Genomic DNA, 46,789 nt, shown 5'->3' on the forward strand with positions numbered 1-46,789 from the left:
AAATCGGGGTGGAGCTTTACTCCGTGAAGCCCGAATCTTTTTATCTGCTCAATGTCGGCTTCAATATTTTCAGAATCCGCATGAGTGGTGCCGAAGCCGTAAAAGCATTCGTGCTGGTCGCATTTTTTTGCGATAAATGTATTTATAGCATCTGTCTGACGCGGAGTAGTAGCAGTAGAGCAAACAAGGTATTTTGATACTCCGATCTTGCTTCCTGCCTCAATGAGCTTGTCTGTCAGACCACAGTTGTTCATCGGTATATCATAGAAATGACCGATACTTTCAGTAGCCGTTTCGGCTATCTTATGAGGAAATATATGGGCATGAGCATCAATGATCTCATATTTTCCATAAGCCTCGGGGTTCATAGATCCATCTCCTAAAAACAAATTCAATGAATATTATAACCTATCTGCCGTTAAAAGTCAAGAAAAACGCCTATACAAATAAACAATAGGCTGTTATTATTTTTCCTCAAGACGTCCCTTTGCGGCGCTGTCCTTCTTGATGTCGATACGTTCAAGGACTATCTCGCGTCCTGCGATACGGAAGCCTATCTCCTCATAGAAGCTTACACGGACGTCAAGAGCAAGGAGGTACGCACGTTTTCCGAGCCCGTTGAAGAATTTGGCGAGCCATTTGAGAAACTCCCTTGCGTAGCCTCTGCCTCTTGCAGCCTTATTTGTAGCCACCTGTCCGATGAGGACTGTGCTGCCTATGTCGAAAACTGCCGAAGCCGTAGTCGATTCGCGGTAGGTGAAAACTCTGCTTATGCCGTGGCGGCAGCGGTGTGAGGTATCGGTGTACCACAGTGAGAAATCCGCGATATTCGGGAATCCCTCGCTTAGTATCTTGTATACGTCAGGAAGATTCGGGTTGAACTCAACGTGCTCCTCGATAGCCTCAAGCGGCGTATCATCGGGGATAAGCTCGAATATTGTGCGGTTGAGGACCTGATAGCGGTCGGGGATCTTTATGCCCTCAAGTATCTTCTGGTCACCCTCGATACGGAAGGGAACGTTCATGCTTACAAAGAGGTCTATCTCCTCATTTGGCTCTAAATCGCCGTCACCGCAGATGATAAGGGTGGAGTTTATGATAAACATGAAGCCCACGCCTGTTTCATCGGTTATCTTGTAGAAGCGGCAGAATTCATAATTCGGACCGTAGGCTCGCATATACGCCAGCATTTTCTTGCCCGACAGAGTCTTATTGAGCAGTGTACGGTCCAGCTCGTGCTCGTGTTCGATGAGTGTTATCATATCTCATGTATCCTTCCGATGAGTGATCTTACCAGTTTGTATGAGTTCTCCATGTCGGCGTATTCGATGACCGACGAAGGGGAGTGGAGGTATCTGCAAGGCAGGGAAACGGCTATGGTGCGGACTCCCTTGCCGCTGATATGGATAGCTCCTGCGTCGTTGCCGCCTGCTATCATGGTCTTGGTCTGACATGGGAAGCCCTGCTCCTTTGCAATATCAAAGGCGAGGCTGTAGAGCTCCTTGTCGTATATCGTATGTCTGTCCATGAATGAAACTACAGGACCGCCGCCCAGCCCGCAGACGCGCTTAGCGCCCGATGCTCCGTCAATATCGGCGGCTGTGGTGGATTCAAGGACTATGGCATAGTCGGGAGCAACTGCGAATGCAGACGCAGTTGAGCCGCGGAGTCCTATTTCCTCCTGTACGTTGAAAACAAAGTATGTGTCGTATTCCAGCTCCTCATGGAGAAGTTCTATCATCATGGCGCAGCCTGCGCGGTCGTCGATAGCCTTTGCCTTAATGCGGCGGCTGCCAAGCTCGGTAAACTCTGAATCAAAGTATGCGCAGTCACCGAGAGATACGTATTTTTCGGTTTCTGCCTTGTCGACGGCGCCGATATCTATGTAGAGATTTTCGGTTTTGGGAGCCTTTTCGCGCTGCTCCTTTGTGAGATTATGGACGGCTGTAGAGCCTACAACGCCGCTGATACGGTTCTTGCCTATGCGAAGCTGTCTGCCGATGACGACAGAGGGATCGATGCCGCCTACATTGCCGAAGCTGAGAGTGCCGTCGGGGCGGATATACGTTATCATGAAGCCTACCTCGTCCATGTGGGCGCATATCATAAGCTTTTTCTCTGGAGCCTTTCTGCCTTTTTTGAAGCAGATGAGACTTCCCAGATTGTCCACCCTGTATTCGCAGACGTCCTTTATTTTGCTGATTATTAGCTCACGGACTGCGTTTTCGTCTCCTGAAACTCCGTTGGTGAGACACAGCTCTTTAAGAAGCTCTTTCATTGCTTATCCTCCCTTATGTATGCAGCTAAAAGCTTAGCAGTCTGCTCAACATCTGTAAGGTCTATGACCTCAACAGGGGTGTGCATATTGCGCAGCGGTATTGAAACTGTGCAGGCTTTGGCACCACAGCGGTTCACGGAGAATCTGTCCGCATTCGTGCCTGTGAGTCCGCTCATTATTTCTCTCTGAAATGGAATATCGGCAGCTATAGCTGAATTTATAAGTCCGTCGCTTATTTCCCGTGAAAGAGAGGGGGATATACCTATCATAGGGCCTTTCCCCAGATAGCCGCACTTGCTCTCTTCTTCGCCGACAGCGTAAGCAAAGCTTACATCAACAGCGATCGCGATGTCGGGATCGATCTCAAAGGCTCCTGTTTTGGCTCCGCGCTCGCCTACCTCCTCCTGAGTTGAGAATAATACAGTGACATTATAGGCAAGAGGAGCGTCCTTCAGAAGCTCAAGCGTATAGAGTACAGAAGCAGCTCCGCAGCGATCATCGAGAGCACCTCCTGTTATACGGCTGCTGATGAGGTCTCGGCAGGTCACATCGAAGGTAACTGAGTCGCCGAGGGATACGGCTGACATCAGTTCTTCCTTTGTAAGCCCTGTATCAATAGCTGCGTCGCTCATTTCGAGGACTTCGCTTCCACCGTTGGTGAGGTGGGGCGGAATCGAACAAATAACGCCTTTTATATCACGACAGCCGTGAATCACCACAGGCTGAGCAGGCAGAAGTCTGCGGTCAATGCCGCCGATATTACCGATCTTGATGAAGCCGTCATCGGTGATATACGTGACAGCAAATCCGATCTGGTCTATATGAGCGTCGAGCAGAAGTGAGGGGAGCCCCTCCTTGTGAGTGCCGAATTTACCTATAACATTGCCGTTTATTATCTCAGCGTCGGGGCAGTATTCGCGGAGCATTGACAGTGCAAGCTCTGCGGCAGGGCTTTCGCTGCCCGAAGTGCCTGCGGCTTCCGAGAGAGAAACGACAGTCGATCTGATATCCATGTGGATTTTCCTTTCATAAAACGTCAGTATATATTAATAGCTGTTTTGTACTTTGGGGCAAAACACATCTACATTACATTATAACAGAGTCTGGGAGTTTTTTCAATGCAAACACGTTGAATTTCAGAGAAATATTTTCAGAGATGCCCATATTAAAAAAGAGCAGCCGCTGCAAGGCTGCTCTTTTGTGCTTTCTGACGATGAGTTTAATTCTGTTCCTTTATCCTCATGGCTCTCATTGCGTTGAGAATAGCGATTACCGATACTCCCACATCTGCAAAGACAGCCAGCCACATATTTGCTATGCCGAGAGCCCCCAGCAGAAGGACGATAAACTTTACTCCGAGAGCAAATATGATATTCTGATATACTATTTTTAATGTACGCTTTGAGATATCCATAGCAAGGGATATTTTTTCGGGATCGTCGTCCATGAGGACTATATCTGCGGCTTCTATGGCTGCGTCAGAGCCAAGAGAGCCCATTGCTATGCCCACATCAGCCCGTGAGAGCACTGGGGCGTCATTTATGCCGTCACCTACGAATACAAGGCTTCCCTTCGGAGACTTTTCTTCAAGGAGCTGCTCCACCTTTTCTACCTTATCCGCAGGAAGAAGCTCGCTGTAAGCCTTATCGAGCCCCAGCTCCTTCATGGCAGCCTCTGCTGCCGAGGAGGAATCTCCCGTAAGCATTACGGTCTGCTTTACGCCTCGTTCTTTCAGGCGCTTGATAGCATTTTTTGAAGAATCCTTTACCTTGTCGGCTATGACGATGTGGCCTGAGTACTGACCGTTGTCGGATATGTGTACCATAGTACCTGCCTTATCACAGGGGATTACCTCTACGCCCATTTTGTCCATGAGCTTGGAATTTCCTGCGCATATCTCATGCTGGTCGATAACTGCTTTTATGCCGTGACCTGAAATTTCTTCATTTGAGCTGATCCTGCTTCTGTCAGTCTCTCTGCCGTATTTCGAGGATATAGAGTGAGCGATTGGGTGGTCTGAGTAGCTTTCCGCATATGCTGCAAGCTCAAGGAGCTTATCCTCGTCTATACCGTGCGGATGTATCTCGTCGACCTCAAATACACCCTTTGTAAGGGTGCCTGTCTTGTCAAAGACTACTATCTCAGCATTTGCGAGGACTTCAAGGAAGTTTCCGCCCTTTATGAGTATTCCCTTTTTGCTTGCGCCGCCTATGCCGCCGAAGAAGCTGAGGGGGACTGATATGACCAGTGCGCATGGGCAGGAGATGACAAGGAAAATAAGCGCTCTGTGTATCCACATTGCCCAGCTTCCGCCTGTGATAAGAGGTGGAAGAACTGCCAGCAGCAGAGCTGATATTACTACAGCAGGGGTATAATATTTTGCAAATTTTGTGATGAAATTCTCTGCTTTTGCTTTTTTAGAGGCTGAATTCTCGACGAGGTCAAGTATCTTTGATACTGTAGAGTCCTCGTATTCCTTGGTGACTTCGACTTTAAGCACACCGCTTTGATTTATGCAGCCGCTTATCACGCTGTCACCTGCTCTGACAGTGCGCGGAACGCTTTCACCTGTAAGAGCAGAGGTGTCTACAGAGGAAGTACCGTCAACGACTATGCCGTCAAGAGGTATTCTTTCGCCGGGTTTTATGACAATGAGCTGTCCCTGCTCTACCTCCTCGGGATCAGCCTCTGTCAGCTTGCCGTCGATCTCGATATTTGCATGATCGGGGCGTATATCCATGAGAGAAGCAATGTTTTTTCTTGATTTGCCCACGGCGATGCTCTGGAAAAGCTCGCCTGTCTGATAGAAAAGCATTACCGCAGCTGCCTCGGGGTATTCCCTTACGGCGAGAGCTCCGATAGTAGCGACAGCCATAAGGAAATTCTCGTCAAATACCTGTCCGTTTCTGATATTGCGTATTGCTTTCCACAGAACGTCCCAGCCTATGATACCATAGGGAACAAGAAATGCCGCCAGCCTTAAAAGGCTTTTTTCTTCAAGTGGCAGCAATGCGGCGGCTATCAGAAGAACGGCTGCTGCGATTATCCTTATAAGAATATTTTTCTGCTTTTTGCTCATAGCTTTATTTCAGGACTATCTCGCAGTCAGGCTCTACCTTTTTACACAGCTTGACTACTTTTTTCATCAGCTCGTCAAAGTCGGTGCCGTCAGCAGCCTTGATAGTCATTTTCTGCGTCATGAAGCTGACAACTGCGTCCTCTACCTCGGGAAGCTCCTTTATTCCGTTTTCCATTTTTGCTGCACAGTTAGCACAGTCAAGATCAATAAGCTTAAATACTTTTTTCATAATAATTATCCTTTCTTTTAAGAGGTCTATTCCATTATATGCTCCATACCCATGCCGATTATATGCCTTACGTGTTCATCGGCGAGGGAATAGAATATTGTTTTGCCGTCACGGCGGGCTCTGACCAGCTTGTTGTTTTTCAGGACTCTCAGCTGATGCGAACAGGCTGTAGGGGTGAGACTCAGAAACTGCGCAAGATCGCTTACGCACAGCTCATCGGATTCCAGCAGGGTATACAGTATGCGTATCCTTGTACTGTCGCCGAATACCTTGAACAGCTCTGCAAGATCGTAAAGCCTTTCGTCGGCAGGCATTTCAGCGCTTAGCTTCATGGCTTTTTCAGCTGTTATAGCATAATAGCTCGTATCCTGTTTTTCTGCCATATCTGCACTTCCTTTCCGGATAGCATGATCTCAAACGATTGAACATTTGAATATCTATTCATATATTAGCATATATTTTTCTGTTTGTCAAGGGGCATTTTATTTTTTTATGATATATTTGAAATCCAGAACTAAGAGTTAAGAATGTAGAGGCTGGTCCTCGACAGCCCTTTAGGAGACGCCCTCTCTTGCAGGGCGTCTCCTCTAAAAAAACAGTCCACTGGACTGTTTTTTTATTCACCTCTTGCGGAGCGCCTTCGATTCTTGGGCGCTGCCCAAACCTGCCAGAGGCTCTGCCTCTGGACACCGCCTAAGGAACACGTCCCTTAGGAATCCCGTTCAGGTTGTCATGAAGTAGTTTGGGTACCGATTTTTCTACTCACTACTCGCTACTCACTAATCACTAATAACTAAGCACTGACCACTAAGCACTAAAAACTCCGCAGCGCATATAATATAATGTACCGCAATATTGCTGGCTGCGCAGTCTGAGCAGTCAGGGGTGATACTTTTGACGAAATGTATACTGGATATGCCGTCCTACACATACGCTGTCAAGGGACAGCGCCTGCTGAGACAGCGCGGTTATCCCTCTGCTGTAAAGCGGCGGAGCAAGGAAAGCAAAAACGGCTGCGGCTACTCGCTGTACGTCAGTGACCGCTGCGGCAGGGCAGCTGAGATACTTGACAGCTATTCCGTACCCTATACTATAAGGAGGGACGGTTCTGATGATGATAAACTTTGACAACGCTGCGACGACCTATCCCAAGCCGCTGAGTGTGAGAAGGGCGGCTGCCGACGCCATAATGAACTTCGGCGGAAATGCAGGCAGAGGCGGACATCAGCTCGCTATGCGCACCTCTGAGGCGTATTACAACGCCCGTGAAGCAGCGGCGGACTTCTTTGGTGCAGAGCCTGAGAACACGATTTTTACCTTAAACTGTACCTATGCGCTGAATATGGCTGTACAGGGGGTTATGGCACAGGGCGGGCATATGATAATCAGCAGTCTGGAGCATAATTCCGCTGCTCGTCCTGCTGCGGCTCTTGCTATGAAAAAGCAGATAACTCTGTCTGTAGCTGAGGTATATCCCGACAGTGAGCGAACTATCGAAAGCTTCCGCAGGCTTATGCGAAGCGATACAAGGGTTGTGGTCTGCACTCTTGCAAGCAATGTTACGGGACAGCTTCTGCCTTACCGCGAGATAGGTGAGCTGTGCCGTCAGCGCGGAGTCTGCTTTATCGCGGACGGTGCGCAGGCTTGCGGCATTTACGATATTAAGCTGTCTGACGGCATAAATATACTCTGTACCCCGGGGCACAAGGGGCTCTACGGCATAACGGGCACGGGACTTCTCATTACCGACGGGAAGTACCCCATAGCTCCAATAATACAGGGCGGTACAGGCAGCGAATCTCTCAGCCTTTTTCAGCCTGCTGTCCTTCCCGACAGCCTTGAAAGCGGAACTCCAAACATCATAGGTGCAGTTACCGTAGGCGAGGGGATACGCTTTATAAAAGGACGCGGCATGGACAGTATCCGAACCCATGAGGAGCGGCTCTGCCGCAGGTTTATCTCAGAGCTCAGCCGAACAGAGGGCATCACGATTTACCGTGATGAGGGAGCAGAGTATGCTCCCATAGTGTCCTTCAATGCCTATGGTATCAGCTCTGAGGACGCAGCGGCTAAACTCAGCGAAAAGGGCTTTTGCCTGCGCGCAGGCTATCACTGTGCGGCTCTTGCTCACGCCTCGCTGGGCACAAAGGGCGGAACTGTCCGCTTTGCTCCCTCTGTATTCAATACGGAAGCAGAGGTGCTGAAACTTGTATATTATGTTAAGACATTGAAAAATTTACAAAATTCTTAAAAAACTATTGAAATTATCTGAATTTGTGGTACAATAATATTATGCAGTATTGTGCAGTCAGCTATGAGGACGCAAGTCCTCATACTTACATAGATAAACTTATAATAAATATGTGTAATTCCCCAGGGGGGTGTATAGATGTTCATTTCTCAGCATAAGTTCTTTAACTCCTCTCCGCAGGAGATACTGGACGCTTTTATAAGCGTTATCAGTACATTCAAATTCAACGACGTTATCGACGTTGTTATCCTTACATATGTAATATATCTGCTGCTGAAGCTTATACGTGAGACTCGCGCAGGACAGCTCGTAAAGGGTATCATACTTCTTGTTGCAGGCTATTTCATAAGCATAGCCCTTGAGCTCCATGTAGTCAGCTATCTGCTGGAAAAGACTCTCAGCATGGGTGTTCTCGCAATGATAGTACTCTTCCAGCCTGAGCTGAGAAGAGCCCTTGAAAAGGCAGGACGAACCAAGTTCGGCATACGCTTTTTCGGCCTCGGACAGGATAACGACGAGATGAAGCAGCGCTGGAATCCTGCTATCGAAGCTATATGTGATTCCTGTGTGGAACTTTCGGCTTCCTGTACAGGTGCTCTCATAGTTGTAGAGCGTCAGGTAAGACTTGGCGAACAGATAGAAACAGGTACTATACTTAATGCCACACCCAGCAAAGAGGTGTTCGGCAATATATTCTATCCCAAAACGCCTCTCCATGACGGAGCTGTTATTATGCGCGACGGTATTATCCTTGCGGCAGCCTGCTTCCTCCCGAAGCCTGCCAAAGACGCCCTCATCAATAAGAAGCTGGGCTCACGCCACAGAGCAGCTATCGGCATGAGCGAGAATTCTGACGCTATAGTTATCGTTGTTTCAGAGGAAACAGGCCAGATTTCCGTTGCTCTCAACGGTGATCTTACCAGAGATTATACCCGTGATAAGCTGAAGGCTCTCCTTGAGGAGCAGCTTTTCAAGGATAAAACAGAAATTTCCATCGGCAAAAAGAAGATTTTTTCTTCACGCTCCGAAAGGAGGAAGAAAAAATGAATGAAAACAAAAAACGCGGCATTACCGAGACCACAAATAACGCCACATTGCTGCTTATCGCTATAATATGCGCTGTTGCAGCGTGGTTCATCGTGGCTATGACCATATATCCTTCGGAATCCAAAACGGTTACCGATGTTCCGCTGGTCATTGATATAGCAGGTTCATCTGCCGCAGAAAACGGGCTCTCTGTTACCAACAAGAGCGTTGAGAAGGTGACCGTCAGCTTCGATTGCAGCCGTACCGACTACAACCGCTTAAACGCCGACGATCTCAGAGCCTATGTGGATTTCAGCAATATCACCACCGAGGGCAAAAAGACTCTTACTATACAGGCGGAATCCGTCAACGGTGCAGAGCTCTCAAATCTTCAGATATATCCTGATACCGTTGATGTTGAGCTGTATAAATTCGAGATGAAGACCATAAATGTCAAGCCAAAGCTGCTTAACATTTCCCTTGCTGAGGGTAAGGTCTTTGGTGATATAAAGTGTCAGCCGGAGGAGATAACCCTTACAGGTCCTTCCTCTCAGCTTGCTCAGATAACCGAGTGCTATGCAGTGTCAGAGAAGGCTCTTTCAGACCTTGACACCAGCTACAGCGGTCTTAACAGCGACAGGCTGGAATTCCTTGACGCTGAGGGCAATCCGATCATTGATACCAGATTTATTTCATCTGATCCTGCTACTGTAAACATAAGTATGCAGGTGCTGACTCAGAAGACATTGCCGTTCAAGGTAAATCTCAAGCTGCCCTCTAATTCAGACTTTGATAAGGACAGTATCAAGTTCAATATAACTCCTGCTGAGCTTACGATTGCTTCCGGCTCGTCAGATGTTACTCTCACCGATGATCCTCTGGAGATACCGATCTCGCTGAGCACAGTTGATATAGGCTACTCAAAGGACTTCAGCGTTGAGAATATGCTGTCCGGCAAGAATGTTATCAACGTTTCGGGCGTAGAGAACGTAAAGGTCACCCTTGATGATGAGGGACTTGCTTCTAAGGAGATATCTCTGGCAGGTGAAAAGGTCGGTCTGCTGCACGTTCCAAGCGACGGGTATAACTATTCTATCGAAAGCGCAAAGCTCAAGGTAAAGCTCATCGGTCCTGCTGACGTGATAAATGACATCACTGCGGCTGATCTGGACGCTACCGTGAACTTCCTGGGTGAGGATACCTCAAAGAATCCTGACCTGTTTGCATATGACGTTCAGGTATCATGCAGTACACATAATAATGTATGGTGCTTCAACGCTCCGCAGGTAAATATCAGGAAAACTCCTAAAGAGGGTGCTGCAAGGCAGTCAGCTCCGACAGGCTCCTCAAACAGGACAAATCAGTAATATAAGCGAAACGGTCATAAAGGAATACCCTTTATGACCGTTTTTTATAAGAGCAGGCGATATTTGTTAGCCTTAGCTGTCAACTAGAACAACGTATATATGGCAAAAGCTTGCACAATTCCCAAGAGGCTGCCATTAGCTGACGGGATAATTTTATATAAAACTACAAAAAAACTACAAAATCCGCTGTTTTTGTTCTTAACATCTTCCAATTTTATACAACATATGATATAATTATATCTATGATTTTATGGCTGTATTGTTAATAAATTACGCAAAAATACATATACGCGGATATACAGCCGATTATGCTTTCCAAAACCGACAAAAAAGAGGAATGTGGGGTGCGGAAGGCAAATATTGAAGGAGAAAAAAATGAGAGCAAATAGAATTATTGCGTCTGTGCTGTCAGCTGCCATGTGCGTCGGTGCGCTCACCTCGGTCAGTGCCAATGCAGAGGGCGATTTGTCAGCAGGCGGCGCTGCTGTCGGCATCGAGGCAGCAGTCAAAGCCGATGAAAAAGGCGGGGCGGCTACTTCATCAAGCAACAACAATACTGCAACAACTCCTGCTGAAACTTCGTCTGCATCTGTTATAACCATAAAGCTGGGAGATGTGAACAACGACGGAAGTATCGACGCCGCAGATGCGTCAACTGTACTTTCTGCCTATGCCAATACATCATCAGGCAGAGCTATCGGACTTACGGCAGCTCAGATCGTGGCGGCTGATGTGGATAACAACGGAAGTGTCAATGCTGTTGATGCTTCAAATATCCTGTCCTATTATGCCTACCGCGCAGTAAAGGGTAAGCGTTCGCTGGAGGAATACCTCAGTGATCCTGAAAAGGCTATGAACGAGCTCAGGACACAGATAGCAGGCACAACGACTACAGCTGCGGTTTCTGTTACAACAACATCAACAGTGACAACAGCTGTTACCACAACAAAGCCCATCCCACTCACAAATCCCTCAACTTCATCTACAACCACAGCGGTAACTTCCACAAAGCCTATACCCATTACTAATCCGCTGACAACTACAACGACTACAACGGCAGTTCCCGCAACGACTACGACGGCGGCTCCTACAACGACTACGACGGCAGCTCCTACAACGACTACGACGGCAGCTCCTACAACAACTACAACGGCTGCTCCTGCCACATCAACAACAACTACTAAGGCTCCAGATCCGAATAAGGTCTCGGAGATAAAACTGAGCAAGACAGAGATAAATCTAAGCGTAGGCAGTATAGGTGATATTTCAATGGTAACTATGCTGCCGAGTACAGCTCCCAACAAAAATGAGATATGGAAAAGCGACGATGAGTATGTGGCTATCGTAAACCATGAGGGCTGGATAACTCCCGTAGGCGAGGGACACTGTACAGTCACAGTACAGAGTGCGGATAATCCTCTTGTTTTTAAAGAGATAAAGGTAAATGTGAGCGATCCCAACAAAGTCAGGGAGATAAAGCTCAGCAAGAACGAAATATCTATTCCTGTGGGCGGCAAGGACATCTCAATGGTAACTATGCTCCCTGTCAGTGCACAGAATAAGGATGAGATATGGGTAAGCACTGATGAGAAGATAGCTGCTGTTGACGATGAGGGATTGATAAGCGGTAATGCTGTCGGACACTGTGTGGTAACAGTATACAGCAAATCAAATCCGGATGTTCATGCCTCAATAAAAGTAACTGTTACCGATCCTAATCAGGTTTCCGAGATAAAGCTGAGCAAGTACGAAATGGATATTCTTGTGGGAACCCTTGATATATCCTATGTAACTATGCTGCCAAAGACAGCTCCTGATAAGTCAGAGCTGTGGATAAGCTCTGACAACACCATTGCTAAGGTAGACAAGTGGGGAAATGTTTACGGTGTATCCGCAGGTGTATGCACCATAACGGTCTACAGTCAGTCCAATACCAATGTAAAGGCTGATATTAAGGTAACTGTTCACAACAAGCCTGTTGTTATGCTGACGTCGACCACAACAACAACTTCAACAAGCACAACAACTACAACGACTTCCACCACAAATACGACAACAACAACTACTACAACCTCGGCTGCAACCTCAACAACTATTGCCACAACTACAAAAACGCCGCCTGCTGCAAGCTCAACCACTTCGGCGCCTCAGCACCTTATGATAACACGAAACGGTGCTACATATGTAGACGGAATCCTTATCGTAAACAAGTCCTACAGCGTTTCTAAGGACTTCAATGCAGGGGGCGGACTCAACGAGAATGCTCTTGCCATGTTCAATAAGCTCTCAGGCGAAGCGGCGCTCCACGGACTGAAGATAACCTGTTCATCGGGCTATCGCTCATACGAAAATCAGGAGAAGATATACAATAACTATGTTGCTGCAGACGGTATCCTGAAGGCTGATACCTATTCCGCGAGACCAGGACATTCTGAGCACCAGACAGGGCTTGCTATCGACGTAAACTCCATTAGCGCCGAGTTTGCAGATACTCCCGAGTGCAGATGGCTCGAAAAGAATGCTCACAAGTACGGCTTCATAATCCGCTACCCAAAGGGCAAGGAGGCTTTAACGGGCTTCCAGTACGAGCCGTGGCATATCAGATACTTAGGCGTAGATACTGCCACAGCTGTTTACAACAGCGGTCTCTGTCTTGAAGAATATCTTGGCGTAACATCATCATACAATTAACATTTAAGCTGCCGATGAGATAAAGCTCTCAACGGCAGCTTTTTTATATAAAAGCAGCCGTCAGCAGCTCCGTCATATGTCCGGAAGCTGCTCACGGGAAAAACTCCACCTCCTGACGACGCAGTGCATAGTGCCGCTTACAATATATTATGCAGAAAAGCAAAAAAGGTACAAAGAAAAATATTACAGTAATTATTGTCAGAATTGTGTAACCGCTCTGACACAGTCAGTAATACTTTCATATCCAAACTGTATACAAACCGAAATCGCTCTGTTATTGAAAATCGTGCCACAATGAAGTATAATATAGACAAGGAAAAGGTAATAAACAAGAAAAGACCTTCATTGTTTCTCATTTATGCGTCGAACGATACCTCCCGACGCGAGATAAGAGCGGTGTCCGCACACCACTGCTCCATGAACACACCTTTCGGAAAGAAAGACCGCCGGCGCAATAGTGTCGGCGGTCCTCTTCTTTTTATGACGCAAAAAAATCGGCACGGTAAATCCGTGCCGATTTTTTTTATTTGGATATTGCTGTAGGTGGAGTGAGGCTGGTACGCTTTCCGAGGAGGAAAAGCTGTATCTGCAAAGCGTCATCAGTTGTTACGCTCTTGTTTCCTGTTGTTACAGCACCTTTTTCCAGTCCCTTTTCTGTGATGTGGTTCTTATCAGTACCATTGAGACCGTACTTATTCGGGTTAGCAAGGCTCTGCATTATGAGAACAACGTCTGACATATCAACGCTGCCGTCGTTATTTGCGTCGCCCCATACCAGAGCGTCAGTTTTTTCAGCGTTTGGAGGTGTTGTTGTGCCGTTGTCCTTGATAGTTACCTTGTAGGAGATATCTACGTCGTAGCAGTATGTATATCTGTAATAATCGCCTGCGCCGCCTGTTATATTCACAGTGTATTCACCTGCGGGGAGTGTATTGAACTTATCAAAAGCAACTTTCTTTCCTGAACCGTCAGAAATAGTTACATTAGAGGTATGGATATCAGCGTCAGTATATCTTCCACCGCCTGTGCCAGCTCCTTGCATGGGGGTTCCGCTGAACTGAAGACCGCTGAGGTCGAGTTCCTCGCCGACATTATAAACTGTCTTTGTAGGATATGACTCAACGCTCTTGAATTTATATCCCGGGTGAGTTGAAGGTATAGGTTCTGTTGTAGTTACAGTGGTAGTTGTCGCTGTAACCTTGGGTGAAGTTGTAGTAGAAGTAGAAGTAGTAGTAGGTGGATTTGTTCTTGAAGTTGATGAAGTAGTTGTGGGCTTTGCTGTTGTGGTAGTCGTTGAAGGCTTTGTTGTGTTTGTGACAGGTGCTGTAGTTGTGGTAGTAGTCTTAGGATCAACTATAACAGGCTGTCCGCCGCCTGCCTTGCCGCCGTCGAGGTTGCTCTTTGCACCTGATGAATAGAAGCCGTTTAGTGAGAGACCATTTGCGCCGAGGGCTGTCTGGTGGTCAAGACCGATGTACTTTCCTGCGTCTGTCTGCCAGAGTGACTCCTCAAAGAGATTATACTTGTTCTTGTCCCAGTTCATGAATGTTGGGTCAAGAAGTCCGCCTGTATCACCTGAGTTAGGATTGATGCACCAGAAGGTGTGGTTGATATGATTATCTATCATATAATCGCGGAGAAGCTCCATCCATTTCTGGTTAGCGCCCTTATCCATGTGTCCGCCCCACTCGCCGATAAGCAGGGGAGCGATGTTTTCCTTGTTGATGTAAGCCCATGTATCGTACCAGTAGTCATCAAGGAGAGTCTGAGTAGTGAAGTCCTTGTCGAACCATGACTGTGCATAAACTGACGGGCCGTAATCGTGAGGAGAGTAAACTATCTGACCTGAATCGGGGAGTACAGGAAGGTCCTTGACTCCTCTGAGGTTTCCGCCCCACCATGCGCCGTACCATTTCTCTTCGCCGGGCTGTGGCTGGAACTTGTCAGCGTCGCCCCATTTTACGCCCTTGTCAAGCATAGGTGACTGCTCAATGCCCTCAATGAGGATAAGAGCGTGAGGATTTACTGCAAGGACAGACTTTGCACACTCCTCTGCGGAGTACTTCCAGTTGTTCTTGTCTGTTGAATCGTCCCACTTAGCCATATTTGCAGGGCATTCTGTACCGTTGTAGCCGCGCTTGCCGTGAGGCTCATTCTTGAGGTCGTAAGCAAGGATAGTATCGTCGTTGGCGTACTTCTTAGCCAGCCATGTGATAGAGTCCTTCCAGTCGTCCCATGTTATTTCCTTCTTTGAGAAATGACCTGTAGCCATACCGTCGCAGTCTTCGGCAGTGGGTTCATAGTACCAGAGGTTGTAGTTATGTCCCGAGTTGTGGGAAGCAGGGCTGTGGACGTCGATAAGCGCCTTGATGCCGTACTTCTTGCACTTCTGCATGATGATGTCGAATATAGCCATTGAGTCCTTTAAGGTCTTGCCGTCTGACTCAACGAACTCTCTGTTGATATTGCCGTACTTTCCTGCGGGGGTAACAGTACCGTCCTCTCCCACCTCGTCCTGGGGAGGATTGTAGCTTGCCTGCACAGAGCTTACGGGAAGCGGTGCTCCGTCCATCCATGAGAGCAGAAGCTCTGTAGAGATAGGGAAGCGGATAATGTTTATACCGTGGTCTGCAACGCTCTGGAGAAGGTCATCAACGTCTCTTGCGTAGAGACCGTGGGGGACGTTCTCGGTACAGTTCAGACCGAACCAGTTTGCACCTGTGAGCCATACCTCATTGCCATTCATGTCGTAGAGGCGGCTTCCCTTTGCGTGGAGCCAGTCGTCATTTGTATCGTCTGCTGCCAGTGCCTTTCCCAGTGTATCGGGGGAGGTCGCTGACGGATCGAAAGCAGCGCCTGAAACGGTCAGTGCTGCGGCGGCAGCAACTGCTGCCACTGAACGAAATATCTTGTTCATTTTATTTCCCTCTCATAAATATATTTTTGCTGCGCAGCACCCTGAAGCTGCGCAGTCAAATACTTTGTTCAGCCCTCAACGGGGAGCTTTGTATATTTTCCAAGCAGATAGAGCTGGATAGCAAGAGCGTCATCTGTAGTTACGCCATTGTTTCCGACAACATCTGCATTCTTCTGTCCGTTCTCGGTGAGATGATTCTTGTCGCTGCCGCTTATGCCGTATTTGTTCGGATTAGCCAGAGACTGCATTATGAGAACAACGTCTGACATATCAACTGTACCGTCGCAGTTAGCATCTCCGAAAGAGCGATTACTGACTTCGGGAGTTGTTGTTACGGTAGTAGTTGTGCTTGAAGTCGATGTTGTTGAGCCCGAAGAAGTAGTTGTTGTGACAACAGGCTTTGTAGTAGTTGTTGTCTTTGCAGGATCGGCGTTTATTGTCTTGCCGCTTGATGTCTTTCCGCCGTCAAGGTTGCTTCCCTCAGAAGCTGCATAGTTAGCATAGAAGTCATTCAGTGAGATACCGTTCTTGCCGAGGGCTACCTGATGGTCAAGACCGATGTATTTACCGCTCTTGGTCTGCCAGAGAGCTTCCTCAAAGAGCTTGTACTTAGGCTCGTTCCACTTGATGGTAGTGCCTTTTCCTGCCTGGAATCCGAGATCGTCCCAGAGTCCGCCTGTATCGCCTGAGTTAGTGTTGAGACACCAGAAGGTGTGGTTGATATGGTGCTTTATCATATAGTCGCGGAGGAGAGTCATCCATTTCTGATTCTCAGCGCCGTCCATATGACCGCCCCACTCGCCGATGAGCTCAGGGCCGATGTCCTCAGCATTTATGTATGCCCATGTTTCGTACCAGTAGTCCTTAAGAAGAGTTTCCTCAGTGAAGTTCTTGTCGAACCATGTCTGAGCGTAAACCGACGGACCGTAGTCGTGAGGTGAATAAACTATCTGTGAAGTACCCTGCTTAGGCTTGATGGGGTAATCTCTTGCGCCGCGGAAGTTACCGCCCCACCATGCACCGATGTAAGGCGAGTTGTCACGTCTGTCGGGCATACCCCAGTAGTCGCCCTCCATAGCTCCGCTCATTGACTGCTCAACGCCTTCAACGAGGATAAGAGCGTGTGGGTTTACGTCAAGGATAGCTTCTGCACAGCGTGTAGCGGCATAAGCCCAGTTGTTCTCGTCCTTTGAACCGTCCCATTTAGCAGCTGCTTCACCTTCCTGTCCCTTGCCGTGAGGCTCGTTCTTGAGGTCGTAGCCGATAAGTGTATCGTCGTCCTTGTACTTGTCAGCAAGCCATACAAGTGAGTCTATCCACACATCTGTGGTAACTCCTGCCTTGCCGTACCAGAGGTTATAGTTATGTCCCGAGTTGTCTGTGTGCGGGCTGTGGATATCGATGAATGCTTTGATACCGTGCTCCTTGCACTTTTTCATCATGATGTCGAATACCTGCATACTGTCAACAGGTGTCTTGCCGTCTTCAGCACAGAAATCAGCGTTGATCGTAAATGCAGGGTCTGTGTTGCATGAGAAGCTGTTTACCGGATTGGGCTTGCCCTTCATCCATGAGACGATGAGCTCTGTGGAGATAGGGAAGCGGATAATGTTGATACCGCGGTCAGCTATCTCGGTGAGACAGTCGTCAGCGTCAGCGCTCCAGAGGTAGTGAGGGCAGGCTTCGTTGCAGTTGAAGCCGAACCAGTTTGCACCTGTGAGCCATACCTCGTTGCCGTTCATGTCGTAGAGACGGCTTCCTTCAGCGTGGAGCCAGTCGTCGTTGTTTGTGTCAACAGCCTGTGCTGTCAGGTTTTGTGTCTGACCAAAGGAAGGTGCTGCTCCCGTAATGGTCAGTGCAGCAGCGCATATCAGCGCTGAAGCAGTGCGTGTAAGCTTTTTCATGTTATATTACCCCTCTCGATTTTTTCTCCGCTGAGCTTTTGATATGTATTTTTCAGCGAAGCATAGTATACAATTATCCAGTATACTATAATCATATTCATTGTAGCATTTCCGCCTAAAAAAGTCAATAGGAAATGCGCATTTTACAGCTGTTTATGCATAAAATGAAATATATTGTTCGCTAAAGTTAAAATTAAAAAATATTGATGACCTACTTGACAAGTCGATATTGAGATGCTATAATGAGAAAAACTAAACCGATGACGCGGAGATAAAGCTGGTTATGCTTGTACAGAGAGCCTCTGGTGCTGAGAATGGGGCGAAAAACAGGTCAGCAAATGGACCGCCGAGGGTGCAGTCAAATGATCGCGGAGATGACGTTATATTGGCGGCGGTCAGAGTATTCTGCAACGTTAGGATGTGCGTTAAGCATCAGGGATATGATAGTATCCTGTTAAGCGCACGGCAATGCCGTGAATCAAGGTGGTACCGCGGATATAAGTATATTCGTCCTTGACAGACTAATATGGTCTGTCAAGGACTTTTTTGTTGCCTGACAGACCGACGGAGGTGCTTTTTATGAATTTTATGCCTGATCTCGAAACGATCAGCAGGATAGCTGAGAGCGGAAAATACGACATCGTTCCCGTAAGCTGTGAGATACTGTCGGATATATGCACTCCTATCGAGGCTATTATGAAGCTTAAAAATGTTTCCACTCACTGCTATATGCTTGAGTCGGTGGCAGACAAGGAAAAGTGGGGAAGATATACATTCCTCGGCTATGCTCCCAAGATGCAGATAACCGCTTCGGGAAACGAAATGACTATAGGTGACGTAAGGCTCACAACTGATGATCCCTCAGTACAGATAAGACAGATACTTTCAAAATACAGAAGTCCTAAGTTTGACTATCTCCCGACATTTACAGGCGGTCTCGCAGGCTATTTTTCCTATGATTTTCTCGCTTATACCGAGAAAACCCTGCGTATCGGAGTAAATGACACCGAGAGCTTCAAGGACGTTGACCTGATGCTCTTTGACAAGGTCATCGCCTTTGATAACTTCCGCCAGAAGCTCATACTCATTGCGAATATGAGACTTGAAGAAGGTGAAGTCGGCTATAATAAGGCAAAGAGGGAGCTTATGCATATGGCTGAGCTTCTCAGGAACGGCGAACCCATAAAGGAGCAGGCAGGTAAGCTCACAACTGATGTCACAGCCCTTTTCAGCAAGGAGGAGTACTGCGGCATGGTGGAAAAAGCCAAAAAGCATATCCACGAGGGCGATATATTCCAGATCGTCCTCTCAAACCGCCTCAGCGCGGGCTTTGAGGGAAGTCTTCTCAATACCTACCGTGTTCTCAGAACTATCAATCCGTCGCCCTATATGTTCTATTTCTCGGGTACAGACGTTGAGATAGCAGGCGCTTCTCCCGAAACTCTCGTCAAGCTTGAGGACGGAGTGCTCCACACATTCCCTCTTGCAGGAACTCGTCCAAGAGGAAAGACGGAGCAGGAGGATAAGGAGCTTGAAGAAGGGCTTCTTCGTGATGAAAAAGAGCTTGCCGAGCACAATATGCTGGTAGACCTGGGACGAAATGATTTAGGCAAGATAAGCAGATTCGGCACTGTAGAGGTGGAAAAGCTCCACAGTATCGAGCGCTACTCACACGTAATGCACATCGGCTCTACTGTCCGCGGCGAGATAAGAGAAGAATTTGACGGACTTGACGCGGTCAGCGCTGTTCTCCCGGCAGGTACTCTTTCGGGAGCTCCAAAGATTCGCGCCTGCCAGCTCATTGCAGAGCTTGAAAACAACAAGCGCGGAATCTACGGCGGCGCTATCGGATATATCGACTTTACGGGCAACCTCGATACCTGTATCGCTATACGTATCGCCTACAAGAAAAACGGCAAGGTCTTCGTAAGAAGCGGAGCAGGCATAGTTGCAGACTCTGTTCCCGAAAAGGAGTATCAGGAGTGCATAAACAAGGCGGCGGCTGTGGTCAACGCTCTTAAAATGGCAGAGGAGGCGGATTTATGATTCTTCTCATAGATAATTACGACAGCTTTTCGTACAATCTTTATCAGATGATAGGCGCTATTGAGCCTGATATCAAGGTCATACGAAATGACGAGATGACAGTTTCCGAGATAGCGAAGCTTGCTCCCGACAGGATAATCCTTTCCCCGGGTCCCGGACGTCCCGAGGACGCAGGAATAATAATCGAAGCCGCAAGGACGGTCTGCAAAAAAATACCTACTCTTGGCGTTTGTCTCGGGCATCAGGCTATATGCGCCGCTTACGGTGCAACAGTTACCTACGCAAAGGAGCTCATGCACGGTAAGCAGTCCGTTATCAGCTTCATGAACGACTGCCCTCTGTTCAGGGGAATAGACGAGGGTGCTCCCGTGGCGAGATACCACTCCCTTGCGGCAGACGCGGCTACACTGCCCGATTGTCTCGAAGTTACTGCACTTGCCGATGACGGCGAGGTCATGGCGGTCCAGCACAGGGAATACCCCATATACGGCGTTCAGTTCCACCCCGAGTCGATCATGACTCCCGACGGAAGGATAATGCTGAAAAACTTTATTGAGCTTTGAATTATTCATTGCCGCAATAAAAAACGAGGTGACAGCTATGGACTATCTTGATGAATTCTACAGAAATTACGACGAGGAGGGCAGGCTCCTCTCACAGTCGGGTCAGGTTGAGTACCTGACCACCATGAAGTATATCCGCGACTGTATCGGTGACCGCAGGGACGCAAGGCTCCTTGAAGTGGGCGCAGGCACGGGACGTTACAGCGTAACCCTTGCAAAAGAGGGCTTTGATGTAACGGCGGTGGAGTTGGTGGAGCATAATCTGGAAAAGCTCCGCGCAAAGCTGGACGGTACAGAGCCTATAAGGACTTTGCAGGGAAACGCCCTTGACCTTTCGGAACTTTCGGATAACAGCTTCGATGTCACTCTGCTGCTGGGACCTATGTACCACCTGTTCACCCGTGAGGATATGCTCAGGGCGCTCTCAGAGGCGGTAAGGGTCACCCGAAAGGGCGGATACATACTGGCGGCATACTGCATGAACGAAGCGGCTGTGCTCCAGCACGCCTTTCTTCACGGGAACCTGAGAAGGGTACTGGAAAATGATATGCTGGCAGAGGAGTGGCACTGCAAGAGCGAACCAAAGGAGCTCTTCTCACTGGTGAGGACGGAGGAGATAGCGGCGCTGAATGCGGAACTCCCCGTTGAGAGAATAAAGCTCATAGCAACGGACGGAGCGGCTAACTACATGAGCGAATGTATCGATAGCATGGACAGCTTCACCTTTGACAAGTTCATGGAATACCACTTCGCAACTTGCGAAAGAGCCGACCTTATGGGCGCTTCAAACCATACACTTGATATACTGAGAAAAATATAAATGATAGAAAGGAAAGATATTATGTCACAGTCAAAAGGACGATTCGGCGTTCACGGCGGTCAGTACATACCCGAAACGCTGATGAATGCGGTCATAGAGCTTGAACAGGCTTACGACCACTATAAGAATGACCCGGATTTCAACCGCGAGCTCACTGAGCTCCTCAACAACTACGCAGGCAGACCTTCTCTGCTGTACCGCGCAGATAAGCTCACAAGGGAGCTTGGAGGCGCTAAGATATACCTCAAGCGCGAGGACCTGAATCACACGGGCTCACACAAGATAAACAACGTTCTCGGTCAGGCTCTCCTTGCAAAGAAAATGGGCAAGACCAGACTTATCGCTGAGACAGGTGCAGGTCAGCACGGCGTTGCAACTGCTACCGCCGCCGCTCTCCTTGATATGGAGTGCGTGGTGTTCATGGGCGAGGAGGACACAAAGCGTCAGGCTCTCAACGTTTACCGCATGAAGCTTCTCGGCGCTGACGTTATCCCCGTAAAGAGCGGTACTGCTACCCTAAAGGACGCTGTTTCCGAGGCGATGCGCGAGTGGACATCTCGTATCTCTGATACGCATTACTGTCTCGGCTCGGTTATGGGACCACACCCATTCCCCACAATAGTCCGCGATTTTCAGGCTGTTATCTCCCGTGAGGCAAGAGCACAGATACTGGAGGCTGAGGGCAGACTTCCCGACGCAGTTATCGCCTGTGTTGGCGGCGGCTCCAACGCTATCGGCAGCTTCTACCACTTTATCCCAGATGAAGGAGTCCGTCTTATCGGCTGTGAAGCCGCAGGCAGAGGTATCGACACATTCGAGACCGCCGCAACTGTAAATACAGGAAGAATAGGTATTTTCCACGGTATGAAGTCCTACTTCTGTCAGGACGAGTACGGTCAGATAGCTCCTGTTTACTCTATCTCAGCAGGTCTTGACTACCCCGGCGTAGGTCCCGAACACGCAAATCTCCACGATATGGGCAGGGCTGAGTACGTTCCCGTTACCGATGACGAGGCTGTAAACGCCTTTGAGTATCTCTCACGCACCGAGGGAATTATCCCTGCTATCGAGTCGGCTCATGCGGTAGCTTACGCTATGAAGCTTGCTCCCACTATGGACAAGGACAAGATTATCATCGTAACAGTTTCGGGACGCGGCGACAAGGACTGCGCTGCCATCGCAAGATACAGAGGGGAGGATATCTATGAGTAATATCAAGTCAGCCTTTGCAAACGGCAAGGCATTCATACCATTTATAACCTGCGGTGATCCTGACCTTGAAACTACCGCAAAGGTAGTTCGCGCGGCTGCCGAAAACGGCGCTGACCTTATAGAGCTGGGTATACCGTTTTCCGATCCCACTGCGGAGGGACCTGTTATACAGGGGGCAAATATCCGCGCCCTTGCAGGGGGAGTTACCACAGACAAGGTTTTTGAGCTTGTAAAGGAGCTCCGCAGAGATGTTAAGATACCATTTGTATTTATGACCTATGCAAATGTTGTGTATTCCTATGACGCAGAGCGTTTTATGGCTCGCTGCTGTGAGACAGGAGTTGATGGTATCATACTTCCAGATCTTCCCTTTGAGGAAAAAGAGGAGTTCTCCGCTGTGGCAAAGCAGTACGGAGTTGATCTCATATCACTTATAGCTCCCACATCTGAGAATCGTATTGCCATGATAGCAAGGGAGGCTGAGGGCTTTATCTACATCGTTTCAAGTCTCGGAGTTACAGGCGTGAGAAGTGAGATAAACACTAATATCGGTGATATAGTAAAGGTCATACGTGAGAACACACAGGTGCCCTGCGCTGTGGGATTTGGTATATCAAAGCCTGAGCAGGCAAAGACAATGGCAGGTCTTTCTGACGGAGCTATCGTCGGCTCGGCTATAATCAAGATACTTGAAAAATACGGCAGGGACGCTGCACCATATGTAGGTAAATACGTTAAGGAAATGAAGGAAGCCGTTTCTAAAGCATAATGTTTGTAGGGGACTCTGAGGGCAGTGTTCCGCTGTAGGGGCGGATATTATCCGCCCGATAAGGGGACGCCCTCACTTGCAGGGCGTCCCCTCTCGAAAAACAATTCACTGGATTGTTTTTCGATTCACCCCTTGCGGAGCGCCTTCGTAACTGTGGGGCTTTGCCCCACACCCCACCAGAGGCGCTGCCTCTGGACTCCGCCAAAGGAACATAGTCCCTTTGGAATCCCATTCATGGGTTCATCAAGTTATTTGGTAGATTTAAAAATAAAAATGGAGGAACTTAAAATGATAAAAGAAGCAATCGCTAAGATCGTTGACAAGCAGGATCTTACATATGATGAGGCATACAAGGTAATTTCAGAGATCATGGCAGGAGAGACTACTCCTACTCAGAACGCGGCTTTTCTTTCCGCACTTTCCACTAAGAGCACAAAGGCTGAGACTATCGACGAGATAACAGGCTGCGCTGCTGCTATGCGTGACGCGGCTATCAAGTTCGAGAACGATATGGACTTGCTGGAGATCGTAGGTACAGGCGGAGATAACGCCCATAGCTTCAATATCTCAACTACCTCCGCTTTCGTTATCGCGGCTTCGGGCATCAAGGTCTCAAAGCACGGCAACCGCGCAGCTTCTTCGCTTTCGGGAACTGCCGACTGTCTTGAGGCTCTGGGCGCAAATATCGATCTTGATCCCGACAAGTGCAGACAGCTTCTTGAAAGCACAGGATTCTGCTTCTTCTTTGCACAGAAGTATCATACATCAATGAAGTATGTAGGTCCTATCCGCAAGGAGCTGGGTTTCCGCACAGTATTCAATATCCTCGGACCGCTTACCAATCCTGCCTGCCCCAAGCATCATCTGCTCGGCGTTTATGACAGTGTTCTTCTTGAGCCTGTTGCTGAGGTACTTATGAAGCTGGGTTCAAATAACGGCATGGTAGTTTTCGGCAAGGATAAGCTGGACGAAATATCTCTCAGCGCTCCTACTGCTGTATGCGAGTATAAGGACGGCTGGATGAAGAATTATGAGATAACTCCCGAGCAGTTTGGCTTCGAGCGCTGCACAAAGGAGGACCTGAAGGGCGGTACTCCCGAGGAGAATGCGGCTATCACACGCGGTATCCTCGACGGCAGCATTCAGGGACACAAGCGCAATGCTGTTCTGCTTAATGCAGGTGCGGCTATATATATCGGCGGCAAGGCAGAGACTATGGCTGAGGGTATTAAGAAGGCTGCTGAGCTTATTGACAGCGGCGCTGCTCTGGCTGCTATGGATAAATTTATTGCTGAGTCACAGAACTGAGGTGGAGCATGACTATTCTTGATAAGCTTGCAGACCACGCCCGTGAGAGGGTAGCTGAGGCTAAGAAAAAGCTCTCTCTCGACGAGGTGAAGCGTCTTGCGCTGGCCCTCCCAAAGGGCGGCTTTGAGTTTGAGAGGGCTCTGAAAAAGGACGACATAGCCTTTATCTGTGAGTGCAAAAAGGCTTCGCCATCAAAGGGCATAATTGCCGAGAAATTCCCATATTTACAGATAGCTAAGGATTACGAGGCAGCAGGTGCGGACTGCATTTCTGTCCTTACCGAGCCGAAATGGTTCCTCGGAAGTGACGAGTATCTCCGTGAAATAGCATCAACTGTAAGTATTCCCTGTATACGCAAGGATTTTACCGTTGACGAGTATATGATATACGAAGCAAAGCTGCTGGGTGCAAAGGCTGTACTGCTTATATGCTCTATACTCTCTCAGAAGCAGATCGAAGAATATATCGGCATATGTGACGAACTGGGGCTGTCTGCTCTGGTAGAAGCTCACGACGAAGCGGAGCTTCGGACGGCTGTTGCCGCAGGGGCTCGCATAATAGGCGTGAACAACCGTAATCTGAAGGATTTTTCAGTAGATACAGGCAACAGCCGCAGGCTTCGGGAGCTTGCTCCCGAAGCAGTGAGCTTCGTATCCGAAAGCGGCGTTCAGTCCGCAGAGGATATAAGGCTTCTGCGCGAGGCTGGTGTGAACGCTGTGCTCATCGGCGAGACTCTCATGCGCGCGGCTGACAAAAAGGCAAAGCTCAATGAGCTGAAAGGATAATATGACTAAGATAAAAATGTGCGGACTGCGCCGTGAAGAAGATATTGAGTATGCGAATATACTTCTGCCCGAGTATATAGGCTACGTTTTCGCAAAAAAAAGCAGGCGCTGTGTGGCGCCTGAAATAGCTGAGAGGCTTACTAAGGTCCTCAGTACTGAGATAACTCCTGTGGGAGTATTTGTTGACGAACCTATTGAAAATGTCATCGCTCTGACAGAGAGCGGTGCTATTAAAATGGCGCAGCTCCACGGAAACGAGTCCGAGGACTATGCAGCGGAGCTCAGGAGGCACGGAATACCTGTGATACGTGCTTTTAAGGTCAGCTCAGAGGCAGACATAGAGGCGGCAAAGCGCTCCTACGCAGACTATATCCTTCTTGATTCGGGCAGCGGCTCTGGGGAGACCTTTGACTGGTCGCTTATTCAGAATGTGGGAAGGGATTTCTTCCTTGCAGGCGGACTTACTGCCGAAAATGTGGGCGAGGCTGTGAAAAAGCTGCGCCCCTTTGCGGTGGACGCAAGCTCCTGCCTTGAGACCGACGGCTTCAAGGACTTTGATAAAATGAAAGCCTTTGCGGAGGCTGTCCGCTGAATCAGTATACGCTCTCTATCTTTATACGGAGCTTTTTTATAATTTTCTTTTCAAGACGCGAAATGTAGGACTGCGATATGCCAATGCTGTCGGCTACCTCTTTTTGCGTCTTTTCTTTTCCGTCGATGAGACCAAAGCGCATTTCCATTATCTCACGCTCGCGGTCACAGAGCTCCGACACAGCATTGCGGAGTATCTCACGCTCTGCCTCAGTCTCTATACCCTTGTTGACGATGTCGTCGTCAGTTCCGAGAATGTCTGACAGGAGCAGCTCGTTGCCGTCGTAGTCGATATTCAGCGGCTCGTCTATGGAAAGATCGTTGCGGTACTGTGAGGACTTACGCAGGAACATGAGTATCTCGTTCTCAATACAACGCGAGGCATATGTGGCGAGCTTGATATTCTTTGTGGGACAGAATGTGTTTACAGCCTTGATAAGCCCGATAGTTCCGATAGATACAAGGTCCTCTATGCCGATGCCCGTGGACTCGAACTTTTTCGCTATGTAGACCACAAGGCGCAGATTATGCTCTATTAGGATATTACGTGCCTCGGGATCGCGTTCTGTGAGCCGCGCGAATACTTCTTCTTCCTCTGCCCGTGTCAGTGGCGGCGGCAGGGTGTCAGAGCCGTTCACGTAGAATACTTCTCCTGTGAAATGCTTTTTTAGGAATGCTTTTACTCTTTCGATGATGTTCATTGTTTTTCTCCTTCTTTCTATTGGTATTCGCTATATTTTCAGCAGCTTCGGGTTGAATACTGCCTTTCCGCCGCATTCTCCGAAGCCTATAAGTGCGTCCACTGCCTTGCGTTCACCACTGTCATCGCTGTATATCAGTACCTCATCAGGACGAAATACAGGGATAAGTCCGCTGCCTGATACTGCCGTGCAGGGCAGCAGACGGAATCCTTTCGGCAGCAGTGATATGTCCAGCTCTTTTCCTGTAAGCTCTGAAAATGTCTCATCTGAGCAGATTATCACGGGAGAGCCTGTGAAATAGTCCACAAGTACATTCCCTGTGTCTGCAAGTCCGCTGAGGTTCAGAATTTTTTTGCCTGAGCGGACGAGGACATGATAGCTGCCCACAGGAGCTTTGTCTGTTATTATCCGTATGAGCCGAAGTGCAAAATACAGAGCGGCTGTGGTCACTATAAGGATAAGCAGCGAGAAATCTATGTAGAAGCTGCCGTTGCGGTAGTGCATGGAGCGCGGCTTCAGCAGGGAATAAGCTCCGTAAACTGTGCCTGCAAGGACAAAATTTGCGGCAAAAAAGGCAAGAGTGTTGATAAACAGCCGTTTTTTTCCTCTTATGCCGAATGAGATCATGACTACGCTCACTGCCGCCATAAGTTTTATCAGCAGCGGAATGACCGTTCCAAGCTCGGGCAGTAGTATGGTCAGTGAAAAGAGACTTCCCCAGACAGCTCCGGATACGCAGCGCCATGTCCGCAGAGGGGAGTGGGTGAGACCTGCCGTTATGCGCAGCAGAAAGTAATTCACATAGATATTCAGCACTATAAGTACGTCAATGTATATCGTTTCCAAGCCGCACCTCCCTCATATTAGTATTATAATGCAGACAGGCTGAGAAATATGTCAAGGCGTGTCAGCCGCAGAAAAAACAAAAAGGCAGAAGCTTCATTGAAGCTTCTGCACATATTGTTTGCATATCTTATTTTTATTGGACGAAGGTGGGCGCAGCGGCGCCACGCCTCACGCCCTTATATTATCCTTTAGCTGATCATCTAAGGAAGGGAAGTGCTGCTGCGCCAAGTATCATGATACCAGCCATAACAAGTATCAGTATCCTCATTGCCGTGGATTTCTGCGGTTTGCTGCTTTTGCTCATTTATATCACCTCTCAGTGTCTTTTCTTCATGCGCTTTTTGCGGTTCGGTATGTAGTCGGAGTATATCTCCGATTTTTTCTTATTGCCGTATGCGGACTTCTTGCAGTCGAATCGTGGTTTGTCGTCGGGACGACGGTTTCTGCGGGCACCTGAATCTCCGCCCTTGTAGAGCTTTACCTCCACCTTGCTGCCGTTTATCTTCATAGAGTCTGTGCTGTCGATGATGTATTCATATTCAGCTTCCGGGACTTCTACGGTGGTGTGCTCGTCAAAGATGTCTATCTTGCCGAAGTCTCTGCCTGTCATTCCCGTTGCGTCAACGAGAGCTCCAAGAATAAAATTCGGAGCAATACGGCGGTTCCTGCCGATATTAATTACTATCTTGACGGTCTTTGCACCGCTGTTTCTGCCCTTTTTAAGCGGCTTTGTGTTTTCAAAGTCGGGGAGTGTCTCAGTTTCTGCACGAAGCTGCTTTTCGAGTACCCTTGCGGCTGCCTCGCGGTAGTCTATGCCCTGAGAAGCCAGTCTGTCAAGTATATCATATGCGTTGTGACCTGCCTGAGCCTCGGCTATCTCCTTTATCATGGATTCCTTTTTCATTGCTATGATGTCGGATTTTTCGGGGAGTGGCATCTCACGTATCTCGGCATGAGTATATTTCTCGATAGCGCGCAGGTCGAAAAGCTGACGTCTGCCGCTTATAAGGGTATAGGCTGTACCTGTTCTGCCTGCTCTGCCTGTTCTGCCGATACGGTGAATGTAGTACTCGTTGTCCTGGGGCAGGTCATAGTTGAACACAGCGTCAACTCCGCTGACGTCGATGCCGCGGGCAGCTACGTCTGTAGCAACAAGTATCTCGGCAGCCCTGTTCTTGAAGCTGTTCATCACCTGTGTACGCTGTATCTGCTTCATATCGCCGTGAAGTCCTGCTGCGCGGAAACCGCTCTTTACAAGCTCCTCGGTCAGCTGGTCTACCATTACCTTTGTGTTGCAGAAAACCATTGCGGAGGTCGGCTTGTAAGCCGCAAGGAGGAGCTTCAAAGCGTCGGTCTTGCGTCCCATAGCCACCTCAAAGTAGAATTGCTCGATGAGCTCTACTGTTTTCTGAGCTGACTTAATCTTGATATGTACAGGATCGTTCTGGTATTTCTCGGTGAGCGCCATTATCTCCTTTGGCATTGTGGCTGAAAAGAGTACTGTCTGTCTATCCTCGGGAACATCTGCGAGTATTGACTCAATGTCCTCGCGGAAGCCCATATTCAGCATTTCGTCGGCTTCGTCAAGTATTACTGTGCGGATATTTTCAAGTTTCAGTGTCCTCCTGCGGATATGGTCCATGACACGTCCGGGAGTTCCGATGATTATATTTGCGCCGCGTTTCAGCTCGCGTATCTGTTTTTCCATGCTTGCGCCGCCGTAAACCGCTGAGGTCTTTACGCCCTCTTTGAATTTGGCAAATTTGCGGAGCTCCTCGGCTGCCTGCATTGCAAGCTCACGGGTGGGGCAGAGGATAAGCACGACTGCGGACTTGCGGTCGGCTTCGGTTATGCTCTCTACGGCAGGGATACCGAAAGCGGCTGTCTTTCCAGTGCCTGTGTTGGAGCGTCCCACAACATCGCGTCCTTCAAGGAGCAGGGGGATACTCTGCTGCTGTATCTCCGTCATCTCCGTATATCCCAGCTCGTCAACAGCACGGAGAAGCTCCTGCGATAAATTCAGTTCATTAAAATGCATTTCGTTACCTTTCTTCCTTCATGATTACAATTACAATACTCTTTATAATAGCACAAAAACGAAAAAAGGTCAAGTAAAAAATGACGACCTTTGGTCGCCATTTTTAGTTGAGAGTTGAGAGCTGAGAGTTGAAAGTTATGTTGTCGCCTGCGGCGACAAAATTTAAATAACGTGAGCGAAGCGAACTCATTAACTCTCAATTCTACACTCTAAACTCTCAACTAATCATAATTTAGCAAAGCTGAATTATGATTTGCAGCGCCAATCGTGGGCTTTTTTCAGTATTTCAGCTATGAGTCCGCTTTTCAGCTCAGTATACCTGTTTCTGTCGTCGGGATACAGCCTTGCAAGCTTCTCCTTTAGCTGTGAATACGCCTGTGCTTCTGCTTTGTGGCAGTTCAGATAATCGCGCAGGTTTATGTAGTTGTTCCACGGCTCTGAGCCGTAGATAACTGTGTGGATATGATGAGTTCTGGAATCCTCATCTCCGCAGACATAGAGATACTGTTGTGGGACGTCCTGTCCGCGGAAGATGAAGCCGTTTTTTTCAAGTATTTCATTTTTCTCAAAAATATCACTGAAATAGCGAACTCCCACAGCTATGTCGATTATTGGCTTTGCACAGATATTTCTGACAGATGTGCTGCCGATATGCTGTATATCCACAGCGGTGTTCCCGAGTATCTCACGAAGCTTTGATATTGTCTGCTGTGCAGCCACTTCCCATTGCCGGTCATGGGGCTCAACTGCTACTGTGCCGCGGCGAAGTCCGAGTTTCATGTTTTTATCTCCTTACGCATTTTGTCTGATGTGGGACAATTTGTCTATAAATTGCTCAATATCCTCTGCAAAGATATTCTTCTGATACTAAAATGTGTCGGTAGATACCGACACATTCAGAATGGCAATAGTTCTATTTATTAAGGGACGCCTTCACTTGCAAGGCGTCCCTCTTTCAAAAACAGTCCACTGGACTGTTTTTGAAATTCACCCTTGCGAAGCGCTTTTGTAACTGCGGGGCTTTGCCCCACACCCCACCAGAGGCGCCGCCTCTGACCTAACAGGTACGTCCCCTCTGTCGCTTCGCGACATCTCCCCATTTTATGGGGAGTCACTCCGCCAAAGGAACACAGTCCCTTTGGAATCCCTTTCATGGGTAGAATGACTTTAATTATGAATTAGCTGCAAGCCAGTCTGTGCCAAAGCGCTGCGAAAGCTGGTCGCAGAGCACGAGCGCGGTTATGCTGTCGGCTACTACTCTTGCGCGGTGAACGATAGCAGGATCGTGACGTCCCTTTATCTGCAATGTGGTGTTGTCCATAGTGCGCATATCTATGGTCTGCTGCTCCTTGTAAATGGAGGGGGTAGGCTTGATAGCAGTTCTGAAAAGTATTGGCATACCTGTAGTTATACCGCCGAGGATTCCGCCGTTATTGTTGGTAGCAGCGGTGAGTGTGCCGTTTTCTGTGCGGAAGTTGTCGTTGCACTGACTTCCGCGCATATCAGCAGCTGCAAAGCCTGCGCCGAATTCGACTCCCTTGACCGCAGGGATACCGAAAAGTGCATGGGCGAGAACGCTTTCGACAGTGTCGAACCACGGCTCGCCAACGCCTGCGGGAACTCCTGTGATGATAGTCTCAAGACGGCCTCCTACGCTGTCGCCGTCCTCCTTTGCGGCTGTTATTGCAGCCTGCATCGCCTGTGCCTTTTCGTCGTCGAGAACTGCAAATTCCATAGTGTTGAGCCTGTTGATGTCTGCCTGAATATCGTCAAATGTACGGTCGAAAACTCCGCCGCATGAGAGGATATGAGTTGCAATATTTATGCCTTTTTTCCTGAGAGCGCTTATTGCTACAGCACCTGCGGCTACGACGCCTGCGGTTATCCTGCCCGAGAAGTGTCCGCCGCCGCGGAAGTCTTGGAAGCCGTGATACTTCATCTGTGCAGAGTAGTCGGCGTGTCCGGGACGAGCCTTGTATGCAAGCTCGCCGTAATCCTTGCTGCGTGTGTCCTCATTCTCTATGATAAAGGTTATGGGCGTACCGGTAGTTCTGCCGTTAAATACTCCGCTGACTATCCTTACCTTGTCGCCCTCGCGGCGCGGTGTGGAAAGAGCTCCCACTGACTGGCGGAGCTTCATCTGAGCGGCGATGAACTCCTCGTTCACCTCTATTCCGGAAGCCAAGCCGTCAAGGACAGCTCCGATGGCAGTGCCGTGGCTCTCGCCGAAAACTGTTATGGAAACGCTTGAACCGAATGTATTCTTCATGCTTTTATCTCCCTTGAAAGGTTTATATCCCTTGATATTTCAACATATAAATTATACCATCTGACTTTAAAAGTGTCAACACGGCATTTCAACGATTTGCAGATGAAAAGTGCTAAAGTAAATGGTTATTTTGTATAGGTCCGGCACAGCCTCTTTGGTCAATTCTACATCATTGACTTTGCCTGTATATCGTGATATAATCAACAAAAAGGGATATATGACTTTTGGAGTTGATAGTATGGACATAAGAAATTTTTATGAGGGTAATGAGTTTGAAGCCTATGAGTATCTCGGCGCCCATTTAAGCGGTGAGGGGACGGTGTTCCGCACATATGCGCCCAATGCGTCAAAGGTCTCGGTTATCGGCGATTTCAGCGATTGGGAGCCTGTTCCCATGAAGCCCGTTGAGGACGGGCGGTTCTTTGAGCTTTCTCTTGATGAGGCTAAGGAGGAAATGCGCTATAAATACCGTATCTACGACAAAAATGGCGATTTTATAGATCACTGCGATCCATATGGCTTCGGTATGGAGCTTCGTCCCGGGACCTGCTCTGTTATCCGCAGTATTACAGACTATGAGTTCGGTGATGAGAAATGGTTGGGGGAGCGCTCGGTCTGCCTTGACAGAGCACTGAATATCTATGAAATTCATCTGGGTTCATGGAAAAGGCGCTCAGATGAGGACGAGGAGGGCTGGTTCAGCTACAGCGAGATATCCGACGAGCTGGTGAAGTATGTCTGCGGAATGGGCTATAATTATATCGAGCTGATGCCACTCAGCGAGCACCCATGCGACGAGTCGTGGGGCTATCAGAGCACGGGATTTTTTGCGCCTACTGCGCGATACGGGACACCAAATGAACTTATGGAGCTTGTGGATAAATGCCATAAAAACGGTATCGGCGTTATCATGGACTTCGTGCCTGTCCACTTTGCAGTTGACCACTATGGGCTCACGGAATACGACGGAACTAAGCTCTATGAATACCCAAGCGACGATATAGGCTATAACGAGTGGGGAAGCCGTAATTTCAACCACTCAAAAGGCGAGGTAAGGTCGTTTATACAGTCTGCCGCTGATTACTGGCTGAGGGTTTATCATTTTGACGGTCTGCGCATGGACGCGGTACGCAATATGATATACTGGAACGGTGATGAGCGCCGCGGCGAGAACAAAAAGGCAATAGAATTCCTTAGATCCATGAACAGCGGACTTAAAGCACGGCACTCCACCGCTATCATAGCCGCTGAGGATTCTTCGGCATATCCGAAAGTGACAGCTCCTGTTTTTGCAGGCGGACTGGGCTTTGACTACAAGTGGGATCTTGGCTGGATGCACGATACTCTTGAGTATTTTCAGAGCGCTCCTATGTACCGTTCAAGAGATTACCATAAGCTGACATTTTCTATGCTTTACTTCTATAACGAGCGGTTCATTATGCCGCTTTCCCATGATGAGGTCGTTCACGGAAAGGCTACTGTTGCACAGAAAATGAACGGTCAGTATCAGGAGAAATTTCCGCAGGCAAGGGCTATGTATATGTATATGATAGCCCACCCCGGGAAGAAGCTCAACTTCATGGGAAGTGAGTTTGCTCAGCTCCGCGAATGGGACGAGAAGCGTCAGCAGGACTGGGATATGCTGAAATATCCGCTTCACGACTCATTCCGTGAGTATATAAAACGGTTGAATGAGATATATCTTGAGCAAAGTGCGCTTCATTATGACTATGACACGGGTAATTTCGAGTGGTCGGACTGCAATTCAGTGGAAAGGTGCGTTTACGCTATACGCAGGAAATCCGCTGACGGCGATATATTGGCAGTTTTTAATTTCTCAGACTGGTCACAGTTCGGTTACTCGGTCCGTATCGGCGCAGAGTACAAGGCGGAGCTTCTTATTGACTCAGACGATCAGCTCTACAGCGGTTCTACGCCGCATGGCAGTACTAAATTTTTATGTGCAGAAGGCAGTATAAGTATGGATATTCCGCCTTTCAGCGGCAGAATGTTCCTTCTGACATAATAATTAAAAGAGCAGGGGAGAACCTGCTCTTTTTGTTATAATATTATTTTTTTACAAATCCCTTGATTTTACTTTCTCAGTATGGTATAATATCATAGTAATTTTATGCAGTGGTATCGAAGTGGTCATAACGGACATGACTCGAAACATAGTCGGTTTTGAGCTTGCCACACTTTGATTTATCCCTGTTCTGCGTGGCTTCAGCCGTGTTCATATTTGCATTTCAAATTGGCTGTCTCGCAGTTTTCTCGCAGTTTTATTGTTAAATTAAATACGCAGCGATATCGAAGTGGTCATAACGGACATGACTCGAAATCATGATGCCCCTTGAGGGACGTGGGTTCGAATCCCACTCGCTGCGCCAATTGAAATTCGGCGTTTGCCGCGTAGTTCCGCCTTTTGCGAGGGGCGGAACTATTTTATTATAACGCAGTTGTTTGCATTACGACCGACTTGTTTTTGCAAGAAAACTGCAAGTGCCTTTCAGTTAATGTTATACGGCTGTTGCTTCAGCCGATTCGTTTGAGAGCGCTTTGGCTATCGCCTCGGCACTCATTTTCTTGCTTTCGCTGTCCACATGGCTGTACACGTTGCTCGTTGTACTTATGTCGCTATGACCGAGCCATTCCTGTATCAGCTTCATCTGCACTCCGTTTGCAAGGAGGAGACTGGCACAGCTGTGTCTCAGGTCATGGAAACGTATCTTCCGCAGACCGTTCTGCCTGAGCACTATCGGGAAGTGGTCTGATACATAGTTGGGACGTATCAGTTCTCCCACAGCGTCCACGCAGATGTATTCCTTGTACTTCTTGCAGTAACCTCTGCCGAAGGCTTTCTTCATTTCAGCCTGCTTTTCACGCTCGGCGATGAGTGCCTGCTCGACTACGGGTATCAGCGGAAGCGTTCTGTATGACGATTTTGTTTTCATTACATCGTAGCCTGTCACTCCGTCCTCGTCCTGCAACACCTTGTGCTGATGCTTATGGTCTTACCGACGAAGTCCACCGCCGACCATTTAAGTCCGATGACCTCGCTGCGGCGCAGTCCGTAGTAGGCAGCAATCACGATTACGATATGCAGCGGATCGTTCTTTGTGCAGTCGATGAGCTGCTTTATCTCCTCAGCGTTGTAGTAGCTGCCGATGAACTGCACCGACTTCGGGCGGTCAGCCTGATCGACGGGATTCGTCGGAATAATACGCCGCTTCATAGCAGATTTGAATGCAAGGTGCAGGAGCGAGTGATGTCGCTGGCAGGAAGTACCTTTCATACCTCTGCCGCGGAGATAAGCATAATACTCGTTTATCTCATCGCCTGTGATCTCCTTGACCTTGACCTTCATCTTCTTGAAGAATGGTATCATGTGTACGTCCATGTACCGCTTGTAACTTGTGTATGTGGACTTAGTGATGTTGCCCTTTTATATCAAGGGGGAGTCAAAGATAACAGACAGTCTTGTGTGCAATTTTCTTGTTAAGAAAGGCTGGTTCACACCTCCATTCGATACTGCCGACAAATTGAGAAAGCGGTTACAAAAGGTTTATGATATTACCGATCTTGCAGTTGAAGGCTCAATGATATATTTCAGTGCAGTAAAAAGATAGTGATAAATTGCAATTCAAGGAGTTGATAAGAATGGTTTTTAGCTTCCTATATGGTCTGATCGGGATCATACTCCTTACCGCCTTCTGCCTGATCGGTGCATTTTCAGCGCCGCAGATCGCATACTGGTGTATGACGCCAAAGGCAAAAAAACTGCTTGAGGAACATGGTATCAGCAGAAAATTCAGCCGGAAGGGTAAAATCTCGCTTGCTATATTAACTGTGATCATCGGCGTTCTGTATATCATAACGATCATATCAGCAGGCAGACAAGGCGTGACCTCAGGCATGGATTTCAAACTGTTGACGCTTCGCTTTGTGATCTTCTTCTGGATGATCTCGATTTTTGATGCGCTTGTTCTTGACTGGTGGATGTTCACAAGAACAAAAATATTCGGTATGCTCATCAAACAGAAAACCGGCAAAACACCGGCAGTCTGGAGCGTAGAACCGCAATGGGACGGAAAAGAGATCCCGAAGCTGATCGTAGAGGTCGCTGTTTCGGCAGTGCTGGCGTGGATCTTTCTATGGATATATCAGTGATAGAGTATAATAAAAGGCGGTGCTGTGAGTTCCACATAGCACCGCTTATATTTGTACTGTCCTATATTGCCTGCCTTTTATACCGTAAGATCGGTCATACTTTTCAGACCGATCGCCAATGTCGAAGCATTATGCAGCAAAGCAGATGTCGCAGGCGGAAGTACGCCGAGTACTCCAAGTCCGATAAGTCCGCCGTTGAATCCGATAATAGTGCGGTAATTCCGGCTGATACGCTTCATCAGTGCGTTGCTCAAACGTTTAAGCTCAACAAGTGCATAGAGGTCATCTGCCGAGATAGTAATATCCGCAATTTCACGGGCTATGGCAGCTCCTGTACTTATGGCTATGCCTGCGTCAGCCTCACTAAGAGCAGGAGAATCGTTCACACCGTCGCCTATCATTATGACCTTGCGCCCTGCTTCGTGTTCGGTGCGTATGAACGCTGCCTTTTCCTCGGGGAGAACCTCTGCATGGTATTCGTCAACACCGACCTTTTCAGCAACAGCTTTAGCGGTGCTCTCATTGTCGCCCGTCATCATTACCACACGGGATATACCGTATTCATGCAGCTTCTGCACAACATCAGCGGCTTCTTCACGGAGCGGGTCTTCAATGCATATCACTGCTGCGACTTCACCGCCGATGGCAAGATAAAGGTGAGAATACTCCATCGGCAAATGCCTGAAGATACGCTCATCAGGCGGAGTACAGCCCTCGTCCTCAATGATGAAATGATGACTTCCTATGAGTACACGTTCGCCTTCGACCATACTCGAAATACCGTGAGCGACAACATATTCTACCCTTGAATGGAACTCCTCGTGTTCAAGTCCTCTCTCAGCAGCCGCAGCAACTACTGCGTTTGCGATAGAGTGGGGATAATGCTCCTCTAAGCAGGCTGCAAGTCTCAGCATTTCTGTTTCATCACGACCGCCGAACGGAATGATCTGTGCTACACGCGGCTGCGAATGTGTCAGTGTGCCGGTCTTATCAAATACGATCGTATCTGCATCGGCCACCGCTTCGAGGAATTTGCCGCCCTTGACCGTAATACCTGCTTCTGCGCACTGGCGCATCGCAGAGAGCACCGAGATCGGCATGGCGAGCTTCAATGCACAGGAGAAATCCACCATCAGGATCGACACAGCCTTTGTTGCATTGCGTGTCAGCAGCCAGGTCAGCAGCGTTCCGCCCAGACACCACGGCACGAGCTTGTCAGCAAGATGTGAAGCCTTGCTCTCTGCTGATGATTTCATATGCTCCGATTCTTCGATCATTTTCACGATGCGGTCATACCGTCCGCTGCCTGCGGTATTCTCGACCTGTACTGTGCATTCGCCGTCCTCGACAACAGTTCCTGCGTAGACATAAGCGCCCTCAGATTTGTGAACCGGTACGGATTCGCCAGTCATAGATGCCTGATTGATCATCGCATCGCCGGCGATCACCTTTCCGTCCAGCGGGATCATTGAGCCGGTACGCACAATGACACGGTCGCCCTTCTGGATCTGTGTGACGGGAACAAGCATCTCCTGTCCGTCCTCCGTCTGCATCCATACCTGTTCCACACCGAGCGACATGGTTCTTGCGAGATCATCGACAGATTTCTTGTGCGTCCATTCATCGAGAATATCACCGATCTTCAGAAGGAACATCACGCTTCCGGCAGTATTGAAATCATCGCGCAGCATCGACACAGTGATCGCAACAGCATCGAGCACCTCGACTTCCAGTTTTCCGTGCATCAGGCATTTCAGCCCTCTGCGGAGATATTTCAGCGCTGTGAAAAAAGAAATCAGCCGGCGGAAAGGCAGTGGCAGCAGGAATTTGTGGATAACACGCCGCATGACCGCAGATGCCAGCTTTTCTTCGTATTCACGGTTCAGCACTCTGCCTGTCTGTGCCGGAACAAGCGCTTCCGTTTCCTCATTGTACCGAAAATGCGCGAGTGCAGACAGCACCGTTTTCCGATCACAGCAGTAATACAAGATCACGTCACAAGTGCGGTCATATACCTGAACTTTGGTGATGCCGCTGACCGCAGAAAGTGCATATTCAGCCATATCCGCCTGATGCAGCGTCATATAGTTCTGGCAGAAACGGACGCGGATACGCCCTTTTGATTCATGCAGTATCTTACATTTCATTTACAACACCTCACAATAAAACAGACCGCCGGAGCGGTCTGTATCTGGTTATTCTTCTGCTTATTCAGTGGCAGCATCTTCAATGACAGTTTCAGCTGTATCCGCAATGGCAGCTTCTGCTTCGGCAGCAGCGCGTTCTGCGTTGATGTCCTTTGCATCGCTGAGAATATCATCGCAGTTCTCACGAACGGTTGTGACAGTTTCCATCACAGTGTCCTTTGCACGAAGGACAGCAGCAGTTGCGTTTGTATAGCATTTTTTTGCATCTTTGCTGCTCAGAATCTTGATGCCGGCTGTACCAAACAGCACACCGCCTGCAAATAAGCCAAGCTTTGCCCAAGGTAGACGGCTCATACAGATCACCTCTTTTTTATTCCGGAGCAGTTGCTCCGTTTTAAACATTATAGCATAGTAATGATTTGCTTTCTACTCCAAACGGACACGGCGGTATTCTGTGGGCGTACAGTCCAGGACGCTGCAAAATGCCGCGGAAAATTTGCTTGCATTGTCATAGCCGCAGGCTTCGGCAATATCAATGACACGCAAATTAGTTATCTCTAACTCATGGGCAGCCCAAAGCATTTTCTCTTTGCGGATATGCGCAAATAATGGAGCGGCATAAATGCGGCGGTATGCCAGCTTGAGTTTTGTAGGAGAAACACCTGCACGGGCTGCAAGAAACGAGATCGTAAAATGCTCCTGCTTATGCTCCATACAAAAGGAAAATGTACTTTTGGCAAGCTGTTGCTCAGCCGGAGTTGGCTCAGTTGTTTTGTGCGAAGTAGGTGTCTGTTTCATGTTGTTTCCTTTCCTTTGTATTCGCTTTCGATCCCGCCGTTTTCAATATGCAGAATATGTGTGCAGCAGCGGTCGATCAGTTCCATATCATGTGTCACGATCAGCACAGTGATTTCCTTATCCAGCGAGCGGAGAAGCTCCGCCGTACATTCCATACTGCGGAAATCCAGACCGCTTGTGGGCTCGTCAAATACAAGCAGCTTTTTGCCAGCAAGCAGCGCCGAAGCGATCGCAGCACGCTGCTTCTGTCCGCCGGAAAGTGACATTGGGTGTCGGTCTTTGTATTCTGAAATATTCAGCTTTTGAAGAATATCCAATGCAGTTTGTTCTCCGGAATCTTCAGTACCGAGCATGACTTCCTCCAGTACCGTTTCCGCAAACAACTGATGATTCACATCCTGCATGACCATGTATGAAAGCCGCAGCATATCCTTTGAGCGATATGCTTTCCCGTTGATATTGACCGTGCCTTTGAAACGCTTTTGCAGTCCGCACAGACATTTTGTGAACGTGGATTTTCCCGCACCGTTGTGGCCGACCACAGCAATTACTGCACCTATCGGTATAGCAAGCTCAGGAATATTGAGCACTTCCTGCTTTCCGTAGCCATATATGAAACCATTGAGCGTTATCATATCAATGTCCTCAAATGGTTTTATCTGTGTCAATCCTGTTTTGCTTTCAAGGTGATTATTGGCTGTCAGGACCGCCCGAAGCCCCATACTGCTGAACTTTTCCGCAGGCAGAGAAAAGAACGCTTCACCTGTAAATTCTGCTGAAATACCGCCGTTTTCCATAAATAGTACTCTGTCACATGATCCGCTGAGCCAGCCCAGCCGGTGTTCCGCAATGACGATCGTTTTGCCCTGCGATTTCCATTTTCGGATTATCTCACGCAGCTCGTCGATCGCATCAAGGTCAAGGTTGGAGGTAGGCTCATCAAGTACGATCAGTTCCGGCAGCATAGCCGCTACACCTGCACAGGCTATCTTCTGCTTTTCACCGCCTGACAGATTGAAAATGCTTCTGCCGAGCAGCTTTTGAATGTGCATATCTGCAGCGGTGCTGTCGATTCGCTGCTGAATAACAGATTCAGGCAAACCCATATTCTCACACCCGAATGCGAGCTCTGCTGTGGTATCCACGCAGAAAAACTGGCTTCTCGGATTCTGGAACACACTGCCGACGATGCCTGCAAGGTCTTCTATCGGGGTATCGCAGATATTCTTTCCCATGACGGACACATAACCGTCAAGCATACCCTCGTAATAGTGCGGTATCAAGCCGTTCAGTAAACGTGTGACGGTTGTTTTTCCGCAGCCGGAGCTGCCGCAGAGCAAAACGCATTCACCGTGCCTTATTTCGAGGTCGAGAGCATTTAACGCTCCTTGCCCTCCATTTGCATATCTGAATGTGACGCCTCTCAGGACAGCCGCATTCTCGCTCATTTTACCACTCCTGTCATACCAAGTATCCACAATATGTACACTGTCCCGCTGACTGCTGCTACGGCGAAGTCCTGCATATGAAATCCTATTCTGCAAATGTTCGTGCGCCGTACCTCCGTGCCAAGTCCGCGAGTCAGAGCCGCCGCCGAGAGTTCGCTGCCGATATTCACCGAGCAGACCATGAGCGGCACAAGGCGGTACTCTATGAACTTACCTGCATTTCTGCCGCCGATGCGAATGTCACGCATTTTCATTGCAGTGCTGATCGCCCTGAATTCCTCCAGTACGGTCGGAAAGAAACGGAACATCACAGACAGCGGTATCGTGATCTGCTGCGGAATGTGCATACGGTGCATCGCTGCGATAAATTCGCTGACAGTCGTTGACGAGAGCATATATGCGCCCATGACAAGTCCGGGCATAAGCCGTACAAATATCAGGCAGCACAGTCCGATAACGCTCAGTACGGCACCTGTGATATTGGGAACAATGAATATCTCTGCCGATTTGATCAGTGTATACAAGATACCGAATACAGCCGCCTTTCTGTATTGTTTTGCAGTCATAAGCAGTGCGACAGGAAGGATACTGATGACGATAGTGCCATAGTGGACTGCCAAAATATCACTGCCTGTACCGCCGAGCGCAAATACTACAAGCGTTATCATCACAAACAGCTTTGTCCGCGGATCGAGTACAAGACCTCTGTTTTCAATGTCTGCCGTAAACATTTCACAGTCTCCACGAAGCAGCTTCACGCCTGCTTTCCACGAATCTCCGGTAAATGCCGTCCGACTGCATAAGCGTATCGTGTGTACCTTGCTGTGCTATCCTGCCACTGTCTATAACAAGTATCTGATCGGCATTGCGGACGGTTTTGAGCCTGTGTGCTATCATAATAATGGTCTTTTCTCTGGTCAGTTCGTCAATTGCCTTCATCAGGTCGGCTTCGTTTTCGGGATCAACATTTGCAGTCGCCTCATCAAGGACTATTATCGGAGCGTCTTTCATAATAGCTCTTGCAATGGAAATACGCTGTTTTTCGCCGCCCGAAAGACTTGCTCCGCCTTCGCCGATGACAGTATCGTACCCGTCGGGAAGCTGCATGATAAAGTCATGGCAGCAAGCCTTTTTCGCCGCATCTATGACCTTTTCCATGGGTGCATCAGGCTGTCCGAAGCGTATATTATTGGCTATGGTATCCGCAAACAGGTACACACGCTGGAACACAAAGCTGTAATTCTTCATCAGAGCGTCCATACTGTATTCCCGCACATCTCTGCCGCCCAGCGTGACTGTTCCATCGTCCACGTCCCAGAAGCGTGAAAGCAGCGAAGTGAGTGTTGTTTTTCCTCCACCCGAAGGTCCGACGATAGCCGTAGTTGTGCGCTCGGGGATATGCAGTGAAATGCCGTCGATTATCTTTCTTTGCTCATATGCAAAGCCAATATTTTCCGCTGTTATGTCAAAATGCTCTGGCTGAATATCCTCGCCCGAAATATCCATCTGCGGCGTTGCAAGGATCTCCTGCGCCTGCCTGACCGATACATCGACTGTTCTAAGCAGAGCGGAATATTTGCCTGCATTGTCAAGCTGCGCATAGATCAGATAGGAGCTGATGATCATGATGATCGTTGTCAGCAAGTCCATTGTTTCGCCGATATGCAGCAGGATCGATACCAGCACGATGATCGTTCCGAGAGCTTTTAGCCAGAAGCTTTGCAGTGTCATATAGGGAATGAGCTTTAACTCCATAGCCGAATTGGCGAGTTCGTTCTCGTCTATCGCAACGTTAAGGTCTTTACTGCGTTTGCCGGTCAGTCGGAATGTCCTGACCTCGAAAATACCCTGAATGTACTCGATGACTTTTGCAACGAGCGCAGAATCCTTCTCGAATTTCTGCTTCGCCATACTTGAGGATTCTTTCATCATACCGCTGTTTATCAGGAAGAATACCACAAGTCCGCCGCAGAGGATCAGTCCGATACGCCAGTCGAAGCACAGCAGCATAACGGTAATGACCGCAGTGGAAAGCAATCCCGAGCAAACCAGCATAACTACTCTTGTGGCGACATTTTCAAGATTCTGCATAGTATTTGTCGTCACCGACATGATATGCCCGAGGCTGTTTTCGTTATAGTAGCCCATGGGCAGATAACGCAGATGCTCCGCAAGCTGCATACGCTTGTTAGCACAGGTGTTGTAGCCGCCCTCAGTCTGGAGCATGGTCGCTTTGCTCTTTGCAATGCCTGCACCGATCACGCTCACAAGCATGATGCAAAGGCAGGTCAGACAGGTTTTTGAGGTTACGTTTTTATCAAGGAGTGCCGAAATCATACAAGCGATAGCAGGTATTTTCAGTGCTTCAAACATCGCCTGCAAAAGGTTCAGGGCAATGGAAATATAGAAGCGTTTTCTGTCCTCCGCATTGCAGAAATCAAAGAAGTTTTTCAGTATCTTAAACATTGTCCTCACCGTCCTTTGCTGAAATATGTGCCGCCCACATTTTACTGTACAGACCGTTCTGTGCAAGAAGTTCTTCGTGCGTGCCCTGTTCTGCGATCATACCGTCCCTGATGACATAGAGCCTGTCGGCGTTCTTCACGGTCGAGAGCCTGTGTGCGATAACAATAAGCGTTTTGCCTTCCACGAGTTTTGCAACGCTCTTCTGAATGACTGCTTCATTTTCGGGATCTGTGTAAGCTGTTGCTTCATCGAGAATGATGATATCCGCGTTTTTGAGCATGGCTCTTGCAATAGAAATACGCTGACGCTCACCGCCCGAAAGATGTCCGCCTGATGAACCGACAACTGTATCATAGCCGCTTTCAAGGCTCATGATAAAATCGTGGCAGCCGCATTTTCTTGCCGCTTCCTCAACCTCACTGTCGGTCGCAGACTGGTTTCCGAGACGGATATTCTCACGGACAGTCAGATCGAAGAGATAATTATCCTGTGAAACATAGGCGATCTTATCATTGTAATCGTCAAGGGGAATATCCCTGATATCCACACCGCCGAGAGAAATACTTCCGCTGCTGACATCCCAGAGGCTTGCGATAAGCCTTGCAACGGTGGATTTGCCGCTGCCGGAAGGTCCGACAAGCGCGATAAATTCGCCCTTATGGATCGTCATTGAAATGCCGTGGATGATCTCCTTGTCATCATAGCCGAAATGTACATTGTCAAGTACAATATCTCCTCCGCTGATAGTTTTCGTCAGCTTTTCGGGGCGTACCATTTCGGGTGCATCTATGATATTTCTGACTTCTGTCACGATCGTGTCCATTTGAGCAATATCATCAGCATAGGACATGATACCGAGAAACGGTTCAATCAGACCTACTGTCAGAATAATGACGGTGATAAAATCGGCTGTGCTGATCGTTCCGTGCATGGTCATGATACCACCGATGGGCAGAACGGAAAGCATTGTCGCAGGCATGATGCACATAGCAAAGGTCATATACACGTTGCATTTGCGCATCCAGTCAACGAAACTTGCGGCACTTTCTTTAGCGGCGGCAGCAAATTTCTCATAGCTGGACTGTGCCTTGCCGAACACCTTGATGACCTCAATGCCGCCTATATATTCCGCTGTGACGGCATTGAGTGCCTTTGTGGCACGGACAGTCCTGCTGTAATTCTCCTCATATCCGAACATCATGAGCATATAGCAGATAAACCCCAGCGGCACCGTGATGAGCGCTGCAAGTCCCAGCTTCCAGTTCACCGTGAACGCATATATCAGTATAATTATCGGAGCGCCGATGCCGGTCGTGAACTCAGGTAGAATATGTGCAAGCGTTGTTTCGATACTGTCGATACGCTCCACGATCGTGCTTTTCAGAGCGCCCGAAGGCTGAATGATAACATTGCCGAGAGGCATTTTTGCCAGCTTATCAAGAGCCTTTTTGCGTATCACTGCAAGTGTGTGAAATGTCGCAAGGTGTGAATTAGCCGTACTCAGTGCATGAAACAGCGAGTGTCCCAGCCACAGCGCAAGTATCACAGTACAATTGATGATGTATGCGCTTTTATCGGTGCTGCCTGCAAGCAGGTCTTTTACGATACGCGCAATAAAATAGTATGGCACGATACCGCAGAGCATACTGATCGCCGCAAGTATAACGCTTGCGGCAAACTTTCCTTTTCGCTCACCGGACTGCCTGAGCAGCCAGCCGAATGAGCCGTTTTTATCCTTTCCCATTAAATATCCTCCTGTCTGTTACGATAATTCTGCGGTGTTGCGCCCATGACATCACGGAATGCCGCAGAGAATTTTGAAGCATTGTCATATCCTAGCCGCTGTGCAATGTCAGCGATATTCACTCTCCGATCAGAAATCAGCATTTCTGCCGCCGTTTTCATCTTATAACTTTTGATGTACTGATACACAGGTGTGCCATATACTGCCTTAAACACCTTTCGCAGGGAAGCAGGCGGCATTCCTGATATTTCGGAAAGCTCCTCGACCGTGAAAGTCTTATCGGGTCTGCTCGTGATAAGGGAATGTATCTCCTTGATCTTAGATGTCTGGCTTGCAGGAAAATACTGACGCTGTTCTGAATTTGCAGCGGTGTCAACGGCAGAAAGCAGCAGAAGCAGCTCTGCGATCTTCACCCTGAAAAAATCAAGCCTCATACTCTCAGGCGTATGGTACAGCTGTGAAAAAACAACATTCAGCTGTTCATTTGTACGGAGCAGAAATTCCTTATTCTCAGGGCAGAACTTTTTGCCAAGCATATCCAGATCAACTGAAAGAAACGGCATCTCATGCCGGAGTGATTCCTGCGCTGCCCCTTGCATAAACCCTATGGTTATGCCGTGATAGTGGGAAAGCGGCAGTTCGACTCTGCCTGCATGATGCACACGCTTGTCAATACGCAGATCGCCTGCCTCCATATAGTAGCGCTCGCCGAGGGAGTTTTCATGCTCGATGCGTCCCTCCCGGCAGTGGTCTATACAAAGCACCGTATCCGCATTCTGATACTCCGATACACAGTGCTTCATATGAAAATCGTTATACATAAGATATATACCGTCAAACACGCGGTACATCGTCATAAAACCTTCGCCTGATCTATCCTCAAGGCGCAATACTCTGCAATTGCCCTCTGATGCGATCTCGTGAACATTAGAGCCGAAGCCGGCTTTGTCGAGTGTATCGAAAATGTCACGGCTCATGCAATGCCTGCCTTTTCAAAATGCTTTTTCATCAAACGTCTTCCGATCAGTCCGCCGATGATACCGCATACAAACGCTGCAATAAATGTAACCGGACACATCCATGTCGGCATTAGTTTTGTAACGGTGTCGATGTAGTCCTGTCCGAAATTCTGACGGGAAGCCCAGTATTTCTCCGCAGCAAAAAACAGCGGCAGATAGTTTGCAGCGACCCACAGGCTGAATATTCCGTTCGTGATTACAGCTTTTGCGGCACTCTTATACTTTCCGCTTCTATAGATAAGCTCTGCGATCAGCCCGGTGAATACGGATACCGCAAGCGGCAGCCAGCTCATACCGGTCAGAAGCATAAGAATCCCCATGATGATGCTCATGATCCATATCATACCGAATTTTCTGACCTTTGTCAGGAAGAGCATAAACGGTATTCCGCCGAGTATCGGGACAAGCACCGCCAGAAGCGGCAGGAAAATCGGTATAAAACCGAGCATTGCGATAATGAACACGATAACAAAATAGATCGCTGAGAAAATACCGATGTTGATCAGATCTTTACCTTTCATAATTACCTCCTATTTGGTTAGAGTCGACTAACTTTATGTCATAAAAATAAGTCTTCCTCCAAGACCATTACATATTATACCACAGACATAACGAGGTTTCAACTCCATTTTATTCTGGATGCTCCGATCTGATAATAATTTGAAATTCCCTGTCAGATCAGGCACAGTTATTTTTCTGACAATAAAAGTAAAAGCGTTTTTACTGACATGGCTAAAACGCTTAACTTTTTTTGATCAGCATTATTTTAGTTCAAAATCGTAAACAGCGGCGAATGCGCGTATTATCTTACTACCAAAGCAAACGACCGTAATAAAACGCCGTATAGTCTATCCTGAAATTTGTGTAAACCACCAAAATAGTGTATAATAGAAGAGACACTACTTTGGTGGGTCAAATTAAGATTACGTTTAATTTTTTCAGACTTTCTGCTTTTCGGCTTCCGTTCGGGCAGTTCGCTGAACATTTCTGATATGGGGTGATCTAATGAACAAAAACCTTGACCTGTTCCTGACCTTTATGAAGATAGGAGCGTTTACCTTCGGCGGCGGTTATGCGATGATACCGCTGATACAGCGTGAGGTCTGTGACAATAAAAAATGGCTGAGCAATGAGGACATACTTGAAGTCGTTGCAATAGCCGAATCCACACCGGGTCCGGTGGCGATCAATGCCGCAACCTTTGTGGGCAGCCGCACCGCAGGAACGCTCGGTGCTGTCTGTGCAACGCTTGGTGTTGTACTGCCGTCATTTCTGATAATTTCCGTCATCTCCTTTGTGCTGAAAGC

At 48.3% G+C, this 46,789-nt stretch carries 41 protein-coding genes, 1 tRNA gene and 2 pseudogenes; 19 read left to right on the forward strand and 25 right to left on the reverse strand.

Going from position 1 to position 46,789, the window contains the following annotated elements; all coding sequences use genetic code 11:
* The 7 genes and pseudogenes from K5677_RS02275 to K5677_RS02305 form a co-directional block, all read right to left on the reverse strand.
* Positions 1–368: pseudogene (locus tag K5677_RS02275) on the reverse strand (radical SAM protein); the annotation flags it as partial.
* Positions 369–464: 96 nt separating this feature from the next.
* On the reverse strand, positions 465–1,262 hold the full coding sequence (locus K5677_RS02280) for a GNAT family N-acetyltransferase (protein WP_296724176.1): 798 nt from the start codon (positions 1,260–1,262) through the stop codon (positions 465–467).
* On the reverse strand, positions 1,259–2,278 hold the full coding sequence (locus K5677_RS02285) for a M42 family metallopeptidase (protein WP_296724179.1): 1,020 nt from the start codon (positions 2,276–2,278) through the stop codon (positions 1,259–1,261). The genes K5677_RS02280 and K5677_RS02285 overlap by 4 nt, the downstream gene beginning before the upstream one ends.
* Complete coding sequence (locus K5677_RS02290) at positions 2,275–3,291, reverse strand: M20/M25/M40 family metallo-hydrolase (RefSeq protein ID WP_296724182.1); 1,017 nt, start codon at positions 3,289–3,291, stop codon at positions 2,275–2,277. Before K5677_RS02290 ends, K5677_RS02285 begins: the two co-directional genes overlap by 4 nt.
* A gap of 206 nt (positions 3,292–3,497) precedes the next feature.
* Positions 3,498–5,357 carry a heavy metal translocating P-type ATPase gene (locus tag K5677_RS02295; RefSeq protein ID WP_296724184.1) on the reverse strand — a complete coding sequence of 620 codons (1,860 nt, stop codon included), beginning with the start codon at positions 5,355–5,357 and terminating at the stop codon, positions 3,498–3,500.
* A 4-nt stretch (positions 5,358–5,361) separates the two neighbouring features.
* Positions 5,362–5,586: a cation transporter gene (locus tag K5677_RS02300; RefSeq protein WP_296724187.1), complete on the reverse strand. Its 225-nt coding sequence runs from the start codon at positions 5,584–5,586 to the stop codon at positions 5,362–5,364.
* A 26-nt stretch (positions 5,587–5,612) separates the two neighbouring features.
* Positions 5,613–5,969, reverse strand: a complete 357-nt coding sequence (locus K5677_RS02305; RefSeq protein ID WP_296724189.1) for a metalloregulator ArsR/SmtB family transcription factor — start codon at positions 5,967–5,969, stop codon at positions 5,613–5,615.
* Between the two features lie 511 nt (positions 5,970–6,480).
* Here K5677_RS02305 and K5677_RS02310 point away from each other — a divergent pair.
* The 5 genes from K5677_RS02310 to K5677_RS02330 all read left to right on the forward strand — a co-directional run bounded on the left by K5677_RS02310 (position 6,481) and on the right by K5677_RS02330 (position 12,921).
* Positions 6,481–6,714 carry a putative Se/S carrier-like protein gene (locus K5677_RS02310; RefSeq protein ID WP_296724191.1) on the forward strand — a complete coding sequence of 78 codons (234 nt, stop codon included), beginning with the start codon at positions 6,481–6,483 and terminating at the stop codon, positions 6,712–6,714.
* On the forward strand, positions 6,698–7,837 hold the full coding sequence (locus K5677_RS02315; RefSeq protein ID WP_296724194.1) for an aminotransferase class V-fold PLP-dependent enzyme: 1,140 nt from the start codon (positions 6,698–6,700) through the stop codon (positions 7,835–7,837). The genes K5677_RS02310 and K5677_RS02315 overlap by 17 nt, the downstream gene beginning before the upstream one ends.
* A gap of 138 nt (positions 7,838–7,975) precedes the next feature.
* The gene (gene cdaA, locus K5677_RS02320) at positions 7,976–8,884 is read left to right on the forward strand and encodes a diadenylate cyclase CdaA (RefSeq protein WP_296724195.1); all 909 of its coding nucleotides are present in this window, start codon (positions 7,976–7,978) and stop codon (positions 8,882–8,884) included.
* Positions 8,881–10,230 carry a CdaR family protein gene (locus K5677_RS02325; RefSeq protein WP_296724198.1) on the forward strand — a complete coding sequence of 450 codons (1,350 nt, stop codon included), beginning with the start codon at positions 8,881–8,883 and terminating at the stop codon, positions 10,228–10,230. The genes cdaA and K5677_RS02325 overlap by 4 nt, the downstream gene beginning before the upstream one ends.
* A 375-nt stretch (positions 10,231–10,605) precedes the next feature.
* Complete coding sequence (locus K5677_RS02330; protein ID WP_296724200.1) at positions 10,606–12,921, forward strand: D-alanyl-D-alanine carboxypeptidase family protein; 2,316 nt, start codon at positions 10,606–10,608, stop codon at positions 12,919–12,921.
* Positions 12,922–14,335: 1,414 nt separating this feature from the next.
* Here the strand turns inward: K5677_RS02330 and K5677_RS02340 are convergent.
* Together K5677_RS02340 and K5677_RS02345 are read right to left on the reverse strand one after the other, a co-directional pair.
* Positions 14,336–15,838: pseudogene (locus K5677_RS02340) on the reverse strand (glycoside hydrolase family 5 protein); the annotation flags it as partial.
* A gap of 68 nt (positions 15,839–15,906) precedes the next feature.
* Positions 15,907–17,742, reverse strand: coding sequence for a cellulase family glycosylhydrolase (locus K5677_RS02345; protein WP_296724203.1), 1,836 nt, complete (start codon positions 17,740–17,742; stop codon positions 15,907–15,909).
* 283 nt (positions 17,743–18,025) lie between these two features.
* On the opposite strand from K5677_RS02345, the gene K5677_RS02350 reads away from it, so the two are divergent.
* From K5677_RS02350 to K5677_RS02390, 9 genes are all read left to right on the forward strand, one after another.
* Positions 18,026–18,259 carry a hypothetical protein gene (locus tag K5677_RS02350; protein ID WP_296724206.1) on the forward strand — a complete coding sequence of 78 codons (234 nt, stop codon included), beginning with the start codon at positions 18,026–18,028 and terminating at the stop codon, positions 18,257–18,259.
* 62 nt (positions 18,260–18,321) lie between these two features.
* On the forward strand, positions 18,322–19,788 hold the full coding sequence (gene trpE, locus K5677_RS02355; RefSeq protein WP_296724209.1) for an anthranilate synthase component I: 1,467 nt from the start codon (positions 18,322–18,324) through the stop codon (positions 19,786–19,788).
* Positions 19,785–20,351, forward strand: a complete 567-nt coding sequence (locus K5677_RS02360) for an aminodeoxychorismate/anthranilate synthase component II (protein ID WP_296724212.1) — start codon at positions 19,785–19,787, stop codon at positions 20,349–20,351. Before trpE ends, K5677_RS02360 begins: the two co-directional genes overlap by 4 nt.
* Positions 20,352–20,388: 37 nt before the next feature.
* Positions 20,389–21,171 (forward strand): class I SAM-dependent methyltransferase, encoded by a 783-nt coding sequence (locus K5677_RS02365; RefSeq protein ID WP_051536141.1) that lies wholly within the window; start codon positions 20,389–20,391, stop codon positions 21,169–21,171.
* A gap of 21 nt (positions 21,172–21,192) precedes the next feature.
* Positions 21,193–22,383, forward strand: coding sequence for a tryptophan synthase subunit beta (gene trpB, locus K5677_RS02370; protein WP_296724217.1), 1,191 nt, complete (start codon positions 21,193–21,195; stop codon positions 22,381–22,383).
* Complete coding sequence (gene trpA, locus K5677_RS02375) at positions 22,376–23,152, forward strand: tryptophan synthase subunit alpha (RefSeq protein ID WP_296724219.1); 777 nt, start codon at positions 22,376–22,378, stop codon at positions 23,150–23,152. Before trpB ends, trpA begins: the two co-directional genes overlap by 8 nt.
* A gap of 288 nt (positions 23,153–23,440) precedes the next feature.
* A complete protein-coding gene (gene trpD / locus K5677_RS02380; protein WP_296724222.1) occupies positions 23,441–24,460 on the forward strand; it encodes an anthranilate phosphoribosyltransferase in 1,020 nt (339 codons plus the stop codon).
* Between the two features lie 8 nt (positions 24,461–24,468).
* The gene (gene trpC, locus K5677_RS02385; RefSeq protein WP_296724225.1) at positions 24,469–25,245 is read left to right on the forward strand and encodes an indole-3-glycerol phosphate synthase TrpC; all 777 of its coding nucleotides are present in this window, start codon (positions 24,469–24,471) and stop codon (positions 25,243–25,245) included.
* A gap of 1 nt (position 25,246) precedes the next feature.
* A complete protein-coding gene (locus K5677_RS02390) occupies positions 25,247–25,837 on the forward strand; it encodes a phosphoribosylanthranilate isomerase (RefSeq protein WP_296724228.1) in 591 nt (196 codons plus the stop codon).
* Between the two features lies 1 nt (position 25,838).
* On the opposite strand, the gene sigE is transcribed toward K5677_RS02390, so the two are convergent.
* The 5 genes from sigE to aroC form a co-directional block, all read right to left on the reverse strand.
* A complete protein-coding gene (gene sigE / locus K5677_RS02395; protein WP_296724231.1) occupies positions 25,839–26,537 on the reverse strand; it encodes an RNA polymerase sporulation sigma factor SigE in 699 nt (232 codons plus the stop codon).
* Positions 26,538–26,567: 30 nt separating this feature from the next.
* Positions 26,568–27,383, reverse strand: coding sequence for a sigma-E processing peptidase SpoIIGA (locus tag K5677_RS02400; RefSeq protein ID WP_296724233.1), 816 nt, complete (start codon positions 27,381–27,383; stop codon positions 26,568–26,570).
* A 316-nt stretch (positions 27,384–27,699) separates the two neighbouring features.
* The gene (locus tag K5677_RS02405) at positions 27,700–29,421 is read right to left on the reverse strand and encodes a DEAD/DEAH box helicase (RefSeq protein WP_296724236.1); all 1,722 of its coding nucleotides are present in this window, start codon (positions 29,419–29,421) and stop codon (positions 27,700–27,702) included.
* Between the two features lie 246 nt (positions 29,422–29,667).
* Positions 29,668–30,201, reverse strand: a complete 534-nt coding sequence (locus K5677_RS02410; protein WP_296724240.1) for a GrpB family protein — start codon at positions 30,199–30,201, stop codon at positions 29,668–29,670.
* A gap of 391 nt (positions 30,202–30,592) precedes the next feature.
* Positions 30,593–31,690, reverse strand: coding sequence for a chorismate synthase (gene aroC / locus K5677_RS02415; RefSeq protein WP_296724242.1), 1,098 nt, complete (start codon positions 31,688–31,690; stop codon positions 30,593–30,595).
* A gap of 238 nt (positions 31,691–31,928) precedes the next feature.
* On the opposite strand from aroC, the gene glgB reads away from it, so the two are divergent.
* Both glgB and K5677_RS02425 read left to right on the forward strand, forming a co-directional pair.
* On the forward strand, positions 31,929–33,716 hold the full coding sequence (glgB, locus tag K5677_RS02420) for a 1,4-alpha-glucan branching protein GlgB (RefSeq protein ID WP_296724243.1): 1,788 nt from the start codon (positions 31,929–31,931) through the stop codon (positions 33,714–33,716).
* 275 nt (positions 33,717–33,991) lie between these two features.
* Positions 33,992–34,080, forward strand: a tRNA-Ser gene (locus K5677_RS02425).
* 129 nt (positions 34,081–34,209) lie between these two features.
* Here the strand turns inward: K5677_RS02425 and K5677_RS02430 are convergent.
* A complete protein-coding gene (locus tag K5677_RS02430) occupies positions 34,210–34,644 on the reverse strand; it encodes a site-specific integrase (RefSeq protein WP_296724245.1) in 435 nt (144 codons plus the stop codon).
* Positions 34,645–34,658: 14 nt separating this feature from the next.
* The gene (locus K5677_RS02435; protein ID WP_296724275.1) at positions 34,659–35,126 is read right to left on the reverse strand and encodes a phage integrase SAM-like domain-containing protein; all 468 of its coding nucleotides are present in this window, start codon (positions 35,124–35,126) and stop codon (positions 34,659–34,661) included.
* Between K5677_RS02435 and K5677_RS02440 the strand changes: the two genes are divergently transcribed.
* On the forward strand, positions 35,125–35,319 hold the full coding sequence (locus K5677_RS02440; RefSeq protein WP_296724247.1) for a hypothetical protein: 195 nt from the start codon (positions 35,125–35,127) through the stop codon (positions 35,317–35,319). The genes K5677_RS02435 and K5677_RS02440 overlap by 2 nt on opposite strands.
* A 31-nt stretch (positions 35,320–35,350) precedes the next feature.
* The gene (locus K5677_RS02445) at positions 35,351–35,860 is read left to right on the forward strand and encodes a hypothetical protein (RefSeq protein WP_296724250.1); all 510 of its coding nucleotides are present in this window, start codon (positions 35,351–35,353) and stop codon (positions 35,858–35,860) included.
* A 77-nt stretch (positions 35,861–35,937) separates the two neighbouring features.
* Here the strand turns inward: K5677_RS02445 and K5677_RS02450 are convergent, their stop codons facing one another.
* The 9 genes from K5677_RS02450 to K5677_RS02490 all read right to left on the reverse strand — a co-directional run bounded on the left by K5677_RS02450 (position 35,938) and on the right by K5677_RS02490 (position 46,003).
* Positions 35,938–38,007 (reverse strand): heavy metal translocating P-type ATPase, encoded by a 2,070-nt coding sequence (locus K5677_RS02450; protein WP_296724251.1) that lies wholly within the window; start codon positions 38,005–38,007, stop codon positions 35,938–35,940.
* 60 nt (positions 38,008–38,067) lie between these two features.
* A complete protein-coding gene (locus K5677_RS02455) occupies positions 38,068–38,361 on the reverse strand; it encodes a DUF6110 family protein (protein WP_296724253.1) in 294 nt (97 codons plus the stop codon).
* A 72-nt stretch (positions 38,362–38,433) separates the two neighbouring features.
* Positions 38,434–38,805, reverse strand: coding sequence for an AraC family transcriptional regulator (locus K5677_RS02460; protein WP_296724255.1), 372 nt, complete (start codon positions 38,803–38,805; stop codon positions 38,434–38,436).
* A complete protein-coding gene (locus K5677_RS02465) occupies positions 38,802–40,253 on the reverse strand; it encodes an ABC transporter ATP-binding protein (protein ID WP_296724257.1) in 1,452 nt (483 codons plus the stop codon). Before K5677_RS02465 ends, K5677_RS02460 begins: the two co-directional genes overlap by 4 nt.
* Positions 40,250–40,984: an energy-coupling factor transporter transmembrane component T gene (locus tag K5677_RS02470; protein WP_296724259.1), complete on the reverse strand. Its 735-nt coding sequence runs from the start codon at positions 40,982–40,984 to the stop codon at positions 40,250–40,252. Before K5677_RS02470 ends, K5677_RS02465 begins: the two co-directional genes overlap by 4 nt.
* 1 nt (position 40,985) lies before the next feature.
* The gene (locus K5677_RS02475) at positions 40,986–42,719 is read right to left on the reverse strand and encodes an ABC transporter ATP-binding protein (protein ID WP_296724261.1); all 1,734 of its coding nucleotides are present in this window, start codon (positions 42,717–42,719) and stop codon (positions 40,986–40,988) included.
* Complete coding sequence (locus K5677_RS02480) at positions 42,712–44,463, reverse strand: ABC transporter ATP-binding protein (protein WP_296724264.1); 1,752 nt, start codon at positions 44,461–44,463, stop codon at positions 42,712–42,714. The genes K5677_RS02475 and K5677_RS02480 overlap by 8 nt, the downstream gene beginning before the upstream one ends.
* Positions 44,463–45,440 carry an AraC family transcriptional regulator gene (locus K5677_RS02485; RefSeq protein WP_296724265.1) on the reverse strand — a complete coding sequence of 326 codons (978 nt, stop codon included), beginning with the start codon at positions 45,438–45,440 and terminating at the stop codon, positions 44,463–44,465. The genes K5677_RS02480 and K5677_RS02485 overlap by 1 nt, the downstream gene beginning before the upstream one ends.
* Positions 45,437–46,003 (reverse strand): MptD family putative ECF transporter S component, encoded by a 567-nt coding sequence (locus K5677_RS02490; RefSeq protein ID WP_296724268.1) that lies wholly within the window; start codon positions 46,001–46,003, stop codon positions 45,437–45,439. Before K5677_RS02490 ends, K5677_RS02485 begins: the two co-directional genes overlap by 4 nt.
* Positions 46,004–46,487: 484 nt before the next feature.
* On the opposite strand from K5677_RS02490, the gene K5677_RS02495 reads away from it, so the two are divergent.
* Positions 46,488–46,789 (forward strand): chromate transporter (locus tag K5677_RS02495; RefSeq protein ID WP_296724269.1); only part of this gene is annotated, 302 nt, incomplete at its 3' end.

The sequence above is a fragment of the Ruminococcus sp. genome (assembly GCF_024684275.1).

Coding starts and splice junctions, on each gene's coding strand:
- K5677_RS02295 (WP_296724184.1), bottom strand. CDS start 5,357: ATGAGCAAAAAGCAGAAAAATATTCTTATAAGGATAATCGCAGCAGCC.
- K5677_RS02405 (WP_296724236.1), bottom strand. CDS start 29,421: ATGCATTTTAATGAACTGAATTTATCGCAGGAGCTTCTCCGTGCTGTT.
- K5677_RS02315 (WP_296724194.1), top strand. CDS start 6,698: ATGATGATAAACTTTGACAACGCTGCGACGACCTATCCCAAGCCGCTG.
- K5677_RS02475 (WP_296724261.1), bottom strand. CDS start 42,719: ATGTTTAAGATACTGAAAAACTTCTTTGATTTCTGCAATGCGGAGGAC.
- K5677_RS02290 (WP_296724182.1), bottom strand. CDS start 3,291: ATGGATATCAGATCGACTGTCGTTTCTCTCTCGGAAGCCGCAGGCACT.
- K5677_RS02440 (WP_296724247.1), top strand. CDS start 35,125: ATGTTGCCCTTTTATATCAAGGGGGAGTCAAAGATAACAGACAGTCTT.
- K5677_RS02470 (WP_296724259.1), bottom strand. CDS start 40,984: ATGTTTACGGCAGACATTGAAAACAGAGGTCTTGTACTCGATCCGCGG.
- aroC (WP_296724242.1), bottom strand. CDS start 31,690: ATGAAGAATACATTCGGTTCAAGCGTTTCCATAACAGTTTTCGGCGAG.
- trpC (WP_296724225.1), top strand. CDS start 24,469: ATGACTATTCTTGATAAGCTTGCAGACCACGCCCGTGAGAGGGTAGCT.
- K5677_RS02330 (WP_296724200.1), top strand. CDS start 10,606: ATGAGAGCAAATAGAATTATTGCGTCTGTGCTGTCAGCTGCCATGTGC.
- K5677_RS02455 (WP_296724253.1), bottom strand. CDS start 38,361: ATGAGCCGTCTACCTTGGGCAAAGCTTGGCTTATTTGCAGGCGGTGTG.
- K5677_RS02325 (WP_296724198.1), top strand. CDS start 8,881: ATGAATGAAAACAAAAAACGCGGCATTACCGAGACCACAAATAACGCC.
- K5677_RS02460 (WP_296724255.1), bottom strand. CDS start 38,805: ATGAAACAGACACCTACTTCGCACAAAACAACTGAGCCAACTCCGGCT.
- K5677_RS02410 (WP_296724240.1), bottom strand. CDS start 30,201: ATGAAACTCGGACTTCGCCGCGGCACAGTAGCAGTTGAGCCCCATGAC.
- trpE (WP_296724209.1), top strand. CDS start 18,322: ATGAATTTTATGCCTGATCTCGAAACGATCAGCAGGATAGCTGAGAGC.
- K5677_RS02480 (WP_296724264.1), bottom strand. CDS start 44,463: ATGGGAAAGGATAAAAACGGCTCATTCGGCTGGCTGCTCAGGCAGTCC.
- K5677_RS02305 (WP_296724189.1), bottom strand. CDS start 5,969: ATGGCAGAAAAACAGGATACGAGCTATTATGCTATAACAGCTGAAAAA.
- K5677_RS02365 (WP_051536141.1), top strand. CDS start 20,389: ATGGACTATCTTGATGAATTCTACAGAAATTACGACGAGGAGGGCAGG.
- trpB (WP_296724217.1), top strand. CDS start 21,193: ATGTCACAGTCAAAAGGACGATTCGGCGTTCACGGCGGTCAGTACATA.
- K5677_RS02345 (WP_296724203.1), bottom strand. CDS start 17,742: ATGAAAAAGCTTACACGCACTGCTTCAGCGCTGATATGCGCTGCTGCA.
- glgB (WP_296724243.1), top strand. CDS start 31,929: ATGGACATAAGAAATTTTTATGAGGGTAATGAGTTTGAAGCCTATGAG.
- K5677_RS02280 (WP_296724176.1), bottom strand. CDS start 1,262: ATGATAACACTCATCGAACACGAGCACGAGCTGGACCGTACACTGCTC.
- trpD (WP_296724222.1), top strand. CDS start 23,441: ATGATAAAAGAAGCAATCGCTAAGATCGTTGACAAGCAGGATCTTACA.
- K5677_RS02445 (WP_296724250.1), top strand. CDS start 35,351: ATGGTTTTTAGCTTCCTATATGGTCTGATCGGGATCATACTCCTTACC.
- K5677_RS02450 (WP_296724251.1), bottom strand. CDS start 38,007: ATGAAATGTAAGATACTGCATGAATCAAAAGGGCGTATCCGCGTCCGT.
- K5677_RS02430 (WP_296724245.1), bottom strand. CDS start 34,644: ATGAAAACAAAATCGTCATACAGAACGCTTCCGCTGATACCCGTAGTC.
- K5677_RS02360 (WP_296724212.1), top strand. CDS start 19,785: ATGATTCTTCTCATAGATAATTACGACAGCTTTTCGTACAATCTTTAT.
- K5677_RS02350 (WP_296724206.1), top strand. CDS start 18,026: ATGCTTGTACAGAGAGCCTCTGGTGCTGAGAATGGGGCGAAAAACAGG.
- K5677_RS02285 (WP_296724179.1), bottom strand. CDS start 2,278: ATGAAAGAGCTTCTTAAAGAGCTGTGTCTCACCAACGGAGTTTCAGGA.
- K5677_RS02390 (WP_296724228.1), top strand. CDS start 25,247: ATGACTAAGATAAAAATGTGCGGACTGCGCCGTGAAGAAGATATTGAG.
- K5677_RS02300 (WP_296724187.1), bottom strand. CDS start 5,586: ATGAAAAAAGTATTTAAGCTTATTGATCTTGACTGTGCTAACTGTGCA.
- cdaA (WP_296724195.1), top strand. CDS start 7,976: ATGTTCATTTCTCAGCATAAGTTCTTTAACTCCTCTCCGCAGGAGATA.
- K5677_RS02465 (WP_296724257.1), bottom strand. CDS start 40,253: ATGAGCGAGAATGCGGCTGTCCTGAGAGGCGTCACATTCAGATATGCA.
- K5677_RS02485 (WP_296724265.1), bottom strand. CDS start 45,440: ATGAGCCGTGACATTTTCGATACACTCGACAAAGCCGGCTTCGGCTCT.
- trpA (WP_296724219.1), top strand. CDS start 22,376: ATGAGTAATATCAAGTCAGCCTTTGCAAACGGCAAGGCATTCATACCA.
- sigE (WP_296724231.1), bottom strand. CDS start 26,537: ATGAACATCATCGAAAGAGTAAAAGCATTCCTAAAAAAGCATTTCACA.
- K5677_RS02490 (WP_296724268.1), bottom strand. CDS start 46,003: ATGAAAGGTAAAGATCTGATCAACATCGGTATTTTCTCAGCGATCTAT.